Source organism: Paenibacillus sp. YIM B09110 (assembly GCF_037167145.1).
Lineage (GTDB): Bacteria > Bacillota > Bacilli > Paenibacillales > Paenibacillaceae > Pristimantibacillus.
Genome location: NZ_JBANSP010000021.1, coordinates 1 through 57,671, shown reverse-complemented (window position 1 = coordinate 57,671; position 57,671 = coordinate 1). Strand labels below are relative to the sequence as shown.

Below are 57,671 nucleotides of genomic sequence, written 5' to 3'. Positions count from 1 at the left end.
TGTTGCTTGGGAAATTGAGGCAAACGTATGACGTAATCATCATCGATACACCGTCGATCATGTCCGTAACGGACACACAAATCGTTGCGACCCAAAGCGATGGCGTTGTTCTTGTCATCGATTCGGGAAAAGTGAAAAAAGAAGTAGCGCTCAAAGCGAAGGCCTCTCTCGAGCATGTGCAAGCCAATCTTATCGGCGTTGTTCTCAATAACATTAACCGAAAACAATCGGAATCCTATTCCTACTACATACGAAGCTAGCAGCGACGCTTAGCGTCATTACACCAAGTTGATGGGTCCAAATGGGAAGGTAATGTCTCCTGCACCTCTATTACCGGAGGCACTCGGTCATGCTGTGGGTCAAATGACCTTAGACGTTTATCGTCAAGGGCGTGACGTGAGGAAGGGTTAAATGCCCTAGCATTTTTATTTTTATTTTATTTTCACCTCGGATTTTTATCTAAAAATTCGAGCTATGCTCTCAGCGATAACGAAAGCATAGCTCGCATTTTTAGCGTCTCGCTGCAATGCGAACAAAAAATATAAATAGGATAGGGTGAAGTCAATTGAAAAAAGTGAGAAAAGCCATTATTCCTGCTGCGGGGCTTGGTACCCGGTTTTTGCCTGCGACGAAAGCAATGCCGAAAGAAATGCTTCCAATCGTTGATAAACCCACCATTCAGTACATCGTAGAAGAAGCCATTGAATCAGGAGTAGAAGACATTATCGTCGTGACCGGTAAAGGTAAACGTGCGATCGAAGACCACTTTGATATCGCGTTTGAGCTGGAATATACGTTGGAGAGCAAAGGGAAACTTGACATTTTAGAAAAAGTCAGAAAATCCTCCAATGTGAATCTTCACTATATAAGGCAAAAAGAAGCGAGAGGGCTTGGCCACGCCGTTTGGTGCGCCCGCAATTTTATCGGAGACGAACCGTTCGCCGTTCTGCTTGGCGATGATATCGTAGAGGCCGACGTTCCTTGCACCAGGCAACTGATCGAGCAGTATGAGCAAACCGGACGTTCGGTCATCGGCGTTCAAACGGTTCATGCGGATCAGACAGACCGATACGGGATTGTCGATCCAGGCGAGACGATGGGCCGACTTTATCAAGTGAACCGTTTTGTGGAAAAGCCGCCGAAAGGACAAGCCCCATCGAACTTGGCTATTATGGGCCGTTATGTTCTGACCCCGGATATATTCGATTATTTGGGACTGCAGGAGATTGGCGCAGGCGGAGAAATTCAGCTCACCGATGCCATTCAAAAGCTGAATATGGATAAAGGCGTTTACGCATACGACTTCCAAGGCAAGCGCTATGATGTGGGTGAAAGACTCGGTTTTATTATGACATCGGTCGATTTTGCGCTCCGGAATAACGAGCTTCGGCAGCAGCTCTTAAGCGAGCTTGGGGAATTGTTGGAGCGAGAAGTTGGAAAACAATTAATAGGAATAGGGGGTGAATAACGATGCCCCCGCAGTATCGCGATGAAGTGGTATTAAACACTCCTAATGAGTATAGGAATACCATGAACTCGGTGCTCAAACGCGCCATTGACATTTTCGGCTCGCTGGCGGGATTAATTTTCTTAAGTCCGCTGTTTGTTGTCGTTGGCATTCTGATTAAATTAGAAGATTCGAAAGGTTCCGTATTGTTCTATCAAACAAGGATCGGGAAGAACGAGAAGCCGTTCCGGATGTATAAATTCCGCTCCATGGTCAGCAATGCAGAAGAGAAGCTGAAGGAGCTGCTCGCTCAAAATGAAATCGAAGGCGCTATGTTCAAGATGAAGAACGATCCGCGAATTACTAAAATCGGGAAGTTCATACGGAAAACCAGCATTGATGAGCTCCCGCAGCTGATTAATGTGCTCCGGGGAGAAATGTCATTGGTCGGTCCAAGACCTCCACTTGTAAGGGAAGTCAAGGAGTATACGGATTACGACAAGCGGCGTTTAACCGTTAAGCCTGGTTGTACAGGACTTTGGCAGGTAAGCGGCCGTAATGAATTAAGTTTTAAAGAAATGGTTGAGCTGGACTTGAAGTACATCCAAGAGCGAAGCGTTGGGTTTGACTTGAAAATCATATTCAAGACATTCAAAGTGCTTCTTGGGGCAAAAGATGCTTTTTAAGGCGGAAAATGGATGAAAAAGATGATGTTTATTACGAACAGGCTGCCTTTTCCAAATACGGACGGCAGAAAAAACCTGCTTCAGCAATACATTGAGCAAATCAAAGATATTTATCCGGAATGTCAGATCGTGAACTTGTCGTTTATTGATGACAAGAAGTACCTGAAGGATCAGCCGGGTGCGATTTCTCGCCTGGTGAGTCTAGAATTGCCTGGTATGGCCGAGAAGCTGTTCAATGTGCTGGTCTATTCCTTGCTCTTGCAAAGGTGGCCGCTGCAAGTATCCGTGTATTACTCCCGGAGAACGCATAGGCTGATTAAAGAAAAGATCGAGGAAGAGCAGCCGGAATTCATCTTTTACGATATGGTGCGCGTAGCGGAATACCGTTCGGACGGAACCTCGCAAAAGGTGCTCAGCTACGATGATCTACTGTCATTGCGTTATGAACGGCAGCTGCAATGGTTTCAGTACATTCCGTCCGTATTCGGCGGTTTTTCGGACAAGCTCCCATCCGGCATCAAGCGGTTTGCAAATTTGAAGTTCATTCAAAAATGGCTTGTCGCTTTCGAAAGCAAGTTGCTGCACAAGTACGAAAAAAGCGCAGCCCGAAATTTCGAACACCTTATCTTTACTTCACCGAAAGAAGCGGAGAGCTTCCGGCAAATGGTGAGCCATGACTCTTGTTTCGGCATCCCGATGAGATTCGACCCGGATAAGAAAACGACGGGAAATCCAAGGTCGTATGACAGGAACAAGATCGTCTTTGTAGGGAAAATGGACATTCCGCACAATAGCTCCGCGGTCGTTTATTTCTGTGAGAAGATATGGCCCGGCATAAAGCGGAAGGCACCGAATGCAAAGTTCTATATCATCGGCAAAAGCCCGACTGCTGAAGTGCTTAAGCTGCAGGAGACCTATCCTGACATTATCGTAACCGGCGAAGTGGATAACGTTAAGCGGGTCGTAAGCGATGCCGCTTTAATGATCGCTCCGCTGCTTTTTGGCACCGGAATTAAAACGAAGATCGTCGAGGCTATGTCTTGGGGAGTACCAGTCGTAACCAATCTGATCGGCAGTGAAGGGATCAATGCAATCAATCATGAGGATCTGTTCGTCTGCGAAACGGAGGAGGCGATGGTACAAAATGTACTCCTGTTATTGGACAACAATGAGATAAACGAAAAAGTATCGCGCAATTCGATCCGTTACGTGACCCATCATTTCAGCAGCTCCGTGACCCGTAAAAATCTGGAGTTGATTCTATCGTAGGGCAATTGCGCAAAGAGCAGGTGTTGGTTATTCGAAATCTTGTAATTGCGCTATTTATGTTATCCCTAATGCTATTGACGTACGACAGCTTGCCGTATATCCCTTTCTCGGTCTATCGGCCGATATCTATGTTTCCGATGTTTCTTGCATCCATCTTGCTCCTGTTTACGGACTTCAGGTTCAAGAAGGGAGATGTTTTCTATCTCCTCTTCGTGATGTACAGCATCGGGCATTCCTTAATCGTTGCGCTAATCAACCGTGATATCGGCAGCAGCGCGTCGCATATTATTACACTTCTGTTCGGCCTATCTATGTTTCGGGTATCGGTCTATGTAACGGAGCAAGCGAAAGAAGATCCGGAGATTATAAAGCGCATTGCAAAAAGTATTGCGATAGCCTTTATTCCTCCGCTATTTGCCGGTTTTGTTCAGCTATTCGACTCCTTTTTCGTCCGCAGCGGATTTTCCGGAGCCTTTACGGGACTGTTCGCGGAGAAAGTGTATCTCCGGAGAATTCAAATGCTGTCGGGCGAGCCTTCTTGGGCGGCTATTCATATGATGAGCGGCGGGTTAATTATGTTCTACCTGTATAAGCAGGGGTTTCGTAAGCAACTGCTTCTGCTATTTGCAACTATGCTGCTTATGGTGCTTTCCTTCTCAGCTTACGCTTACACCGTGGTGCTGACCGCGCTGGTCATTTATGTACTGGTCACGAACAAGAACAGAGGCCGGATGCTGGTCGTTCTGGCGGTCTGCGCCTTAATCGTTGTTGTAGGCGTGCCCTTTCTGATCGAAACGTTCAAGATAAGCGGCTATTTTACGGATCGGTTTCAGTTCAATTTCAATCAATTAATAAATAATGATAATTCATTTTTTGTCAGGCTGGTGTTTCCGGCCATCGGTTTTTTAGAATTTGCGAGACATCCGATTTTTGGAGTAGGCGGCGGCTTTTATTATACGGAATTTGCCTCCCTCCTACAGCAGTATTTCAGTAGCGGATTGAAATTCAGCGAGGTACACGATCTGGTATTTATTAATCCCTATGACGCTACGTCGAGAAATATGGTGTCGAAGGTGTTCGCTGAGGAAGGCCTCATCGGGGTTATCCTTTTTGGAGGATTTCTGGTTTCGATTTTTCGCAGCTGCGGGGCAAATTCGTATTCGAAATTCGCTTTTGCGTTATGCATCTCACTCGTCATGAATTTTGATTCTTATGCTTTTCTGGATTTCTGGTTGTTGTTCGGGTTCATCCGCGGGGGAGGGTTCGAAACGGAAACGATACGTACCGGCATGCCAGTACAAGTGCCCGTTCGGGTTAAAGGTAACATACTGCCCGTTAGACCTATCTATAGCGAATGGAGACGAAAGGCATGAAAATCGTTGTTGTAAATAGTTTGTACAGCCCGCATATTATTGGCGGCGCGGAAATATCGACTCAAATCTTAGCCGAAACGCTTAAATCAGTTGCTGATGTGCATGTGATTACGACAGGCGGGCAGAAGAGAAACGCCGGTATAACGTCGGAGTTGATTAACGGAGTTACGGTTCATCGTCTGCCATACAACAATCTGTATTGGATTGGCGATACGGAACACCGCGGCAAGTTGAATAAGGTGGCTCGCAGACTTATCGATATTTACAATCCCATGCAGATCGGGACTGTGGCGAACCTATTGAAGGAAATAAAACCTGATTTGGTCCATACGCAGAATTTATCCGGTTTCGGGGCCGGGATATGGACCGCTTTCTTCAAAGCGGGCGTACCGATCGTTCATACATTAAGAGATTACTCGCTCATCTCGCCGGTCAGCTCGCCGATATCCAATCCTCTGTTGTCGCGGTTATACAAGCTGACTTCGCTTGGATTCAGCAAACGGGTTTCCGCGGTCGTTGGCATATCATCACATATTTTGAACCGTCATACGGGAGCGGGTTTGTTTCCGAATGCTGAACACCTGGTCATTCCGAACGTTGTGGATGGCGACATCGTTGCGGGAGAGAAGGATTTTGAGCGAAAACCGCTGCGCATCGGCTATTTCGGCAGAATCGAACCGGAGAAAGGCGTCCGTGAAATCATCGATGCCGTTCGCTCTTTACCGGAAGAGGTGATTGAGCGGCTATATGTATGCGGAGAAGGAAAGCTGAAAGATGAGCTTTCGGAAGCGTGCAGGAATGACGGCCGCATCGTGTTCACCGGTAAAGTGAAGCCGAATGAGGCGCGGGAGCTTATGGCCCAAGTAGATGCTACCGTTGTTCCTTCGATTTGGGAAGAGCCGTTCGGGCGGGTCATCATCGAATCCTATCAAGTCGGCACACCGGTATACGCCTCAGCTGTAGGCGGAATTCCTGACGTTGTACTGAATCGCAAGCAATATCTGTTTGCGCCAGGCAGTTCGGGAGCCATTCAAGACAAGTTAATGGAATATTATTCACTTTCGGCTGAACAAAAAAGAACGATTCAAACACAATGTCTGGAACATAGCCGCAGGTTTACCAAACAATCACTGCTTGAACGGCATACGGAATTATATCAATCTGTCATGCATCAAGTAACCGGGAAGGTAGTCTATGGCACAATTGGCAATCCGTAAACTATTAAATGGAAATGGTCTTGTTCAAACGATTTTGCGTACCAGCGCAACTAATTTTATGGTGATGGTCATAACCACGCTGACCTCCATCGTGACAGCGAGAATGTTCGGCGTCGCAGGCAAAGGGGAATTGTCGGCGATTCTGTTCTGGTCGACCTTCCTGGTAGGCGTTGTCGGATTCGGACTTCCCACTTCCCTTATTTACAACATGAAGCGGCATACCGGCAAAGGGGCGGAATACATCAGGGCGGGATTTCTTTTCCAGCTCCCTGTCAGCATCATTGTGGGCGTGGCTGCATGGATCTATCTGCCGGTTTGGCTGGGCAACTATTCGGCTGACGTCATTCAGACCGCCAGATGGTACACCGTGCTGACGCTGCCGCTGCTGCTTGCGGTCAATCTGATTGCGGCGCTTGCGCAGAGCACGGACAACTTCAAAGTCTATAACGGTGTGCGGCTGTTTGTTCCGCTATTTAATTTGGCGGGTATCATCGTCCTCTTTATGGTCGGAGTGCTGAATATCCACGCTGCCTCGTTCGTCTACCTGGTCACCACGCTGCTCGTCGTCATTTGGTCCTTGCGGAAGTTGAGGGGCGAGCTGAAGATCGATTGGTTCAAACGTATGGTCGACCGGGTTGCGGCCAAGTCGTTGTTCGATTACGGAAGCAGGGTGTTTGGGGTTGAGCTGCTGGGGACCTTGTATTCGCAGTTTGACAAAATCATTATATTATCGCTGCTCACGCCGCGGGATTTCGGTCTATATGGCGTCGTTTATGCGCTCTCCCGCGTCTTCAATACGGTTCAGACGGCCATCTCGAACGTCATCTTTCCGAAATTGACAGGGCTGGATAAGGACAAAATTATTTCAACGGTCGGCCGGGCTTTCCGGTTGTCGCTTATCCTGATGACGATTGTGGTCGTACCGAGTATATTCATCGGCAAATTCCTAATGGGTATTTTATTCGGCAAGGAGTTTCTGGAGGCCAGCACCGCGTTCTATATTCTATCGTTCGAATGCATTCTCGGCGGCGGCTCATGGATTCTGGCTGCTTCGTTCAACGCATTGGGTCGTCCCGGTCTTGTGCTAATCCGGCAAGTTATAGCGCTTGCGATTACGGTCGGACTATTCTTCGTATTAACCCCTTTATACGGTCTGAACGGAATAGCTTTATCTTTATTAATCGGAGCGATGGTAAGAATGCTGGTCACGATAGCCGCGATGCGGGTCGCGTTCAAGGTGCGGTTTGCCGGTATGCTTTTTGACAAGGACGATTTCCGCTTTCTGATCGGGCGTCTGAGAGAAAAAAAGATAATTAAAAGAGCTGGAAGAGCAGGTGGAATGGATGAGTAACCCAACCGTTTATATGTGGCCCAAAGTTAGTCAATATAACAAATACTCCGAATTGCTGACGAAGTCCATCGTGGATAAGGGACTGCGGGTGGAGCATTACGATACGAAGAACACCCTTAAACCTGCAAAGGGAGACATTGTCCATATGCATTGGCCCAGTTACTCGTATCAATCGTCCACTTTCCTGCTGACGGTCGTGAAGTCAATGTTGTTTGCCGGACTTCTTTTGTTTTTGAAAGTACGGGGTGTACGGTTATTTTGGACCGTTCACAATATTTGGCCCCATTCGACGGGGAAAAGTAAATGGGATTATATGATGCGGAAGTTTATTTTATCCGTCTGCAACAAAGGGTTCGTCATGAGTGAGACGGTAAAACAAGAAGTTATCGAAACTTTCGGGGTAAGAGCTGATAAATTGATCGTCACGCCGCATGGCCATTACGTGGATGCCTATGTCGGCAATGGGACGGATATCCGAGAGCGATTCGGCATTCCTCCGGAACAGTTCCTATTCTTATTTATCGGCAGAATCAACTCTTATAAAGGAGTTGAAAAGCTGGTCGAAGCTTTCGTATCGCTGAATCTGGAGTCGGCCGGACTGCTCATAGCGGGAAAAGTGGATGCCGGTTACAAATTGGATTACATTGATCCGATTAATAACGGCAGAATCAAGGTTTATCCTCATTTCGTGGATGATCACGAGCTTGTCGACTACTTACGGGCGGGCGATGTGATGGTGCTGCCTTATAACCAGATTACGACTTCCGGCAGCGCGATTCTCGCTCTCTCTCATTATAAGCCGGTCGTTGCGCCTAAGCTCGGTTCGCTCAGCGAATATGTTTCCGAAGGATGCGGAATTTTATACGATCCTGCTGACCCGGATGGGTTGCGCAAGGCGCTGGCGATGGCAGTCCATATGAATATGAACGAGGCGCGGAAACACATCTCGAAAAAACTGGCAGAACTGGACTGGCAGGGGATAGCCGGAAAAATGATAAAAGTTTATACCGGAACGAAACGGTACGAGGTGAAAGCATGAAAGCGACAATAGCAATATGCACCCATAACAGGGCCGAAGATGTGAGAGAAGCGCTTCTAAGTCTCTTACGGCAAAATTTTACGGATGCTTTTGAGGTGATTGTGGTCGACAACCGATCCACCGACAACACCAAACAGGTTGTTCAAGAAGTCAATCAGATGACAAGCATTCCGATTATTTATGTTTATGAAGAACGGCTGGGGCTCTCCGTTGCCCGGAATCGTGCGATTCGCGAATCGAAGGGTGAGTATGTCCTGTTCTTAGACGATGATGCTATGGCTTCCAAGGAATGGATCAGCGGCATTGTCTCCTTATTTGAGTCCGATCCCCGGATCGGCTGCGTTGGAGGCAGGATTGAACCGGCATGGGAAGTGGCGGAGCCGACTTGGCTTTTGCCGGAAAACAGGACGCTCTATACCATTTTGGATTATTCCCATGAAATTGTAGAAATGAAAAAGCCGGCCATCCCATTCGGAGCCAATGTAGCTTTCCGTAAATCCGTGTTCCATTCGCTTAAACCCTTTCGCGAGGATCTGGGCAGAGTGGGAAGCAACCTGCTTTCAAGCGAGGAGGCCGAGCTCATTGATCGAATCCGCAGCAAATATACCGTCTATTATACGCCTCATGCCTGGGTGCGGCACAAAATTCCGCGCAGCAGAGTTAGCCGGAAATGGCTGCTGCGGAGGATTTATTGGCAGGGAGTAAGCAGTGCGGTCAGTTCGGAGCGGAAAACGGGCATTTTCGTCAAATCCGTCCTGAAGGTACCGGTATTTATGCTGTTGACGGTCATTTTCTTCTTCGATAAGCATCGGATTTTTCGCAATATTAGCAAAATTATATACAATAACGGTTTAATCAGCGGTGTATTGCGAACTTATAACTAACAAAGCGAGAAAGGAGAGAAGTGGTGAAGTGGGGAGCAAACATCAAGAAAAGTAACCGTACTCTGCTTAATTTGTTATTGGTTTTCACTTTACTTATAACCCTTATACCCATACATGGTTTTGCTACTTCTCCTGAAATCGTAGTTGATGATCTTGCGGATTGGAGTCACGTTTACAAACGCTCGGAGACTCTTTCTCTGCAACAATATGACGGGGCCGATGATCCTACCCGGGTGACCCGAAGTTTCAGGTCTAAGGAATACATGACCTACCGGTCAAACGGTCCTCTAGATTCTTTTTCTTTATATACGTACTATCGCGCTGACAACGGGCCGTACAATCGGCCGAATTTTTATGTCTCCCACGATGGTATGGATTATGAAGAAGTGACTCCGCAAATTTACAATGACGGGGAAAACGTGAATTTGGTCGTGTATGAATTCCGAAACTTTCGCAAGGACGCCAAATATTTGAAAATCGAATTCACTGGCAGCGATATCGCTAAATCGCCGGTAATCGGGAAAGCGGTGCTGAATGGTCCATTAGGCGTAACGGCCAACCTGCCTTCGGGATCCGTCCCTTACGGCACTATGGTCATGTTGGAAAGGGCAGCTGCCGGCGACACCGTCTATTACACCACGGACGGCAGCGACCCTAGAACGTCTCTTACGCGCAAGCTTTATGCTTCACCGATTATAGTAGTGAACGAACTCCAATTAAAGATTACCGCCGTGAAAAAATCGGCTTCGGGCAAAAAAGCGGCAAGCAGGGTTTCCGACTACCATTATACTCCTGAAAGTTTTTTGGATACGGCAGTCGGATTGCTTGATCCGCTCGACAATTTCAAGCAGCTTTACACTAAATCGAGTGTTTATATTGCGAAAGATACGCCTTATTACTTCGGCAATGATTTGCATCGGATAGCACGTACCACGGTGAAGCCTGGGAGCATCACTTATCATACGGATTTCGATATTTCTTCCTTTATGGTTGACAGCTACTTTTTCACTGGACATGCCATGGAGAAACTTCGGATCCTTAGCTCGGCGAATGGAAAGGATTATACGGAAATTTCTGCCGAGGCCTATGTGGTAGGCTATCCCGTATCCAATTGGCAGAAGTACGCTTACGAAGCTTCGTCGCTGCCGGCGGGCACGAGGTATTTGAAGATCGAGCTGTACGGATCGAAGGCTTGGTCGCCCCAAGTTTCGAATGTTACTTTCAATCGAAGCACCGCTTCCGTGAAGGTCCAGTCAACTAGAAGCACCGAATCGCTGCATACTGTACTGACCACGGTTTCGAGCGGGGCAAAGATTTATTATCGATTGAATAAAGGGCTCACTTTCCAGCTCTATTCCGAACCGCTCGAGCTCACCGGTTATAACGTGCTAGAAACCTATGCGGTCAAGGATGGCATGGATCCAAGTCCAATCCGTAAGTATACGTTCAACGCCAGCAATAATATTCAAGTGGACCGATTCGGTCAAATGATATCGGCTAAGTTTCCCGAGAAGGTGATAACCGATCAGCAACTGGAAGCGGATGCCGAGGCTGACGCCTCCTATTACGCCGGTTTAACGCCTCCTTCAGGCCGGGACCGTTTCGGTGGTCTGGCAGGCAGTGCTGCAAAATACGGCTTGCAGAACAAAGGTTTTTTTTCCATCCAGCAGATGGGAAGCCGCAAAGTGATGACAACGCCGGAAGGAAATCTCTTCTTCAGTTTAGGCGTGAACGCACTTACAGCCAATGAAACCTTTACGATGGTTAAGGGGCGGGAGGAGCTGTTCGAATCGATTCCATCTATTCAAGAGGAATATAAAACGGCTTATAACGGGACCGATAATTTTTCGTTCTACTTGGCGAACAAATACCGGAAAACAGGGGTAGTTCCAACCGAGCATGCGATCTATTCGGAGGCGGTCTTGCGCATCAAAAAATGGGGATTTAACAGCGTAGGGGGCTTCTCACCCGACAAATACGGCAGTGAGAACAACGTGCCTTACGTGCGGATGCTTCCGCTCGGCAGCATGAGCTGGGCTAAGATAGACGGAATTTCGATATTCGATATCTTTGCGCCGGATGCGGAATCCAAGATCGATAAGGCGTTTGCCAGCGCAGTCAAGCCGAGCAAGGACGATCCGATGCTAATCGGGTATTTCATCGACAACGAATACGATTTCCACAAGTTTTATTCTGGGGTGCCGAAGCTGAAGGCAAGCAAAGCGGCGATCAAAGGACACTGGGTTAAAAGGCTGAAGGACAAATATCAAGACATAAACAAATTCAACAGCGAGTGGCAGACAAGCTTTGAATCCTTTGAAGATTTGAAGGAGGCGGAGCTGCCGCTGGGGACGTCGGCGGCCTGGCGCGATACGGACGAATTTTTCAGGTATTACCTGGATACGTTCTACGGAACGGTCTCGCGGCTCTACCGCAAATATGATCCGAATCATCTTCTTCTCGGAGACCGTTGGTTAACGACACCTTTCCAGAATGAGAAGCTTCGGAGCGTTATGGCAGAGGTGGAAGGGAAATACGTGGATGTCATCAGTATCAACTATTACAGCTATAACCTGGATCCCGGTCTTTTGAAAGAAGTGTACACGAAATCAGGCGGCAAACCGATTCTGATCAGCGAATTCGGTTTCGGAACGACGGAACAAGGATTGGATCCGCTCCTGAAAAATTCGGCCGTGAATCAGTCCCAGAGGGGAACGCGTTACCGGAATTATGTAGAGGCGGCGGCCGGTCTAGACAACGTTGTGGGCGCTCATGTGTTCAATTACGTGGACCAAGCTGCTTTGGGCAGGTACTGGGAAGGCGTTTGGGGAGAACGCTATAACTCAGGCCTCGTGAATGTCGCCGACCGTCCTTATAAGGAATATTTGAAAGAGGTCATGGCGACCAACTACGACATCTACAAGGTGATGTTAGGGGAACGGTCCCAATTTTATTACGATCTCAGCAGTAAATGAGTTAAAAAAATGGTAAAGGAGAGGGCTATCATGCAGAGCAAGAATAATCACCCTATGGATGTACTGAAAAAAAAGCTGGGCCAAATTTCGGATGTTATTCCGCCGGGCTCCAACATTTACTATATCGATATCCCTGTTCACAGCAACGGCGGAGACTTGCTCATTATGAAAGGCACGGAGGCATTCTTCAAGGACTATAATATTCGCGTCCATGCACGCTACAGCGTGCTTGATTTTCCCGATTCGCTCAAGATTCCGAAAGATCATATTATCGTGCTGCATGGAGGAGGGAACTTCGGCGACCTGTATCCGGCGCATCAGAAGCTGCGCGAGAAAATCATTACCAGCTATCCGCACCACCGGATCGTGATGCTTCCGCAGACGATATTCTACAAAAAAGAGTCTGAATTCGACCGGACGGCTCAAATATTCAATGGACATAAAGATATTCATCTCTATGTCCGCGACACGTTGTCTTATAGCGCAGCAACCGAGAAATTCCATAGATGCAACGTTTATTTATCGCCTGACATGGCCCATCAACTATGGCCGATCCAGCATAAAGACAGCCCCGACAAAGATTTGCTCTGCTTCTTCCGCACGGATATCGAGAAAACGACGGAGCAGGAGCAGCTCGAATCCGCGGGCCGCGGCGATTTATTGGATTGGGCATCCCTGTACAACAGGGTGGAGCAGAAATCGATTAATCTCATTGTCAAAATGATTAAGAAAGGCAGCACTCCGCTGCCGATGCAGGCGATTTGGGGCAGGTACACCGATTATCTGGTGGATAAAGCAGTCAAGCGCTTCAGCGGTTACCGGACGGTGCAGACGTCAAGGCTCCACGGCCACATCTTGTCCTGCCTGATGGACAAGCCGAATACGCTGCTGGACAATTCTTACGGCAAGAACTCCAACTATTATCATACATGGACAAGCGGCATTGGTTCCGCCCAATTGATTGTGAAGAATGAGGGGCAAACAACAAATTCGAACGCTTCGCTAATCAGTTAACTACTATAAATAGGAGGAGTTACCATGAAAATTGTTCTACTCTCAGGAGGCTCGGGCAAACGCCTGTGGCCGCTGTCGAACGATTCCAGGTCCAAGCAGTTCTTGAAGGTGCTCAGAAATTCGGAAGGTCAGTTTGAGTCGATGGTACAGCGGGTTTGGGGGCAGATTGCCAGTGCCGGACTTCGCGAACATGCTTTGATCGCAACGAGCAGGCCGCAGGTGGAAATGATCTACAACCAGCTGGGAAGCGAGATTGATGTGATCGTCGAACCGGAAAGAAGGGATACATATCCTGCGATCGCGCTGGCGGCTACCTACTTGTATTCGGTTGAAGGCGTCAGCCTGAATGAAACGGTCGTGGTTATGCCGGTCGACCCTTACGTCGAGGAGTCATTCTTCCACAAGGCCAAAGAACTGCAACAGGTGTTGAACGAGTCGGGTGCGGATCTAGCCCTTATGGGGGTAAAACCAACCTATCCTTCCGAAAAGTACGGGTATATCGTCCCGCAAAGCGGGACTGCGCATGACGCGCCATATATGAATGTACAGAGCTTCCGGGAGAAACCCCGCCAAGAAGAAGCGGCGGCCATGATTGAGCAGGCAGCACTCTGGAACTGCGGCGTGTTCGCATTCAAGCTGGATTTCATTATTAATATCCTGCTTGCGCACGGGCTTCCGATTCAATACGACGAGATGGTGAAGCAGTACGACAAGCTTCCGAAGAACAGCTTCGACTATGAGGTTGTGGAGAGAGCCAATCTTATCGTCGCGCTGCCCTACGATGGGGATTGGAAGGATCTTGGGACATGGAACACGCTGACGGAGGAAATTGCGACCCCGTTGATCGGCAAAGGAATCATTACCGAAGGTTCATTCAATACGCATATTATCAACGAACTGGATATTCCGATTACGTTGCTTAATTTACCCAACGTCGTCGTCGCTGCGAGTCCGGATGGCATTCTCGTCTCGGACAAGGCATCAAGCCCGATGATCAAAGAGGTCATGAAACACTCGGAACAACGTCCAATGTACGAAGAGAGGCGTTGGGGCCGTTACAGAGTGCTGGATTACTTGAAATATCCCGACGGGAATGAAGTGCTGACCAAACGGATATGCATAAGCCCAGGCCAAAATTTAAGCTACCAGTACCATCTGCTAAGAAACGAGGTATGGACCGTCGTTTCCGGCAACGGGGTGATGATACTGAACGATAAGCGGTTCCCGGTAAAGGCCGGAGATGTGCTCGTTATATCGAAACAGAGCAAGCATAGTTTGCGGGCGGAGACGGAAATGGACATCATTGAGGTGCAATCCGGTTCGGAGCTTATTGAAGAAGACATCGTACGGCTTGCCTTCGATTGGAATGAAATTATGCAATTATGCACGGTGTAGGTGACTTATTTTAGAAGAAGGAGTGATGAGAATGAACATTACGGTCATTGGCACCGGCTATGTCGGGCTTGTATCGGGTGTCTGTTATGCGGAACTGGGGAATAAGGTCATCTGTGTCGACAAGGATCTTGGGAAGATCGAGATGCTGCAGGCTGGCGAGATTCCCATCTATGAGCCGGGGCTGAAGGAAATGGCGGACAAGAACAGCTCCGCCGGAAAGCTCGCTTTCACAACCGATCTGAACGAAGCAGTGCGTCAATCGGACATTATCATTCTGGCTGTCGGAACGCCTCCGATGCCAAGCGGCGAGGCGAATATGGTCTATATCAATCAAGCCGCCCTTGACATCGCCGAAGCGATGAACGGCTATAAAATTATCGCTGTAAAAAGCACGGTGCCGGTCGGAACGAACGAACGAATCCGGGAGCTGATCGGCTCCCGCACCTCCGAGCCGTTCGACAGCATTTCACTGCCGGAATTTCTGCGCGAAGGTTCTGCCGTCATGGATACGCTGAATCCGGACCGGATCGTCATCGGTGCAGATAACCCAAGTGCTGCCGATACGATGGCCCAGCTGCATCGGCCGCTGACGGAGCAAATCATCGTGACGGATATCCGCAGCGCTGAAATGATTAAATATGCATCCAATGCTTTTCTCGCTACGAAAATTTCGTTCATCAACGAGATTGCGAACATTTGCGAGAAGGTAGGCGCAGACGTAACGAAGGTTGCGGAAGGGATGGGCTACGATAAGCGGATCGGCCAGTCGTTCCTAAAAGCCGGAATCGGCTATGGAGGATCCTGTTTTCCAAAGGATACCAGAGCGCTCATCCAAATTGCCGGTAACGTCGATTACGAGTTCAAGCTGCTGCGGTCGGTTGTGGAAGTGAACCAAGATCAACGGTTTAATGTGATCCGCAAGCTGGAGACGATCTTTAATGGACAGCTGCGAGGTAAGACGGTCGCGATATGGGGGTTGGCCTTTAAGCCGAATACCGATGACGTCCGCGATTCACCGGCTCTTGAAATCATTCAATATTTGGTAGAGAACGGCGTGAAGGTGAAAGCTTACGATCCTATTGCTATGAAAAACTTCAAGGCTTTATACGGTAAGGAAGGAGTCAAATGGTGCAGTCAGGCACTTGATACCGCTCAGGACTCCGATGCGCTTTGTTTGCTAACGGAATGGGATGAATTCGCGGAAGTGGATTTGAATCTGCTGCAATCCGTCATGAATCAGGCCATTCTGATCGACGGACGCAATGTGTTTAATGAGGAAGATTTGCTCGGAACAGCATTCGTTTATTATTCCGTCGGACGCCCGAGCCTGAATCAAGGCGTTAAACAGCAAATTCCTGTCATGCAATTGTAATTCTAATGATAGTGGGGTTCTTTCATGAAAAAAGCAGCGAAAATTGATTTAAGCGATATTTCGAATGAATTATCATTTCTGTTATTCATTCTGCGCGACGTTCAAGAGTTGGATGAGAAGAGGATACGAGAATACGCTTCAAATATGAAGTGGGATTCATTCATGGAATTAACCTTGCATCATCGTGTTTATCCGATCGTTTACTTGAAACTAAATCAAATCCGTTCATCTCTTATTCCTGCCGAAATGATGGAGCTGCTCCGCTATCATTACAATTCCAATATCCTTAAGATGATGCAGCTGACCAAAGAGATGAATAAGATTTGCGGAGAACTATCAGAGGGCGGTATTCGCACCATTTTGTTGAAAGGTCCTACTCTGGCCATTCAACTTTACGGTGATATGTCGCATAGGACTTCCAAGGATCTGGATATTCTGCTCGAGGTCGAAGATGTGGAAAGAGCAGAGGAAGTTATGACACGGCTTGGATATGAATTAGAGGATGAGCGTTCATTAAATCATAATTGGAAAGAGAAGATGCATCATCTTTCCTACCGTCATAAAGAACATAATGTACAAGTTGAAATGCATTGGCGATTAAATCCTAACTCCAGTGATTCTCATTCATTCAATCGACTGTGGGGACGCAGAGATAAAGTACTTTTATTGAATCGGGAATTTCATTGCTTAGGAAATGAAGACCTGCTCTATTATCTTGCTGATCACGGTGCCAGGCATGCCTGGTTCCGATTGCGCTGGTTAATGGATATCGATCGTTTAATGCCTAACATAGATAGCGGGAAAATGCATGATTATTTTAGACAGTACGGTGGACAATCCTTCACGGGGCAGGCTTTCCTATTAGCCTCTAATCTGCTTGGTTCAAAGATTCCTCATTCTATGAATCAAGTGACGAATAATAAGAAGGCTCTTCGGCTAGCGAAAACAGCTTTGTTTTTTATCAAAAAGATCGTTAAATTAAATCCGGTTCCGGAGAAAAGCGTCGTTTGGCATTATTTCAGGTACACTCTATCACTAATGACAGGCAGGCAGAGAGCGAGGTATCTTCTGAATCACCTGGAACCTAACGTGAAAGATATGTCTCTGCTGCCGCTATATAAACCATTTCATTTTCTATATGTTCCGCTCCGGCCGTTTCTATGGTTTTGGAGAAATATCATAAATAATTAATTTTTATTTAGAAAATAGAGACATAAAATGAATTTTAAATACGAATAGTATAAATAGATACAATATTTATACGACTTGCTAAACGGGGTGTTTACTCTGAATTATTATCGAATATTTGGTTTGAACATTAAAAGTAAAATTGTTCTGCCTGAAGCATATGAAATACACGGAATTATTTCGGAATTTGATGTAGAAATTGAATTGAATCCACCGCAGGAAGATTGCCAGGATCAATTGACAACGGCCAACTACCGCTTCGATAACGGTCGATTTCTCTTTCATGTACCCGAAACAGCCATTTACAGCATTACATCCGGTACGCATATCACGGTAATCCCGTACCCGGGAGCGGACGAGGCGAAGATTCGGCTTTTCCTGCTCGGAACTTGTATGGGCGTACTGCTCATGCAAAGAGGGATTCTACCCCTGCACGGGAGCGCAGTCGTCATTGACGGGAAGGTTTACGCCATAGTCGGGGAATCGGGTGCCGGCAAATCGACGCTTGCCGCTGCGTTTGTACGCGCTGGATATCCATTAATGACGGATGACGTTATCGCGGTCTCCTTATCCCATGATTCGGCAGCAGCTATTGTCTATCCGTCCTATCCGCAGCAGAAGCTGTGGGAGGAAAGCATAGAACAATTGGGACTGCATTCTCACAACTATTCATCGATTTACCAAAGGGTTAACAAATACGCGGTGCCTATACGGTCCCAGTTTTGCAGAGAGCCTCTCCCTCTCGCCGGGGTAGTTGAGCTTATCAAAGCTTCCGAACCAGAACCATCTCTTAAAGCTTATAACAGATTAGAAGGGCTTCATGTCTTAAATGTGCATACCTATCGAAATTCCCTTCTCCATCTGTTGAACCTGCAGCAATGGCAATTTCAATCGATTGCCCGGCTTGCTTCCGGGCTCCCGGTGTACCAGCTCCGCCGCCCGGCAGACGGTTTCTCTGCCTTTAGCTTAGTTGATCAAATTGTCAGTCTGACTAATAAGAGGGAGGTTGTTATTTCATGAGCGTTGATATTATTATCGCTAACGAACTTGTTGTACAGTCGGATGGTTACCTCGTAAGCGAAATGAACGGGGAGAAGATCATGCTGAGCATCGAGAACGGCAAGTACTACAACCTAGGCCAGCTCGGGGGCCGAGTGTGGGAGCTGATGGCATCCCCTGTATCCATAAAAGATATGGTCAAGCAACTAGTAACCGAATATGAGATAGAGCCTGGAGATTGCGAACAGCAAGTTCGTACTTTCTTGCAGCAGCTTAAATCCGAAGGACTCATACAAGTTAGAAAGGAATAATGAACTTGTATAGGAAAGCGATAAGAAAAGTTAAGAGATTTATAGCTTATCCTGCAGACTTGAAGCTGATGTATGCGGAGGCTTATTTTTACTTAGCTTTGGCGAGGGTGCTTAAGCTGCTGCCATTCGCAAAAGTAGCTCCTTCTCTTGGCGAGCATATGAGGGAGACACCGTATACGAGCACGATGGAGCAGGATCTCATCCACCGCAAGGTATCCAAGGCCGTTCATGCGATGAGCCGCGTCACATGGTGGGAAAGTCAGTGCATGGTCAAGGCTGTCGCGGCGATGAAGATGCTGCGGCGAAGAGGAATCGCGAGTACGCTCTATCTGGGCAGCGGCAGGGATGAGACGGGGAAAATGATTGCTCACGCTTGGCTGCGCAGCGGGTCGTATTATGTAACCGGCAATGAAAGACTGGAACGTTATGCTGTCGTTGCCGTATTCGGGAATCACACAGAAGCTGCGGATCTGTCGCCAATTGAGCGGTAATCCGCATTAGGGGTTTTTCTCATGAAGGATTTATTCTATTTTATACGAAAAATGCGCCAGGTCTCAGGATTCCGTCTGTACCTCAATATGTTCACTACATTCGTTATCAGCTGTCTGGACGGCATTGGAATCTATATGATCGTTCCTATGCTTAGCATTATAGGCGTATTTCAAATGAATATGGATGAAGTGCCGCTTGTCTCTTCCTTATTCGCATTCATCGAGTCATCGTCGATTGAGTTAAACTTGCCGGCCGTACTTGCGATATACGTGATGATCGTAGGAGGACAAGCATTGCTTCAGCGAAGCCAGATGGTGTTGAACTCACGGATTCTGCAAGGCTTCGTCCGTTCACTCCGGACGGAAACGTATCAGGGGCTGCTTGGGGCGAAATGGGAGTTCTTCCTCCGCAAGCGGAAGTCGGATTTTCATCATGTCATGGTGAACGAGCTCGGACGGGTCAGCTACGGCACTTCCCTCTTCCTGCAGATGGTCACGGGCATTATTTTTACGGTTATTCAAATCGGCCTGGCCTTCTGGCTGTCTCCGTTGTTAACGGCCGTTGTGCTTGTAAGCGGCGGAATACTCGCTCTATTCTCGCGCAAGTTCATTAAGAAGGCGGGACATATTGGCGATAAGACATCGGAGCTGTCTCAGAGCTATTTTGCAGGAATAAGCGATCATTTCAACGGCATCAAGGATATTAAGAGCAACAGGCTGGAACGCTCCCATATCGGTTGGTTCAACAACATGAGCAAGGAGCTGGAGAGCAACGTTATCCAATTAGTACGAATCAATTCTTTGTCCCAGTTCATCTACCGGATCTCTTCCTTAACGCTTATTGCCGGATTCGTCTATTTAGCTTTAGAGGTCTTCCACACGCCGGCTGAGCAATTGATTCTGGTTGTCCTCATCTTCTCGCGGCTGTGGCCGAGGTTTATCGGGATTCAGTCGAATATCGAACAGCTGGCGACCAATCTGCCTGCTTTCAAAGCGATGCGTAAGCTGCAGCAGGAATATGTGCAGGAGAAGGAGCTCATATTGTCAGGCTCTTCGGACGGGGGAGAGCCATTTCAATTGCAGGAAGGAATCGAATGCAGACAAGTCAATTACCGGTACGACCCTAAAGAGCCGGTGTTTGCGCTGCGTGATATTAACGTCTATATTCCTGCGAATCGCATGACGGCTGTCGTTGGTATGTCCGGTGCGGGGAAAAGCACGCTGATTGATATGCTCATGGGGCTTATTCAACCGGAGAGAGGGCAAGTGCTGATTGACGGCGTTACGCTGAGAGACGAGAAGCAGCTTCTCTCGCTGCGGAGCGCAATAGGCTATGTGGCGCAAGATCCTTTTCTCTTCAATGCAAGCATTCGGGATAACTTGAAGCTGGTTGACCCTGATGCCAAGGACACCGAGCTATGGGACGCTTTGAAATTCTCAATATCCGATGAATTTGTACGCATGCTGCCACAAGGTTTGGATACGGTCATCGGTGACAGGGGTATCCGGTTGTCCGGGGGAGAGCGGCAGCGGATCGTACTCGCGAGAGCCATATTAAAGCGTCCCTCCATTCTCGTACTGGATGAAGCGACCAGTGCGCTGGACAGCGAGAACGAACGGCTGATCCAGGAGGCGCTTGACCGTCTTAAGGGAAGCATGACCATTATCGTCATTGCGCACCGACTATCGACCATCCGCAATGCGGATCAGGTCATTGTCATAGAGCAGGGCGAGGTTATTCAGCAAGGCGGCTATAAACAGCTGTCTCAAGAGGCCAAAGGAAAGTTCAGACAACTGCTCAACTATCAAACTGGCGTTAACAGTTAGTTCGGTCACCCCAGACGCTATTATATATAACTAGAAAAGATTGGAGCAATGATGAGTGCGATAGCCGGTGTGTTTAATTGTAATGAAGAACCTGTAACTGTCGAAACGATCGAAAATATGATGCAAGCCTTGCAAAAATACCCTGCCCATGATGTGCGGGTTTGGCATGACCGTTTCGTATTTTTAGGTTGTCACGCGCAATGGATCACACCTGAATCGACTAAAGAACGGCTGCCCTATTACGACGAACAACATAAGCTCGCCATTACCGCAGACGCGATCATTGACAACAGGGAGGAATTATTTAACCGGTTGCAGGTGGAGCATTTCCGGCGGAAACAGATGACGGACAGCGAGCTTATTTTGGCGGCGTACCTGAAATGGGGGAGGGAAGCTCCGCGATACCTGATAGGAGACTTTGCATTCATCATATGGGATGAGCAAAAACGCCATCTTTTCGGCGCGCGTGATCTGTCGGGAAATCGAACGCTGTATTATTATCATCATTCCGGGCAGTTTGCTTTTTGCACGGTGATGAATCCGCTGTTTACTATTTCCGGTGTCAAGAAGGAACTGAATGAGTCATGGTTGACCGAGTTTCTCATGATCCCTATCATTTTGGATACGATCGATGTTCACTCCACGGTTTATCATCATATCGATCAAATTCCTCCCGGCCATTCGATTACGGTGGCGGACGGAAACCTTGCATTGGAGCAATACGGGACATTCATAAAGCCTGGCGGGAATCTTAAACTAAAAACAAACGGCGAATACGAAGAAGCATTTCGTGAAGTCTTTCAGGAAGCCGTTACATCGAAGCTCCGGACATACCGGAGTGTTGGTGCAAGCTTAAGCGGAGGATTGGATTCGGGGGCTGTCGTAAGCTTTGCCGCAAACCCGTTGCGGCAGGAAGGGAAAACATTACAAACCTACAGTTATGTCCCTCCCACTGATTTTGTGGATTGGACACCGAAAAGCTTGCTTGCCGATGAGAGACCTTATATCGGGGCCACGGTTCAGCATGTAGGCAATATCGCGCACAACGATTTGGACTTCTCGGGTCGCAACTCCTTTGAGGAAATGAATGACCTGCTCGAGCTGATGGAGGCGCCTTACAAGTTTTTTGAAAATTCATTCTGGATCAAAGGGATTCTCGAGCAAGCGGAGAAGGACGGAGTCGGAGTCTTGTTGCATGGAGGGAGCGGGAATTACTCCATCTCGTGGGGCCCGGCGCTGGATTACTACGCTCAGCTTTTAAGAAAGCTGCGTTTGCTGCGTTTTTACCATGAGCTGAAGCTTTATGGCAGAAATATGAGAATCGGGAGATCAAGGTTGCTGCCCATAATCGGCAAACTGGCATTTCCGGCTCCGGCTTTTTTCTCGAAGCCCTCGCCGGATATCCCGCATTTAATTAATCCGGATCTAGCGGAACGAACCAAAGTCTTCGATAAACTTAAAAACCATAATGTCGGATTAACCGATTCTTCAATGAACGAATTTGCGGCAAGAATCTATCAGTTCGAAAATTTGTCGTTCTTAAACCATCAGGGGACGTCATCAACGAAATTATCGTTACGCTATGCCGTCAGGGAAAGGGATCCGACCAGTGATCCCAGAGTGGTTCGATTTTGTTTATCCGTGCCTGTAGAACAGTATGTCCAAAATGGTATGGACCGTTCTTTGATTCGAAGATCGACCGAAAATTATTTGCCCGATAAAGTCCGGTTCAATCTTCGCGTTCGGGGTGTGCAGGGGGCGGACTGGATCCATCGCATGATTCCATCGTGGAGTGCTTTTACGGAAGAACTTCATCAGCTTTGTGGTGATACTGGGGCTTCGTATTTTCTAAATGTGAAACAAATTAAAGAATCGCTTTCGAAAATTGGAAACTCGCCCAAAGCTGAATTAGCCTTTGATCCGAATGCAAGATTATTAATGCAGAGCTTAATTGTTTACCGTTTCATAAGGCAATTCTCATAACGCCCCATATGAAAGGAGGTGATACAAATGACAAAGGAAACGAAGAAAGAATGGCAGACGCTGACGTTGGAACTCCTTGATGTCAGTGCAACCATGGGTGGGAAAAACGGAGTGTATCCTGACAGAAATGGTAAAGGTAACAATAATGGTCACCCCCATGCGGAGGATTCCTAGGACGACTTGCTGCTAGTCCGGTTATTTTCGTGGCCCTTATATTTTTATAACGTATAAGGGCCCTTCTTAAAGATAAAGAAGGTTTAAGTTCACAGAGGAAGCTTTCTTTATCGTTAAGAGGGCAAGGAAGAAATAGGTGTAATGAATCATAAGTCGATAGGGTGTGATTGCATGAGCGTTATTGCCGGTGTTATACAATTCGATAGGCCGCTGCATCCAGAAGATGGAACTGCCGATTTCATGGAAGCCGTACGGCAGTTTCCCGGAGATGGCTTTGAAACATGGGAAGATGCGTCGGTTCTACTCGGCTGCCGGTCTCAATGGATAACGCCGGAATCGGTTAATGAACGCCTTCCTTTTCGGGATGAGCATTCCGGACTGGTTATAACCGCCGATGCAATCATTGACAATCGCGGGCAATTGTTCGAGCAGCTTGAGATTGGACGGGACAGAAGAAGCGGGATAACGGACAGCGAGCTCATTCTGCTGGCTTATCGCAAATGGGGTCCGGAGACGCCGCGTTATCTAATTGGAGACTTCGCTTTCGTTATATGGGACGAAAGCAGAAAGCTGCTGTTTGGGGCGAGAGATCAGCTTGCCAGCAGGACACTGTATTATCACCGGAGTTCGAATCAATTCTCGTTCTGCAGTGTAATCCATCCGCTATTCTCCCTAGCGGGAATAGAAAAGAGACTATGCGAAGAGAGGTTTGCCGAATTTTTGGCGATACCGACGCTCTTGGATGCTGTCGATGTCCATACGACCTATTATGCAGATGTTTTGCAGCTGCCTCCGGCACACGCGTTTACTTTGCAAGAGGGGAAGCTAACGGTTGCAAAGTATGGCTCATTAATGCCGGATAAGAGCCTTACCTTAGGCTCTGATGACGAATATGTGGAGGCTTTTCAGGACATTTTTCTGGAATCCGTTCGCTCGAGACTGCGTACCTTCAAGCAGGTGGGAGTCACCCTTAGCGGGGGACTTGATTCCGGCTCGGTGTCAGGGTTCGCTGCGAGGATGCTCGCCAAGGAAGGCAAGAGCTTGCATGCCTTCAGCTATATTCCGGAGCGGGATTTCAAAGATTGGACGCCCAGAAGCATGTTTGCGGATGAAAGTCCTTATATTCAGTCCATCGTCGATTATGTGGGAAATATCAAGGCGAACTTATTGGATTTGCCGGGGATAAGTCCTTTTACGGAGATTGATGAATGGATGGACGGTTTGGAAGGACCTTACAAAAATTTCGAAAATGCATTCTGGGTGAAAGGTATCCATGAAGAAGCGGCGAGTCAAGGAATAGGTGTCTTGCTCACGGGCGCCAGAGGGAATTACTCGATATCCTGGGGTTCAGCTGTCGGTTATTACAGCATGCTGGTGAAGAAGCTGCAATGGCTCCAATTATACCGAGAGATTACGATGTACGGCGAGCAATTGGGCATCGGCCGGAAACGGATCGTTCGCGCGATTAGACAGCAGGTTTTTCCAGAGAAAGGGTCTCCGTTTCAACCGGGAGTGCCTTCCATCATTCAGGCTGATTTTGCAAAGAGCTCCGGGGTATATGAGAAGCTGTCGCAGTATGATGTCGGTTTGCGGGAGTCAACCTATCAAATGCTGAGAGAACGCGAGAATTATTTCAGCAATCAGGCGGTATTAAGCATGCAAGGTACCATTTCGGCAAAATCATCCTACCGGCTGGGAATATGGGAACGGGATGCAACCAGCGATATACGTCTAATCAAATTTTGCCTGTCGATTCCCGTGGAGCAATATGTGAAGGATGGCTTTGGGCGTTCTCTTATCCGAAGAGCAACGAATCATATTCTGCCAGACAAGGTGCGATTGAATCAGCGGACTCGCGGCGTTCAAGGCATGGATTGGGTGCATCGGATTATTCCCCGCTGGCCGTCGATAGAAGAAGAGCTTCGTACACTATGCAGGGATGAGCAGGCCTCCCGCTACTTGGATCTGATGCAGGTGAAGGAATCGATGAGCAAGGTAAGTTCGGGAATTAAGCCCGAGCAGGCTGATGACCCTCACTTAAAGTTGCTTATGCGCAGCTTGATTGCCTATCGTTTTCTCAAAAGGTTGATTTAGGAATTTAAAGGGCACTTGAAAGGAGGTGATGGTATGGAGAAAAAACAATGGACAGCTCTTTCGCTGGAAGTGATGGGAGTATCCGAAACAATGGCAGGATTTGGCGTATCGAAAATCGACTACACTTATGTTGACGGCAAGCTCGTAGACATCGATGTTTATGATTCTTAGGATTCTTCGGCACTAAAGCCGGAGCAGACTGAAAGCCTCACTCAAATATACTTATGTGCTGCTAGATAGCTTATCGGTTTCTCAAACGGCAGAAATCGGACATGAAAGGAGGTGGAGTGTAATGGAGAAAAAACAATGGACAGCACTATCCCTGGAAGTGATGGAAGTATCGGAAACGATGGCAGGTTTTGGTGTATCGAAAATGGATTTTACTTATGTTGACGGCAAGCTTGTTGACATTGACGTTTATGATTCCTAGGATTCATCGTATACCATTACAGTACTAGAACACGCCGTAGAGACCACAGCTTTAGCTGTGCCTTTACGGCGCTTTTTGTGTTGAGCAACTAATGTTCGTTGAAATAAAGTGTCAGACGGATAATTATCAAGTCCTAAACTAAAGAAAATCAATAAAATAAAGAGTTCTACATATTATGCATGTCTAATATGTGGAAACTTTATGTTTAACTATCGTCCCCCGCTAGCGTAATGATCTGATCTTGCCGAATGGACGACCATAGGGATTTACTTTGACAAGGATAATTCCTTCTTTTTTATCATAAATGAACAAATAAATTCAAACATGTCCGCAAAGCGGGCGATACGTCTGTTTGCATTTAAGCTAATTAGATTCTACCTAAACCTCTATCAGCTTCTATTTGAAGTTCAATAGTTTTTGATCCCATGTATTTTCGTGCAGTCCCTAGAATCGATTTGTCATTCCCGAGGGATCTCCAAAACCGTAACTGAAAAAAGGTTCATTAAGTTAGTATCTTCGTCATTAGATACTGCTTCAAAATATTTAAAAATACTTTCTAACAGATTGAAATTTCTTTCCTCTCTTAATAGTTTAATTATTTCAGGCATGAAGATGCCCTCAACTATGATAGTTTCTAGCACCTCACCGCGCGATTGATTCTTTATACGCAGCCTCAGTTGACGGTAAGAAATGCAACATTCTTCTAAAGAATTCTTCCGAATTTTTACTCATTACTACCAGCTCCTCTATTAGTACAGTACTATCTTCCTTAAGTTTATATCTTGAACTATACTGCCGGTTACTTCAATGGCGAACTGCATCCGATCGTATACCGGCTGCCGCATTGTACATTAAGCTATAGTTCCTCGTTAGTTCAACACGTAAATGATTTTTATGATTTAGAGAACAAATAGAAAAGACAATCCTACTTAATTAAGATAGCAGGATTGTCTTATTTTTTTATGAATCTTTATTGGTATTACATTCCGGGATAACGTCCACCAAATGCTGGACTAACGGCATCAAGGCGGGCTAAATCGTCGGATGTAAATTCAATATCGACTGCAGCAACGTTTTCTTCAAGATACTTGCGGCGTTTCGTACCTGGAATCGGCAATGCGCCTTTCGCTACTGTCCAAGCTATTGCCAGTTGAGCAACCGAGCAATTTTTCTCTTTTGCGATTTCTACGAGCTTGTCCACGACATCAACGTTCTTTTGGAAGTTGTCACCTTGGAAACGTGGCAAGTATTGACGCATGTCATTGGGCTCAAAATCTTCCGGTTTTCGAAGATCGCCAGTAATGAAACCTCTGCTAAGAGGACTATAAGCCACGAACGTGATACCCAGCTCGTCAACAACGGGAATTATTTCTTCTTCAACGTCACGGCTCCAAAGGGAGTATTCCGTTTGAAGAGCAGTAATAGGATGCATGGCATGCGCTCGACGAATATTCGATGCGTCAGCTTCCGAAAGCCCAAGATACTTTACCTTTCCAGCCTTGACGAGGTCAGCCATAGCGCCGACTGTTTCTTCAATTGGGACATTTGGATCCACGCGATGCTGATAATATAAATCGATATATTCAAGATTAAGACGACGAAGGCTCTCATCAATTGCTTTCTTTACGTAATCAGGATGACCACCGATGAATTCCCAGTTCGGTCCAAAAGTGAATTTGGTAGCAACTATAGCTTGCTCTCTCCGTCCTTTAAGCGCTTTGCCGAGAAGTTCTTCATTGTGTCCGTTCCCGTAGGTATCGGCAGTATCCAGAAGCGTTACACCAAGTTCCAGCGCTCGATGAATGGTTTTAATGGATTCTTCATCATCAATCACGCCATAAACGCCCGGAGACATACCCATCATGCCTAATCCGATCGAAGAAATGTCCACTCCACTGTTGCCAAGCTTTCTTGTTTTCATTTGGACTACCTCACTTTTATTTTAATTAACCTCGCTGATCATCATAACATATAAAAATTACAAGGTAAACAAAATATGAGTTTTGTGTCTACTTTGTAGTTTATGTATGATTTTTTGCTTGCAACAGGTATAATAGATGTGAGGGGGTAATGTTTTGAACACTGACAAAAAACACGAGATCCGAGCTAAGCTTATTACGAAGCTGTTTCCCTATTTACGAAAGAATGGACTTCATTCCGCTACAATGGAGGAAATCGCCAAAGTAATGGAAGTTAGCAGGGCGACGTTATATAAGTATTTCTCGACGAAAGAAGAAATAATCGGTTTTATCGTGGCCGGTTTTATTGAATATATGAATGAATTGACCAATTCGCATTTAGAATCCGATCAAAGTTTCGGCACTCGATTCCAACAAATATTTGAGCAGTCTATATCGTTAGTCGTTTATTTCACAGACAACTTTATTAAGGAACTCGAAACCAGCTATCTTGAATGGTACGATCGATTCAATGAAGCCATGAAGCAGCGTGAAAAGTATCTATTATCTTTTTACGTGGAAGGTATTCAAAAAGGGATTTTTAATGATGTTAGCGGCAAGTTGCTTATCGCGCAAGATGAGATTCTTCGTGGTATGTTTAATGTGAAATACCTGATGACAAATCAATTAACGATTGAACAGATTTTAAATGATTATTATATATTAAAGAAAGTTCAGTTGTTTAAACCTGATAAGCTTTCGGCAGTTGATGATGCGGTTATGAAACCGAAAATTGAACATTTAACGCAAAAGATAACTAAAAATCTATATTAATAAAATGCAGTTTATTTAATGGTATAAAACAAAATGAGGCTCATGATGAGCCTCATTTTGTATCCCACGCTAAACTGCCCGTTAGCTCAACAAGACTGTCATTATAATGAAGGCAGCTTATTAATTATTACGCTATCGTTCCCCATTAGAGCGTAACAAAGAACTACCATGCGGCAACCCATTTGGTGTTCAATTATCGTTATCTTTCTTTTCTTGCTTAACGATTATTGTTTTGATGGCTTCTTTGAAGCACCCTACAATTACTAATACGAATCCAGTAATAACAAGCAAATAGTCATTTTCATAAAAATGGTTTTCTAGATCATTTTGAATATAAATCCCCATAAGTATTAATGCTATTCCGACAATCATTGTCCTTAACGAATAATTCATTCATTAACCCTCCCGGACAGTCCTTTTTGTAAAGTCAGATTTATAAGGTGAATTACAAGTTTTCCTTCCAAGATAATCATTTTATTTCGTTTATTCCAAAACGATTCCAATGGTTGGGAAGTTGCACTATCCTGCCCACTAGTTGAAAAAGACGATATAATAACTTTTAAAGTATAGAGTAATATTTGTTTTCGCAAGAGGAGGTTCGTTCTCATGAATATATTAATTTTAGGTGCAACTGGACGAGTTGGAGGTCAAATCGTTACTTATGCCCTTCATGACAGACATCATGTTACGGTATTAGTTCGTACTCCAGAGAAGATTCAAATAAATAATAAAAATTTAAAGACGATTCAAGGTAATGTTTTAAATAAAGATGATATCATGCGTGCAACACATGGGATTGATGTAGTTATTAGCGCACTAAATACTGATGGGACAACTACTCTATCAGAAAGTATGCCTCTAATTATCGAAGCAATGCAAAACGAAGGTATACAACGAATTATAACTATAGGAACTGCTGGTATCCTGCAAAGTAGAACCACCCCAGATTCACTGCGTTATCAGTCAAGTGAATCAAAGCGTAAGTCAGTCCGTGCAGCAGAAGAACATCATAAAGTTTACGATATGCTAAAACAATCAACACTCGAATGGACTATTATCTGTCCTACGTATTTGCCGGATGGAGAAAGTGTAGGTAAATATCGTGTAGACCGTAATTTTTTGCCGGAAGGCGGAGTTGAAATATCCGTGTCGGATGCAGCAGAATTTACATATAGCCAGATAAAAAGCAGCGATTTTATAAAATCACGTGTGGGTATCGCCTACTAATACTAAAAAGCGCCCTTTTTTTCTACGGCTGACCAATTAACAAACAGCGATGACGCATGCAAGTGTAACGGACCTAAAAGTCCTTATCTGTCCCCAAATTGCTTGTATGATCATTTTACGGACAAGGGTGACCCTTATTCTAAAAGGAGAGGATTTATATGTATAAATTGGCTATCTTAGCGTCACCTCCGTCCGTTAGAAATGAAAAGAGGCTATTTTTATCCAATAAAGGTCATCTGGGTCCGCTAGAGTTTGGTTCGTTGATTGGTCAGCCGTAGTTTTTTTATTCGGGGAAGTGACAATGGAAAACATAAGGGTATGAAAATAAAGCTGCCGTCGCCGGCAGCTTATTTTGTTGGCAATATTTCATTACGCGGGCGGGGAGTGGACGTTAAGTATTCGGATCAGTTCGTCGAAACAACGATGCTGTCGAAGACAGCCGTCTGATCGTACGTCCGCAAACCGATGCTCCCGTTGGTCAAGCTGTAGTCGCTAACGCTGATTTTTTTCACGCCGTCCACATAGGCTTTTAATGAGCTTCCTTTCATCTCCAGCTTAAGCAGATACCAAGTGCCTGGAGTGGCTATCATATTCGCTTCCCCGATGTTGGTCCAACTATTGCCCAGTTTCTTGTACAGTTGGACTTTATTCTGATCATAGTTGATGCGCAGGGTGTACATGTAGGAGAAATCTGAATTTGCCCGGGCAACTAAGCCGGCAGAAGCGTTGGCCATATGATTGTCATACGCTTTTAAGGCTACGGTTATGGTGGCGTTGGAGTAAGTCGAATCGATAACGGTTTCGGCAATGCCTGTGTCCGATTGTTTCAACACTTTATTGTCTTGGGGAATGCTGTCGTGACTGACATCATTGGTTAAAGACCAGTTGCCGCTCAGAGAGGTCCAACTGCCGGAACTATTGTTTTGAAAGCTGTCGCCAAAGCTCTGCGGTTCAAACATGACCGCATCGGCTCTGTTGGATCCGCCTTGAGCGGTCTCGAGCTTCACATATTCTTCCGGTCCGCCAGCGAAATATACCGTATCAATCAGGCGCCACTGACCGCCCGCTATAGTCGTCTGATTGATGGTTACGGTATTCGTCACGCCATTGTGATAGATCGAATATTGAGCATACTTCGTTGAACCCTGATGGTAAGGATATCGGACATACACATTGTAGTATCCCGGCGTCGTGAGGTTCGGTCTCCACGTAGCCGTACTTCCAATGGTACTGCTGTAACGCGAGCTGCCGCCGTAACTACCGCCTAGCGTACTAGTCCCCCAGGTTCCCGTCTCGGTATAGCCGCTGCTTTCTGCGTCGACGATAACCCCGCTTTTCGCCTTAATTGGACCGATGATGTTGGAGTACGGGGAATAGGTACCGTGCTCGTTTTTTGCTTTCACCCTATAGTAATAGCTTGTGCCTTCTTGGGCAGATGCATCGCCGAAGATCGGTACGGTAAACGTATGATGACGCGGTGTGGTAATATCATCCGTCACATCGCTGCCTACAGTTATCCATGGGCCGGAGGGACTTGTCGAACGTTCAACGTCATAAGTGCTTGCCCCGGAAACACCCATCCAGGAGAGGGCATGCACGGAATCGACAGGGAACATCACGGGCGCATCGGGTGCCGGCCAAGGAGGAACGGCCAAGCCTTTCATCGAGTAGGCATACTTGCGCAGCAGATCGATGATGGCCGTTTCGTCCGCCCAACCGCCGGTTGCGAAACCGGGATAACGCAAATAGGACCATTCTCCGACCGGAGGCCAATGCCATCCGCCCATCTTGTGATGATGCATGCTGCCCCAGACCATGGCGCCTGATGTTCCATTGTTCTGAACGATGTCGAGCAGCTGTTCCGTATCCGCCGGGGAATAGTCACCGAATTCGCCAATGATCAGCGCTTTTTTTCCTTTGGTGCTATTTCTCCACTCATTGAGCTTTGTAACCATGTCGACATTGTGATAGCTGTAAATGTGCGGAACAATAATATCGATATGGCTGTCATTCAGTGCATTGGTCCTTATTCCCTGTGCACGGACATATCCTCCATCGGCTACAAGATGGTTGGAATCGAGGCTCTTTACATACGCGGCCATCTCGCTTACCCAGCTATCCGTGGAAGGAAGTTCGTTCCCCAGCTGCCAGGCCAGAATGGCTTTATCGTTTTTGTATGGAACACCAGTATACGTATTGATCCGCTGAACCACAAATTTAATGAAATTTTTGAAGTCCTGCTTTATGGTCGGATCGCTCCAAAAATCATTCGCCGTTTTCCCGCGGAAAGCCGACCAATCGGCAATTCCTCCGATGTAGTTATACTTATCGACGAAAGGTACGATTAGCCGAACATTGTAATGGTTTGCCAGTTGCACAATTTTATCCAGCAACTGGAATGCGCTTTCATTGTATTCGTTAGGTCCCATCACATGACGGTAAGTTCCTGCGGGATCGCTGCCCATTGACACTTCAAACGGATACAAGCGGACGACATTAATTCCTGAGCTGCTTGCCGAGCGAATCGCATCCTCGATTTCAGACGGATCCGTCCATGCTCTATTCAGTAAAGGCTGGTTGGTTCCGATAAAACGAAACGCGATTGTCCCCTCCATCAACGTATCTCCGTTGCGCGTAATATAGTGTGAGAAACTAGCCTCGGCACGAGCCGGCCAAAAGTTGTAAAAAGAAACGTACGTAAGCAGCATAACGGCCAAGGTGACGAGTTTCAACCATTTGTTCATGCCATTATTCCTCCTTATTTGCACATGACCACCCAATAGAATGACATCTCGGAACTAGCCGAAGCAAAGGCGAATCCCCTAGCAGAAGTTGTGAAAGCGGATACAAGAGTTGCTAATTCGATACTTCGCGACAATTATATGCACATCGCGGCAATTTGTTGCACAGTAGAATCGATTTAGTATAAATGAGGAGAGACTGCTGAATCGCGGTTATTGGGGCACAGCGGCGGGTATAGCTGTCCTGCATATAAAAACAGGTCAGTTAATGGTGTGATTGACCATTAACTGACCTGTTCATAGATCTTGCTGCGTTAGCATCATTATATAGTAAGGAGGGGTTATTCTTCTTTGGTTAAACCCCGGTCACGAAGCACGCGGTCGAGCAGATTGCGAATAAGATCGAGATCGTCCTTCTCCAGAGGGACGCCGTCCCAATGAAGCTGCTCAACGTTTAAGTATTCTTTTGCATTATGGTTAACCTCCGCCGGCAGTTCGGAGTAATCCGTAAGACCTAATAAATAATCAGCCGACGTACGCAATTTACGGGATATCGTTTGTATGGACTCTATCGTCGGCTGGCGGTAACCCGACTCATAGCCGGCATAGGTGCTTTTGGCAACGCCAACAAAATCGGCCACTTCCTGCATGGTCAATTTCCTCTTCTTCCGCATCTGCTTCAGTCGCTTCGCAAACATATTCATGCCCCCATCTATCTACTTACGCATGCAGAAACAGTATATCAATCTTTTCCCCGTCTTTCCATAGATTACGTAAAGGCGACCAGCAGAAAATAATGGTGCCATGGAAGCAGGAACCGTCTAGGCGACTGGACCGAGTTCCGATTGAATGGATAATGGCTGCGGGTTTGCCGCTGCGAACCGTTTTGCGGCTCAATGGCGAAGTATATCGGCTGGGGGCTAGCTATGAAGGTGTACTCGGGGTGCATGGCTATGGACACGAGCTATGGATTTGGATGGCGAATGTCGCGTCCACCAGCAATTGCATGTACGGATTTTCGATGAAATACTCCAGGCTCTCTCTGTCATTCAATTGCACATGAATTCGACAGAGAGAGCCTGATTTTCTTGTTATTATGCGGTTTTCAGCTGGTTTTTCGGCATTCAGCAAGCCTTTTTATTTTGCTTACTTGAAGTAGCTGTTGATTTGTTCTTGAGCGGTTTTCATAATCGTGTCCATGCCGGCGGACTTTAATTCCGCTGTAATTTTCGGAATCATTTTTTCCGGATCGGATGCGCCCGTAATGAGCTCGTATTTGTATTTATCCCATACCGCTTGGACATTCGCCACTTCCGTCTGAAGATTGCCGATGTCCAGCGCGAACCCTAGTACGGTGGAGGATGTCGCTGCATCGTTCAGCTTCTTGACTTGATCCCATTGATCCACTGGAGCGCCTTTCGTTACCGCAAGATTGAAGAATGTGCCTTGTGAGTAAGCAGCCAGCGGCCAAGTATCGGAAATGCGCTCGATGACTTTCTCGCCGTCGACGTTGTTGAAGTCTACGCCGAGTTCCCCGAATGCCAGCATGTTGCGCAGCTTTGGATCCGTGTTAACCAGTTCGAGGTACTTGAGCGCTTCCTTCTTGTATTTCGAATTCGCGGAAATCGCGTTTAGAGAGCCTTGGATCGTGCTTGTTGTATAGATAGGACCGAAATGCTGAACCATATCGTATTTTTCGATAGCGTCATTGATTTGCCAGCTGATCTCCGCGCCAGGGAATGCTTGGGCAGCGAAGAATGGTCTGCCTTTGTCGTTCTCTGTTTTCGTCGGAGCATCCGGATTGATGATGCCGTCTTGATACCAAGCGTGCAGAAGCTTCAGGTCGGCCATAATGTCGGGCTGCTCGAGAACGGAGACAACTGTGCGCGCCGCATCGTCGGTTCTTACGCCGATTGGAGAGAAGCCCAGCGTTAAGTCGTCATAATTGTTGAAGAAGCCGTTCAAGCCTTCGCCTTGCGTCATAGGCAATGGGTAGAAGCTTTTGCCTTCGCCGGCCTTGATGCTGCGGAGAGGTTGATCAAGATCTTGCAGCGTTTTGATGTTGTTGATGTCGATATTGTACTTCTGTACGTATTTATCATCGTAAACCCAATATTGCGTCAGCGACGAATCTTTATAGGTAGGAACGGAATAGTATTTGCCGCCGATTTTCGTGCCGTCCCATACTTTCTCGGGAATCAGCTTGTATAACTCGGGTGCTTCGGCTTGAACCAGATCAGTGATATCGGCAAAAGCTCCCATAGCCACCTGCTTGCTGTATTTGCCGCTGTTGGTGAACATAATGTCGAACGGTTCGCCCGTATTCACGATTGTATTGATTTTGGTATCCCACTCGCCCCAGCTGGCTACCTTGATGTCGATTTTCACGCCGATTTTTTCGGCTGTATACTCGTTCATGGCATCGATCGCTTTGCTGAAGTTATTAGGTACTTGGCCGCCGATCAGCCACCAGACCAACGTCGGAACTTCCTTGCTTGGCTCCTCGCTATCCTTCGGTGCATCGGTACTTTTCGGTGCATCCGTAGCCGTACTCGGCTTGTTGGTTGCATTCGGCGAGTTCGAGCCGGAGCAGGCTGCCAAGCCTGCAACTAGCAGGGTGAGAATACAAAGCATAGAGACGAGCTTCCAAGATTTCTTCATTTCATTTCCCCCTTATAGAAGTTGGATCACCGCAGCGTTGCGCAGTGATTTATGATAAACCAAGCTAGCTTGGTTTATTTCGCTAGTTAACCTTTAACGGCGCCGATCGTTAGTCCGGAAATGAAATATTTCTGGAAGAACGGGTAAGCGAAGGCTACGGGCAGAACAATGATGATAGCTACGGCCATGCGGGCGGATTCCTTGGGCATCGTTGCGACAAGCACGGCATAGCTGACGCCCATGCTCGCGGCATTTTTGGCAAGCGCATCCACATTGCTCATCAAGCTATTCAACAAAGCCTGCAAGGAATAGAGGTCCTGGTTATTGATATAAAGCATCGATTGAAACCAGTCATTCCAGTAAGAGAAGCAAAGGAACAGTCCGATAGTCGCAATGACCGGCAAGGAAATCGGCAGGATGATGGAGAAAAAGATTCGCTGCTGGCTCGCGCCGTCGATCTCGGCCGATTCGATCAGCCCGTCGGGAATCGTGCTTTTAAAAAACGTTTTGCAAATGATGACGTTGAACGACGAGACGGCCAGCGGCAAAATAAGCGCCCAGATGCTGTCTTTGAGTCCTAATAAATTCGTGTTAATGAAGTAGCTGGATACGAGACCGCCGTTGAATATCATCGGGATGAATACGACCCAGGTCAGAAAGCCGTTCAGCTTGTAGGTCGGGCGCGAAAGCACATAGCCCATGGAGGTCGTAAGCAAGACGCCGATCGCAGTACCGGCTATGGTTACAAGAGCGGATACGCCAAGCGCCCGCAAAATCATCGTTCCCTGCTTGATGACGTAGGCGTAGGCTTCTCCGGACAAGGCAACCGGCAGCAAATGATACCCTGTCTCGCGAATGGAGTTCTCGCTGGAGAAGGAAATCGATAGAACAACGACTACGGGTATGACGCAGAGCAACGCCAAGATGATAAAGATCAGGTTGAAGAAGATGTTTACGGGAGTGCTCGTTCGATTGAATTTCTCAAGGCCTGTATCGTAAGTCGTTCTTGTTGACAAGGTCACCCCTCCTTCAGTGATTGCGTAAGCATAGGCTTACATCATCGCGCTGTCGGGATCGATCTTGCGGACAATCCAGTTAGCGGCTAGAATCGTTGCGCAGCCTAGAACGGATTGTACGAAGGCGGAAGCAGCCGCCATCCCGAGCGTAGCGGATTTCAGTTGTTTATAGACCATGACATCGATCGTGGTAGATACGTTGAACAACGAATTCGAATCTCGCGTGACCTGATAGAACAGGCCGAAATCGGTGTAGAATATACGTCCAACTGCCAGGATGAACAGCATGACGATAACGAGCTTGAGCATGGGCAATGTAATATATCTCGTCTGCTGCCAAATGGAAGCCCCATCAATAACCGCTGCTTCATAATAGGTGCTGTCAAGGCTCGTGATCGTTGCCAAATAAATGACCATGCCATAGCCCAAGCCCTTCCAGACGTTCAACAGAATCAAGAAGTAAGGCCAGTATGCCGGTTCCATATACCAGTTCACGGGATCGCCGCCCATATTGACGAGCGTTTGATTTAGAATCCCTTTATCGAAGCTTAGGAACGCCCAGCCTACGGCGGATACGACAACCCAGGAGAGGAAGTAGGGAAGGAACATCATCGTCTGGTAGACTTTACTTGCTTTGCGGCTGTGGAGCAGTCCGATCATGATTGCGAATAGAACGGGCAGCACAATGCCGAGCACGATAAAAATAAGGTTGTATCCAATGGTGTTGCGTATAATGATCCAAGCGTCATTCGACTTGAATAGGAACTCGAAGTTTTTGAGGCCTACCCAAGGACTGTTAAACACATTGCTCAAGAAACCGCCGCTAATTCTGAAGTTTTTGAAGGCGATAATGATCCCGAACATAGGCAAGAAACAAAACAAGACGTACCAAATGGTCGTGGGCAACGCCAAGAGCGTCAGTTCCGTATCCTGTTTGTGCCATCGAATTCGTAAGCGCTTTCTTTTATTTTGTTGTTCGGCTGTCCGCTTCATGTCTGTCGCTCCTTCCGGTGTATTTGCTTGTATTTCACTTGTTGCGTTCATTGTATACTGGAAGGCTTCGATGCTTCTAGACAACAAACTTGATACTATAGTCAACAAACGTTAGATTGGAGAAATCGCTTACAAAACCATTTGTGCCCGCGGTGAGGATAATGGATGAAATACCAATAAATTGAAACCTTTATAAATATCTAACGTCTATAATGACAGCTTGTCTGTATGGTTAGGCAGAGATTTTAAAAAGAGGTGCAAACTTGAAGAAGTTAATCAAAATTATGTTTACGATCATCGTGGTTGCTCTTTTTTTATTGATTGCATCCATTCCATTTATGAATAATTATGTTGCATATTCCGTAAAGAAAGAGCTAACAAGATTATCCTTGCCCGACAAAACCGAACTCGTGGATTCTATATCGTCAGCCAGGAAATTAGTGGGAAACGGAAATGGCATGCAATTTTTTGGAGCTATTTTAATTAAATCGGAACTCGCTTTGGAAGAGTTGGATCATTATTATTCAAAGTATCGCGAAATAGGTGGGTTTTACATCGTCGAAAAGCAAACGAGCAGGCAAATTGATGTTATTGACCATGGCAACTTGACCTTCAAGGCATTAAAGGCGGATCAAATAGTAACCGACTACTACATCGTTTATACCTGGGGCAGCAGCGACTATCCGTTAAGCGATCTTGACCTGCGTGGGCACTGACGCTCTACTTGTTAGAAGATGGAAACACGGAAGAGGGTGTCCCGTCGGGACACCCTCTTCCGTGTTTCATAAGCATGCTATATAACCGTAAATGCTTGATATTGGCTAAGCTATTTTACATGCGCCGAATGGTCGGCCGCATCATGGACTTTGCATTCGTCGGAGCAATATTGTTCATGACTCTCCAGGCAGTCGTCGCAGACAAGATGCTGGTCGTGGCAGGTGTCATCCTTACAGTTGATCATCGTATCCGTCAGACTGCCGCAATGATGGCATTTGCCGACCGTAAGATGCTCATCTGTCTGATTAATGCGAACAGAGAGGCGTTCGTCGAACACATACATTTTTCCATCGAACAGACGCCCTTGAACCTCGGGATCCTTCCCGTAAGTAACGATACCGCCGTCCAATTGCGCCACATCGGTAAACCCTTCATTTTGGAGTACGCCGGTCAGCTTCTCGCACCGAATGCCGCCCGTACAATAAGTCAGGATCGTTTTATCTTTGGCGTCTTGAAGATTAGTTCGAATCCATTCCGGAAAATCGCGGAACGACTTCACATCGGGACGAATCGCATTCCGGAAATGGCCGAGATCGTATTCGTAATCATTTCGCCCGTCAATAATAACGACGTCCTCGCGCTGAAGCTGCTCGTAAAATTGCTGCGGCGACAGGCGCTTTCCGCTTTGAACATTGGGATCAAGCGGTGTTTCGTATCGCAGCGTAACGAGTTCTTTCTTAGGGCGAACGAATAGCTTTTTGAAAGCATGTCCGTCCGTCTCGTCGATTTTGAAAAAGATACCGGAAAAAATCGGGTGGCTGTTCATATAGGCCATATAAGCATCGGTTTGCTCGATCGTTCCGGAGAGGGTGCCGTTAATCCCTTCGGAAGCGATTAAAATCCGGCCTTTCACGCCTAGCTCCTTGCAATAGTCAAGGTGTTCTTGCGCGACCAGCTCGTAATCAGGTATTGCAACGTATTTGTAATATAGTAAAATTCGATATTGGTTTTCCACGGTGATAACTCCTCATCAATTTCCAATCCGTATATCGGAAAGTCATTTATAACCTATCTAAATATTGTAGCACCATTTGTCAGCAACATAAAGTAATGACGACGCCTCAAAATCGGTTATTGAATATATGCCGGTATGCCCTTATAATAAAAATGTGCCCGGGCACGGAATGGAAAGGTGAATCATCATTGAAAGTAACCATTAGACAAATTGCCGAGAAGGCAGGCGTATCTAGAGGTACTGTGGATCGTGTGTTAAACGGAAGGTACGGTGTTAAACCAGACGTTCGTGACCGAGTGCTCTCCATCGTAGAAGAAATGAATTACGTCCCAAATTTGGCAGGCAAGGCGCTCGCTTACCAGAAGAAACCGGCGGTCGTTGGCATTGTTATGCCGCCTGAGCACATTCGGTTCTTTGATCAAATTCGAGAAGGCATTAGTTTGGCTGCTGCGGAGCTTAAGGATATGGGTCTTCGTCTGGAGTTTCAATACGTAGACAGCACCCAGCCGGAGAAGTGTGCACAAGCGGTCCGTGAACTCGTTAATAGTGGGGTTCAAGGAATCCTATATGCGTCACTAGACGATTCGCAAGTTCGAGCAATGATCGATGAAGCTGTCGATCGCGGCATTCCGGTCGTGACGTTTAACTCAGACGTTGAAGATTGCAAGAGGGCTTGTTTCGTCGGGCAAGATCTATATAAAAGCGGCTCCATTGCTGCTGGCCTGATGAAGCGGATTTTGCCGCGAGGCGCGCAAATCGCCGTCGTGTTAGGCAATCCCAAATTTCAAGCACATCGTGTGAGAACTTTAGGTTTTACGGACGCGATGAAAGCTTGGGGCAATCCGCTCGAAATTGCAAGCGTAATCGAAATCGCGGATCGCTATGAAGATACGTTCACGCATGTAGACGAAACATTGAAAACGCTTCCTGATCTCGAGGGCATTTATTTGGCGACGGGTGATATTGCCGCGTGTATCGATGCATTGCGCCTTAATGGCAAAGCCGGGCAAATACGCATTGTGTGCAATGATTTGCTCCCGGAAATCGAGCAAGGCTTGAAAGATAACATCATCGACTTCACTATCGTACAGAATCCGGAACAGCAAGGCTATCGTTCGTTGCGTGTCCTATACGATCTCATGTTTTCCGGCAAACAGCCGGATGCGGAATTGATTTATACAGCTACGAGTATATATATCCCGGAAAGCCTCTAAATTTTTTTACCCCTTTCCGTGCCCGGGCACGGAAATCTAAAAAAGGAGCGAAACGAGATGAGCCAGTCGATCCAAAGCAGTGTCACAAGCAAAAGAGATTACAGTCTCACCGGTACGGAAACCGTCCGGGCGCAAGAACGGGGACTTGCTTCGGCGGAATGGTACGTCACGCCGATTCCCCGCAAACGAATGAAGGAGCTTATGCAACGACGCGACGGTCCGGCGATTCGCGACACGTTAATTTGGTTCGCAATGTTCATCGTGCTAGGAACTCTTGCTTATTATTCATGGGGCACCTGGTGGGCGATACCGGCATTTCTTGCCTACGGAACGTTCTATTGCAACACAGGTGATTCGAGATGGCATGAGGCGGGGCATGGTACGGCTTTCAAGACGTCCTGGATGAACGAATTCGTCTACCAAATTGCTTCGTTCCTCGTGCTGCGGCCGGCGACGAAATGGCGATGGAGCCACACCCGGCATCATACGGATACGTATATCGTCGGACTCGATCCGGAGATCGCACAGCCAAGGCCGCCGGTATGGAGAGTGATCTTAATGGAGTATTTTCATCTAGCCGTCGGGCCAATGGATATCGTCCGCATTTTCAGAATGGCGTTCGGCTCGCTTAGCGATGAAGAGAAATCTTATATCCCGGCTTCCGAGCATCGTAGAACTTTTTGGGAATCGCGTGTTTATGTGCTTATTTTTGCAGCAATTATAGCGGCTTGCCTTTATTTTGGTAGCATTTTGCCGGCCATGTTCCTTGTTTTGCCCGCGTTCTACGGTCCTTGGCTCATGTTGTCTTTCGGTCTTTGTCAGCATCTCGGATTGCACGAGGACGTATTGGATCATCGGCTTAACACGCGGACGATCTACATGAATCCTGTGTTCCGCTTCCTTTATTGGAACATGAATTATCATATCGAGCATCATATGTTTCCCATGGTTCCTTATCACGCCCTTCCGAAGCTGCACGAGGAGATGAAGGGCGATATGCCAGAACCGTGCAAGAGCACATGGGAGGCGTATAAGGAAGTGATTTCGGCGCTGCGGAAGCAGCGTCATGATCCGAATTACGTCATCGAGAGAAAATTGCCGATAACGGCGCAGCCTTATTATTACTTTACTACAGGAGGGGGCGATAACGATGAGTCTGTCAGAAGAGTGGATTGAAGTATGCGGCATGGAAGACATCGATGAGGAGGACGTCATTCGCTTCGACTATAAGGATGCTTCTTTTGCTGTCTACCGGTCCGACGATAACGAATATTTCGCGACGGACGGTTTCTGTTCGCACGAAAGGGTTCACTTGTCCGGTGGTCTAGTGATGGGCAACATCATCGAATGCCCGAAACATAATGGACGATTTGACTATAAGTCCGGAGCGGCCAAAAAAACACCGGCTTGCGTGGATTTGCGCACATACCCCGTACAAGTGAATGCGGGCAAAGTATACATCAAGCTTAGATAAGGAGAATGACCATGCTTGCACGCGGAATGGTTATCGTCGGAGCCGGAGAAGCAGGCGCTAGGGCGGCGGAACAGCTGAGGGAACGCGGCTGGAACGGTGAAATTACGATGATCGGCAATGAAATCCGAGCTCCCTATGAACGTCCGCCTCTCTCGAAGAACGCGTTGACGAATGAAGAGGAGCCTGAGCCGACTTATGTTCATAAGGAAGATCGGCTAACCCAGTTAAATATTAAGCTCATTACCGGTACGAGCGCGGTACGCATAGACAGATCGGCGCATGTTATCCATTTGAACGACGGCGGCGTCGTACCCTACGAGCGCTTGTTGCTCGCGCTTGGGGCGCAGCCGCGTAAGCTTCCATATAACACCGAAGTGACGGGGAAATTATTATATTTGCGTTCATTCGAGGATGCTATAGCGATTCGGTCCAAATTGCTCCCTGGCAACAAAATTGTCGTCATCGGTGGAGGATTCATCGGGCTGGAGGTAGCGGCAAGCGCGAGAACGATCGGATGCGATGTAACGCTGATTGAAGTAGGTTCACGCATCTTAACGCGCGGGGTACCCATTGAAATCGCAAGCCTCGTCGAAGAGCAGCATCGTGCAGCGGGCGTAACGTTCAAGCTCGGCACTGCGATCGACCAGATCCGACAATCGCCGAACGGTCATGTCATTGAATTCGCCGACGGCACTTCCCTGCATTGCGATGCAATCATCGTCGGGATAGGCGCTGTGCCCGTAACCGATCTTGCCGCGGACAACGGTTTATCAATCGATAACGGGATTTGCGCAGACGCTAAGCTTGCCACGAGCGATCCTGACATATTCGCGGCTGGGGATTGTTGTTCTTTTCCGCATGAGATCTATGACGGCAAGCGCATCCGGCTGGAAGCCTGGCGAAATGCGCAGGATCAAGGCATTCATGCGGCGGGGAGCATGCTGGGGGCCGTTCATGCTTATAAAGTCATTCCATGGTTCTGGTCCGATCAATACGAGAAGACGCTGCAGGTGGTAGGATTTCCGGATTACGGAAGCCGAACGGTGCAACGAATGACGAAGGACGGCAGTGCGCTGTTTTTCCACTTGACTGAGGATAATCGTTTGGTCGCGGCAAGCGGGTTCGGCTCACCGAGCTTGTCCAAGGAGATCCGAGTTGCGGAGATGTTAATTGAGCGGGGATATCGGCAGGAGGAGCCGGGAGTGCTTGAGAACGGGGATGTCAAATTGAAGTCTTTGCTCTAGCGTAAGTAGGGAGAGGTTATAACTTAAAGGAGAATGACAAAATAATGACAATGATCACCGGAAATGGAACACACCGCTTTGAAGTAATAGAAGGTTGGGCTCAGGTGCCTTCGAGCGTCACTCTGGGATATACGCACGGTATAGATGTGGATTCGGAGGGAAATATATGGGTGTTTCACACCGGAACCCCGTCAATCTTGAAGTTCAATCGGGAAGGGGAACTTGTCTCTGCATTCGGCGAACAGTTCGAAGGCGACGCGCATGGGTTTTATTTGCATCAGGAAGGCGATCAGCAGTTTCTATATGTGACCGACACAAGAGGAAGCATGGTTAAGATGACGATTGACGGACGATCTGTGCTTTCATTAGAGACGCCTGACCTGCCGCATATTTATGACTCCGAACGAAAGTTCATACCGACTGACGTATGTGTGGCGCCTAACGGCGATATTTATGTGACCGACGGCTACGGGCAATCATGGATTCACCAATACGACGCCTCAGGCAACCTGATCCGTTCTTGGGGAGGTGAAGGCTCGGAGCCTGGCAAAATGAAGTGCCCTCATGGCATTTCTATTGATCTGCGAAGCGGCGTCCCGGAGTTGTATGTGGCGGATCGCGGCAATTTCCGTATTCAAGTGTTTACCCTTGATGGGGAGCATAAGAGATTTATAGAGGATGACATGGATATGCCTTGCAGCTTCTATTTCAGTGAAGACGACGTATACTTCGCGGATTTGCACAGCCGAATTACGATTCTCGATAAGAATGATCGACTGATCACTCATCTTGGCGAAGATCAACAGGCATACAAGCAGCAAGGGTGGCCGAATCTGCCGCTTGACTGGTTCCGTCCGAACAAGTTCAGCTCACCGCATGCCGTTTGCGTCGATGGCGACCGGAATGTGTATGTAGCGGAATGGACACAGCATGGGAGGATTACCAAGCTTGTTCGACTGTAAAGGAAACGATATAGGATAACGAACAAAGGGATGCAGCCTGTCGGCGCATCCCTTTCGTTATTACACAGCATCATTAACTTTGCATTCCTCGGAGCAATATTGTTCATGGCTCTCCAGGCAGTCGTCGCAGACAAGATGCTGGTCGTGGCAGGTGTCATCCTTGCAGTTGATCATCGTGTCCGTCAAATTGCCGCAATGATGGCATTTGCCGACCGTGATATGTTCGTCCGTCTGATTAACGCGAACAGAGAGGCGCTCGTCGAACACGTACATTTTGCCATCGAACAAACGTCCTTTAACCTCAGGGTCCTTCCCGTAAGTGACGATACCGCCATCTAATTGCGCCACGTCTGTGAACCCTTCGTTCAGAAGCACGCCGGTTAGCGTCTCGCAGCGAATGCCGCCCGTACAATAAGTTAGAATGGTTTTGTCTTTGGCGTCCTGCAGGTTCTCCCGAATCCACTCGGGAAAATCGCGGAACGACTTCACGTCGGGACGGATCGCATTCCGGAAATGACCGAGATCGTATTCGTAATCGTTTCTCCCGTCAATAATAACGACGTCCTCGCGCTGAAGCTGCTCGTGAAATTGTTGCGGAGACAAGCGCTTCCCGCTATTCACATTGGGGTCAAGCGGTGTTTCGTATCGCAGCGTAACGAGTTCTTTCTTCGGGCGAACAAACAGCTTCTTGAAAGCATGTCGATCCGTTTCGTCGATTTTGAAAACCATATTGGAAAATAGGGGATGGGCGTTCATATAGGCCATATAAGCATCGGTTTGTTCAATCGTTCCGGAGAGGGTGCCGTTAATCCCTTGGGAAGCGATTAGAATCCGGCCTTTGACGCCTAGCTGCTTGCAGTAGTCGAGATGCGCGCTTGCGACCAGCTCATAGTCAGGTACGGCTACGTATTTGTAATATAATAATATTCGATATTGGTTTTCCACAATAATAACTCCTTATTCATTATGAGTCGTGACGGCAATCCGTGATAGCCACTCACAAAAATATTGTAGCACCAATTGTCCGCAACATAAAGCAAGGAAGGCTGCAAACGAAAGAGGAACATCATGGGATGTTCCTCTTTCGCTTTATTCATTCAGGTTATATATTATCTTCACGTTGATTGGGTTATTTTAGCCCTGCTTAGAATATGAAAATCAGTCATCATTACCGTCACTGTTTTGAATGGAAATCGGAAGCTGTCGATTAACTGTGGCTAACCAATAGTTGTACGATATATCGTATAAACCAACCTTACGGATAGGTCAAATCAAGGCATTTGATCGAAAAATCGTACAAAATCATCGGCCACGTGGATGAATTATACACTTTTGTATGATAAATCGCATAAGTATTTTCTATTTACTTCTTGTTTAACTGCTCTTGTGTGAAAAATCATATAAATTGACTAATTAGTTAACAGTTAAATGACAGCCTCAATCGTCCAACCAAACGTTAGGTTATTGAGCTTTTTTATTGGATTTCATGCAATCAAAAGGCAAGGAATGAGAGAATTTCCGAGTTTGATTGGATTTTGTACAGTCATATGGACGGAAAATGGCCACCGAGGGCTATAATCCCTTTTTTGGCTGTATAGTTTCCACTCAAAAGTGACTTCACAGGCGATTGGGACAGATTAGACTGTATGAAATACAGGCAAAAGTACTGCCTATTTCGTCCATTTTGCTCGTTGCCTCCAACATTAACTCATTAGCCTGCATGGTGTCCTTATAGCAGCTCGTTAAGAATAATCGCCAACTCGGCACGAGTCAGGCTTTGTTCTTCTTGATCGGGAAGCAGTTCGTCGATCGATAGTTCGATATTCGCAAGCTCGGCGTAGCGGGATAAGATAAGTCCCATCTGCTCCGCCGTCAACGGTTGGTTGGGAAGGAACAAACCTTTTCCGTTGCCGACCACGATGCCGTTATCGGCAGCCCAGCCTACATAACCGCTATACCAGCTGCCCGCCGCAACATCGTTGAAGGCGGACGATTCGGCCGCTTCAACGCCTAACAGTCGGCCAAGCGTCGTAATGGCCATTGCGCGCGTTACGGAAGCATTCGGCGAAAAGCTGGAGCTGCCCGTTCCGACCATCAGACCTTTGTCGTACAAGGCTTTCACGGCTTGGTAAGCCGGGTCGGCCGGGTTAAGATCCGTAAACGGCAGCCCGCCGATCGTGAACAGCCATTGCGATACGCCGGTATACGTTTCATTAGTGGAAACGACGGCTACCGTCAGGCGATACTGGCCGTCCGTCTTCGGCATGATGTCTGACAGCGAACCTTGAAGTTCCGACAGCAGCTTTGTCTCGGAATAGTTTTCCGACGGCACATCGGTCACCGTCACTTGAATATCCTGCTCCGGCACAGCTGCGCTTGCGGCGATTTGCTCCAGTACCGCTTGTTGGCCGGTCGCGGCGTTCTGAATACCCGCGCCGTTATTGACCGTGAAGCTTACGCGCGTTTTGCCGCTGGCATCCGAAGCCTGGGAAATGCCCGAGAAGCTGGATACGGCTTCGGTAACGATGAAGGCAGTCGACCCTGCAACGTTAGCCGCATCGCCGTCCGGCTCGGAGCCGTTCGTATTGACTGGCGGCGTAAAGTCGCCCGTCGGCGGATTGTCCGTCGGAGCAGGGCCGTTCATGCCTCCGGTCTCCGGACGGGTGCCTTCGCCGAGTCCTCCGCCTTGCGGGCGGTTGCCGCCGCCGAAGCCGCCGCCCATCATGCCGGAAGCATTGCCCGTATACTGCTGCTGGACGCCATTCACATAGAGATGATATTCGGTATCGAGCTTCAATTGCGATGATGAGAACGTTACGCTTTGGAACGCTTTCTCAGCCGTATGGCTAAATATTTCGTTGCCGTCCGCATCGGTTAGCTCAATGACGCTTCCTGCCGCTTGGGTCGAAGCGAAGGCGAGCTCCATATACGTCTGCTTGGAATCCTGCGATACGGCATCGTTGCGGGTGCCAACGGCTGTTACCGTGCCGCCGTTGATCAGAATAGCTTTGTCCGCGTCAATGCCGCCGTCGGGGCTTCGTTCGTTGGACATCGTCACGATCGTGCCGCCGTTAACCGTCAAGTAGCCGTTGGAGTCGATGCCGTCGCCCTCGGCTCCAAGACCGGCGTTGACGTAGAGGTAGCCGCCGTTGATGCTCGTGACGGAGATGCCGTCCTCATTCGTATTGATTCCGTCATCTTGGGCCGAGATATACACGTTGCCGCTGTTTAAAGCCAAGTGCAGTTCCGAATCCAGCCCTTCATTGGCTGCCGTAATGCGCAGTTCTCCCGTTCCGGCAGCTCCGCCGGAAATATTCATCGACATTTTGGAGTAGAAGGCCCCGTCGTATTTGTGCAGCTTGCTCGTCGTGCCCTCTTTGTAGATTTTCGCCACATACGATCCGTTCACCGTGTTCACTGAACCGTCGGCGATTATGACCTGAGCGCCAGCCTTGCTAAGATCAACAACGCCTTTCGTATCCTCGGTGTCGCTGTAAGGCTCGTAGACGTTATAGAAAATGACCCCGGGCGCGACAGTGCTCGTAATGTCCGCTCCGTCCAAAATCAGAGTGACGCGCGCGTCGGGATCGCTTGCCGCTTCCTTGCCTAGGTCGATCGCCAGCTGTCCCTTGGACAGCTGGCCGGATACGCGATAGGTGCCCGGCTCCGTGATGGTAACGACCGTATGAGCGGCAGCCTCCTCCGCGCTATGCGCATCGGATTCGGTTCCTTCGCCATAGCTGCTGCCACGCCCAGACTCGTAGTAAACGATGTCCGCGCCTGTATACACTGCGCTTGAAGCATTGGTGGAAGCAGCTTGTCCGTCTACCGTTACCCCGGCATCGGAGAGCGTGATGACTGTCTGCTCGGCAGATTGGGCGGACACGGCCTGAATCATAGTCGTGAGTGCCAGCACGATTGCCAGCATCAACATTGTCGTTCGTTTCAATAACATAACTTCACTTCCTTTCGGTTGTTTATGACATTGCCAGATTACAGATGTTTCCTTAAGCGTACCTTAAACCGAATTGAAAGCTTGTTGAAAGCTGCTTGAACGAAAATTTATTTCGGCCGATGTCAATTCATCCATTCTCTGTTCGTCGTTCCTTATATCAGGCGATAGGATAGCGCTTCAGACATATCGACTAGCGATGAATGATTATGGTATTATTTGAGAAAAATAGATTCATAGCCTATGAGGAGGTTAAGTAATGGGAACAAGCAGTCCGGTAACGATAACGGTGGAAGCGATCGTTCATTCTCCCGTAGCAAGCGTATGGAAATTTTGGACGGAACCGAAGCATATCAAGCAATGGAACAATGCTTCCGATGACTGGCACACGCCAATCGCGGAGAACGATCTTAGGGTCGGCGGTGCATTCGTCTCGAGAATGGAAGCCAAGGACGGAAGCTTCGGATTTGATTTCGGCGGCGTATACGACGAGGTGAGCCTTAACGAGAGCATCGCTTATACATTGGGCGACGGCAGGAAGGTAAGCATCTCTTTTATTGCCCAAGGCGACGATACCAAAATCGTCGAATCGTTCGAGGCCGAAGAGACTAACGGCGTCGAGATGCAGCAAGCCGGATGGCAGGCGATTTTGGATAATTTCAAGAAATACGCCGAATCGGCAAAAGAGGAATAGCAGAATATTCGCAGCCTTAAGAGCGCATGCCGGCATTGGCATGCGCTTTGCTATATTTTTTCGTTGACATCATTAGCCAAGCGTTGCTATACTAGGTGAAATTACATACCCGATTATTTTTATCGGAATTATTATATTGGAGGTCAAGCCCATGAAACGAACAGCGCTATTCAGCACCAAGATGCTTGCTGCCTTTTTGCTCTCATCCTCTCTATTATTTACGCAAGCAACCGCATTTGCCGCGACGCCGGTAGCGGTGCAAGCCGTATCGACAGCTCCTTCTTCAGTCTCTGCAAAGGATGGAGCAGCACAATACAAGCAGTTTTTGCAGGAGAAATACGACGTTCAGCTTTCCGGTAAAGTAACGAAGGGACAGCTCATCGAAGCTGTCGCCGACATTTTCGATTATAAGCCTTCCGGCAAGGAAGTAACCTTTACCGATTTGACTGCGGACGCACCGGTGTTCAAAGCCGCTGCCGCTCTTTATGAGCAAGGCATTTTGGCTGGTCCGTCCATTCAGGCCGATGAGCAGCTTACGAACTACGTGGCGGTCGCGATTGCGCTGCGCGCGGCGGACTTGAAGGAGCTTGCCTCGACTTACCCGGCTGCGAAGGCGGATAACGTGCTCGCCAAGGTTCAAGTCAAGAAGGGCACGCTTGGCGTTAAGGCTTCCCAGGAGGTTGCTGCCGCAATCGATACGGGCTTGCTGCCTGCTTCGCTTAGCCAAGGGTTTAAGCCGAACGCCCCTGCAAGCGACGAGCTGATCCAAACGCTGCTTGGACAGGTTCTGATCACGAAAGGTCTATACAAGAAATACATTGGCTATACAAGCGATTCCGATATTTACGCGAAGCTTTCCACCGCTTACGAGACATCGGATTTAATCGACGCTCCGAAGCTGCAGAAGCTGGTGAACGCGGGGCTTGAGAAGGAGCTGTTTACGGGCTACAACATCAAGGACACCCGTTACGATGCTAACTTCATCGACTCCTTGTCGCTTATTTACGGTCATTCCGACTTCAAGCATGCCCAGCAGCTGATCGGCTTGCTGCGCAGCGAAGGCATCGACGCGAAGGTGCAATTCGAGCCGAAAACGTCCGCGTTTCTGTTCTTGGCCGACTGGGGCGACCCGGGTCCGAACGTCGTGCAAATCGCTAACGGCAACTATATCGCGTTCGCGAAGGAATATGATCTTGCATTCGAATTCGCGACTGCGGCCGACAAAGCGGCATTCGACGGCATTATCGAGAAGTTCGCGAAGAAAAACGTTGCCGACCAGCAAGGATTGATCTACGGTTCGTGGTGGCAGCCGTTGTACTACTCGAACACGAAGCTTGCCAATTACGAAGTCATTACGAACAATCTGATTTCCGATCCGGACAGCACGTACACGGTTAACCCGTTCTCGCTGAATGAGGATTCCGCGAAGGTTGTGGCAGGACTTAAAGCGATTGATCCTACCGCGGTTATCACGCCGTTCGAATTCTGGGTAGATAAGCCGTTCTTCCGTTACCTGCACGGAGAGGCGTCATAAGCCGCGCATACGGATAAATGAAAAAGGCTCTCCTGAGCAGCTATTCAAGCTGGCAGGGGAGCCTTTGTCGGTATGGCGTTACAGCTTAAAAATTGTTGTAAATAACGTTTGCCGTTACTTTGCCGCTCGCGACGTCTTCCGAGGTGAAGCCGGATACCGTGTTGCCGACTTTAAATTCCTTGCTCACCAGTTGCTCGGAAGCATCAGGTGCCGTCGTGTCCGATATGCCGTAAGTCGTGTCTTCGGTTACCGTCACCCATAGCTCACCGATTCGGAAGCTTTGGCCGTCTGCGCTTACCTCTTCAATGACGCCGTCAATGTTGACCCTTTGTTTTGCCGACGAGCCTGCCCCTGGACCGTTATTTTCAACGACGGCGCCATTATTTGGGTTGTTGGTGGCAGGATTAGGAGCAGTGCTTCCGTTCTGGTTAACCGCATAGATGCTTAGCGTCAAGACTGCGCAAGCGGCAACGCTCGTTGCCCAGATGAATACCTTGTTTTTCTTTACTGACGGGTTAGCTGTTTTCATGTAATCGTCTCCTCTTTTTTTATCCGTTTCGATTATGTTGCGGCTTTCCTTGCTTAACCGTTCAAGCGTGCGATGCTCAAAGTCCTCGCTTGTTTTCAATTTGGACATGGCCGATTTATAATCTATTTTTTTCATCTTTACAAATCACCGCCTATTACTTCTTTAAGCTGATTGCGCCCGCGGGCAAGCCAAGTCCCTACCGTTGCAGGTTTGGCGTTTAGAAAGTCTGCTATTTCTTCCAATGTGTATCCCTCGTAATAATGCAGATGGATCGGAACGCGGTATTTCTTATCCAATGACAAAACAGCCTGCAAAACCATGTATTCATCCTTAGGAAGGTAAGATAAGTTGTCCGGTATCGGGTTCCGACTTCTAAACCAGCCCGTCTTGAGCAGGTTTTTGCATTTATTTATCGTCGTTCGAATTAACCATGCTTTCTCATGCTCGTCGCTGTCAAAAACGGGGGATTTTTGGAGATAGGCGAGGAATACTTCCTGCGCGACTTCCTCCGCATCGGCAACGTTTTTGAGATAGGCGAACGCTATCTTAACCAGATTGTCTGAATAGTTGACCACGGCTTTGCGGACGGATTCATTGAGCTCATATGAATCGTGCACCTGATGTCCCCCTTTCACTAGTAATACAATTGAGGAGGCCGTTATTTTTCACGTTGCCCAAAAAAAAGTTTGGGACAATGGTTATAAAAAGGCAATAGGGCGCTTCCTTTCAGTATGTCCCTCTGTCAATCAAGTAAGTACTGCACGGGCCGGTCCATTTCATTTTACACAATTGCCTACTGCGGCTATAAGGAAATAAGCGAGCCAAGGTAGACAGAAATACTTAAGTACATTTATATTAATGATTAATCAGGTAAAGTTAAGCAAAGCTCACAAGGACTAGGTTTTGCCGCTTACAAAATAGGAGACTCACATCATGATGACCAGCAAAAACAAACAGAACGTGTTCAGACTAGCTTTGCTGCTTGGATTATTTTCGACACTCGGCCCTTTTACGATCGATATGTATTTACCGGCATTCCCGGAGATTGTGAAGCAATTCGAAACGACGGCTTCCCTGGTGCAGCTCAGCTTGACAGCTTGTTTACTCGGTCTGGGGATCGGGCAGCTCGTCATGGGATCGCTCAGCGACGTCCACGGTAGACGCAATCCGCTGCTTATCTCCATGGCCGTTTATTTAATCGCCTCGTTGGCTTGCGCATTCTCACCCAATATCGGACTGTTGATCGCATTCCGGTTCGTACAAGGTTTTGCCGCATCGGCCGGCATTGTCATTTCCCGCGCGATCGCACGCGACCTGTTCAATGGTCACGAGCTTACGAAATTTTTCTCGTTGCTCTTGCTTGTCGGAAATTTGGGTCCGCTTGTGGCACCGGTTACCGGAAGCGGGATTCTTTCTTTCACCGATTGGAAGGGCGTATTTATAGCGCTGACGCTGCTCGGAATCTACCTGTTAACGATGACAAAATGGAGACTGCAGGAGACCTTGCCGTCTGATCGCCGGACGCCGAGCAATTTCATGCAGCAATTGCAGAATTACGGATCGCTTTTGCGGGATCGCCAATTTGTCGGCTACATGCTGGCACAGGGGATTATGATCGCGGGAGTTTTCGCGTATGTTTCGGGAACGCCTTTTATTTATCAAAATATTTACGGGGTCTCGCCGACCGTCTTTGCTCTATTATTCGGAACGAACGGTATTAGTCTGATCCTCGGTTCCCAGCTGGTCGGACGAATGTCGCATCGCGTATCCGAACACGCCTTTCTGTTGTTCGGACTCATGCTGGCCGGTTTGGCTAGCGTCGTTGTCTTAGTGGTAGCCTTCGTACACGGACCGCTTTTTGCCTTGGTAGTTCCGTTGTTTGTATTCGTAGCTGCAATCGGCATTACATCAACGGCGGCGTTCCCGCTTGCAATGGAAAGCCAAAGCGAGAAGGCCGGCAGCGCTGCGGCTCTGCTTGGCGTCATCCCGTTCCTGCTCGGAGCGGTCGTTACTCCGCTAGTCGGCATAGCGGGGGAAGATACGGCCGTACCGCTCGGCGTCATCATTTTATTGACGAGTGTCGTGGCGATGCTGGCTTACTTCTTTCTGATTAGAAGAGGCCGCAAAATCTAACGTGCATAAGCAGAAGGAGCAGCATATTAATGAAACGTATAACTGTCTATTCCGGTTCTAATCCGGGCAACCATGTCGATTATGAAAATTCCGCAATCGCTTTAGGCAAAGCGTTGGCGGCCCAAAATATAGAGCTAGTCTACGGTGGCGGCAAGCTAGGCTTGATGGGTCGTATTGCGGGCTCGGTATTGGAATCCGGAGGCAAGGTGATCGGCGTAATGCCGCGGGGACTATTTAGCGGTGAAGTTATGTATACCGAGCTCACGGAGTTTTACGAGGTTGCCAATATGCATGAGCGCAAAGCGAAGATGTCCGATCTGGGGGATGCGTACATCAGCATGCCGGGCGGACTGGGAACATTCGAAGAGCTGTTCGAGATGGCGTGTTGGGCGCAGATTGGCATTCACAAGAAACCGATCGGCCTCCTGAATGTAAGAGGATTCTACAATCCGTTGATTGACCTTCTGAAGCATGCTGTTAAGGAAGGATTCATGAGAGAATCGAACCTTGATCTGTTCATTGTCGAGAGCGACCCCGACGTTCTTCTCGAGCGTATCGCCAATTACAAACCATCGGAGCAATCGTTCAAATGGAGCGAAATCAGCCCAGCGCAGTCGGCAGTAGAGTCCGTATAGCGTTATATCAAAGTAACAGTTCGGGGCGTCAGCCTCGGACTGTTTTTTTGTTTATGAGTTGAGGAAAATAGTTACATGCCAATTGTTGACAACGCTTACAGAGTAGTCTTATAATTTATATGCCTTTAATGAAACCCATTTCATAAATGATAGCAGCCGCTATGAAAGACGATTTTTACCGCTAAAGGACGGCGACAGTCGTTTACGCTTGTGATGTTTAAGAGTGCGACATGGCGTTCAAAAAGGAAGGAAAGTGAATTTATGATTACGGATCGCTTAGACAACACTGGATTACAGGGAACGCAGCTTCGTTATGATGCGAAGAGCTTTATCATCGGGGAGAAGAGAGTGTTTCTGAACATCGCATCGATTCATTATTTTCGAATGCCTAGGCAGGAATGGCGGGAAGTGCTTGTCAAAGCGAAGCTAGCAGGCATGAATTGTATCGATACTTACTTTGCATGGAACGTGCATGAGCCGGAGGAAGGCAGCTGGGACTTCAGCGGCGACAACGATTGCGGGGCGTTCCTTGATCTTTGCGCGGAGCTGGGACTATGGGTCATCGCGCGGCCGGGTCCGTTCATATGCGCCGAATGGGATTTCGGCGGTTTTCCGTACTGGTTGAAACATAAATCTAATATACAGTTCCGAACGAACAATGAGGTTTACCTTAATTACGTTAATCTTTACCTTGACCAGATTGTTCCGGTTATCCGCGCTCGCCAAATGTCGCAAGGCGGTACCGTTATTATGGTCCAGGTCGAGAACGAATACGGTTATTTGGCCGATGACGCGGAAGGTGCGGCTTACATGAGGGAGCTGCGCGACGGCTTGCTCGAGCGTGGAATTGATATGCCGTTAATAACTTGCGAGGGCGGCTTAGAAGGAACGATCGAAGGGGCGAACTTCTGGTCGGGCGCAGACGGACATTATGAGAAGCTGATGCGTAAGCAGCCAGAAGTTCCGAAGCTCGTAACCGAATTTTGGACAGGGTGGTTCGAGCATTGGGGAGCGCCCTCTGCCACGCAGAAGACGCCTGAATTGTACGAGAAGAGGATGATGGAGGCGATTCGCGCCGGGTTTGACGGCATTAGCCACTATATGTTTTTTGGCGGTACCAACTTTGGAGGTTACGGCGGGCGAACGGTAGGAAGCAGCGATATTTACATGGTTACCTCTTACGATTATGATGCTCCACTGTCCGAATATGGAAGAGTGACAGCCAAATATAGAATGGCCAAAAAGGTTTCCCTATTCACGGAAGCGCTTAGCGCGTTTTTGCTGGAAGCGGAGCCGATGGAATCATCCGAGGCCACATGCCCAGACGGAATCAAACTCCAAGGCAGACAGTGGAACGGGCAAAAGCTTTGGTTCGCCGAAAGCGCCAAGCAGGAGAAGGAAATGTTCCCGATTACGCTCGAAAGCGGACGAACGCTTCACGTTTCGATTAAACCGGGTCAGATCGTACCGATTCTTGACCGCTTAGAAGTGAGTCCTGGCTTGAAGCTTACTTGCGGCGGGTTCGTTATCGGAAACGACCGGATAGGCGAGGTTCAAACGATTATTGTGGCGGGAGAAGACGGCCAGCGTACGCATATCGTGTTCGAAGCCGATCATGCGATTCAGTATGATAACGAAGCACATATTCGTCATGAAATGAGCTCGGATGGACGGAAGCTGCACCTAGACGTCTTCCATTTCCAAACGCCGCAGCGTATTGCATTGACGGTTGGCGGGCAGCGTATCGAAGTGATTGCATTAAACGGCTATATGTCGGACCGAGCATGGAAGCTTCAGCAACAAGGTGGAGAAGTATGCTGGGCATTCGGCTGGGAAGACATGGACATAGACGCTGATGGCAACGTGAGCGGAGTGAGGGGCGGTCCTGAGAGCGAGCCATTCCTTATTGGAGATAGGGTGCAATCAAGCAACACCGCCCATGATAGTGAGCCGTGGGTTCTACCGAGCTTATCGGATTGGACTCGCAAAGACTTGAACCTGCTTGCGCTCGGAGCGGGCGAGCTTGCCGATACTCCGCGCGGATTCGCAGAGCTAGGCAAGGACTTTGGCTATCTCATTTATACAAGTGAAGCGGAGTGCGATCGGGATCAAGAAAGCACAATGGTGTTGACCGCCATCCAAGATTCTGCGCGTCTGTTCGTCAACGGACAAGAGCAAGCGATGATCCGCCAAGTAGGCGCGGCGTCGGCAGCCGTACGACTGAACAAAGGACGCAATAAACTGCAACTGCTTGTACAGCATATGGGCAGTCTCAATTTCTCGCCGAATTTAGGCGAGGAGAAGGGCATATTCGGCTCTGTCTATATGGACGGCTCGGTCATCGACCTGCGCAGAGACTGGCATTGCGATATGGAGTCTGTCCACCTAGACGAGGTGCAAGGGAAACCGTTCGCCTCTGCGATTACTCGAGTTTTCGAAGTGAATGATTATGACGGGGCCATACTGGTCGGAGCGTTAAGCGGCGGACTGCGGATTAACGGCCGAGCAGTGCCTATGGACGACTATAAGGATTGGTTCGCTTATTATGCGGTCGACATTTCCTCCTATATCGTAAAAGGCAGCAACACCATAGAAATGCCGGTAGGCCGTACACCGTTGAATAGGCTGGAGCTGCTGACGTATGACCGTTCACGGGAGCTGAGAGGCTGGTCGGCAGTATCGCTGGAAGACGCAGCGAAGCTTGCGGAGGGCTCGGCCGCTCCTATTCACATCGGTCCTTCATGGTATAGCAGCAATTTCGATCTTCCAGCTATTCCTGAAGGCGTTAATCCTAAGCTGAAGCTGAGATTGACGGGCTTAAGTAAAGGGTATTTGCAACTGAACGGCCGTAATCTAGGCCGCTATTGGCAGATAGGACCGCAGGAGGATTACAAGATTCCTATGGCATGGCTTAAGGAGAAGGACAATGAACTGATTCTGTTCGACGAAGAGGGCAGAACCCCGGTTGCGGTAAGGCTCTTCTATGACGAGCAATCGTATAGACGCTGGGGCAATCTGTAGGCAGCGCAATTAGGACCATATAGCTAGAGCAGGAATGTTCGTTGACTAGACGAGCCTGCTCTATTTTCGCTGCAATAGTTGTAACGCATATCATTACATGTTTGATTTTGCTATAATATTCCGAGACATGAAAGTAGGAAGGAAGCGTTAAGCTTGAGACAGGTCACCATATATGATATTGCCAAGGAGGCAAAAGTATCGATTTCGACCGTATCCCGTGTGTTGAACGATACCGCTCCGGTAAGAGGATCAACACGCGCCAAGATTGAAGAGCTTATCCAAAAATATAACTTCCAGCCTAACGCTATGGCTAGAGGGCTTCTTAAAAATGAAACCGGCATTATCGGCGTCATTGTGCCCGATCTGACTAATCCCTTCTTTCCGGAAGTATTCGCCGGAGCGGAGGAGGAGGCGATGCGGTCAGGCCTTACCTTCCTGCTTAGTAATACGATCGGCGATTATGTGAAAGAATCGGAATATCTGAGCATCATGCGGGAGAAACGTGTGGACGGCATTATATTTATGGGCGGAAGAATTAACTTGAAGCATTGTGAAGAGCATCTTGTCCAAGAGCTCGTGCAATGCGCGAGCATTATTCCGACCGTACTCGTCAATGGCGGTCTGCGGGGGACCGACTTGACTCGGGTTGCTACGGATGAGGCTGCTGGAACTGTTCTTGCGGTTCAACACCTTATCGAGCTAGGACATACGAAGATCGGCTTCATCGGCGGGGAAAGTCATATGACGACGACGTCTAATAAGCTGCGGGCATTCCGCAAGACGATGAAAGAAGCGAATCTGGACATTCGGGAAGAATGGCTGTTGCCGGACAGCTTCTCCATCGATTCCGGCAAACGTCAGATGCATAATCTGCTGGCCATGAAGGAGAGACCGACTGCCGTGTTCTGCGTGAACGACTATACGGCGATCGGAGCGATCAAGGCTGCGGCAGAGGCTGGACTGACGATTCCTCACGATATGTCTATCGTTGGATTCGACGATATTCCGCTGGCGCATCACTTCATTCCCGAGCTGACCACCGTTTCTCAGCAGGCGCATGAGCTTGGGATGACGTCTGTCAAAGTGCTGAAAGCGATGATGAACAAAGAGAAAGTGAAGAAGCATACGTCGCTAGAGCCTAAGCTTATCGTGCGGCAAAGCACGCGAGCCCTAATGCCTTAACGCAATTATTCCTTGAAGAGCGCAGCCCGAGTAATCGGGGCTGCGCTCTTTTTTTCTGCGACGCTCTGGGGAGCGGGCTAGGTTGTAGACAGAATAGGATGGGAACCTCATCCTATTCGCACAAACTAGGGTTCCTTGAGGTCAATAGGATGGGAAAAGCGGCTTATGGTTGGTGAGAGCGACGGAGATAGGTGGAGCGGGCTGGGTTGTAGACAGAATAGGATGGGAAGCTCATCCTATTCGCACAAACTAAGGTTACTTGAGGGAAATAGGATGGGAAAAGCGGCTAATGGTTGGTGAAAGCGACGAAGATAGGTGGAGCGGGGTGGGTTGTAGACAGAATAGGATGGGAAGCTCATCCTATTCGCACAAACTAAGGTTACTTGAGGGCAATAGGATGGGGAACACGGCTTATGGTTGGTGAGAGCGACGGAGATAGGTGGAGCGGGGGGGGGTTGTAGACAGAATAGGATGGG

50 protein-coding genes (1 of these 50 running past the window's edge) are annotated in these 57,671 nt (G+C 48.0%); 37 read left to right on the top strand and 13 right to left on the bottom strand.

Annotation, left to right across the window (positions count from 1 at the left end; genetic code table 11):
• From V8F51_RS24190 to V8F51_RS24080, 23 genes are all read left to right on the top strand, one after another.
• On the top strand, positions 1-260 hold the 3' end of the coding sequence (locus tag V8F51_RS24190; RefSeq protein WP_337103079.1) for a CpsD/CapB family tyrosine-protein kinase. 421 nt of this gene lie to the left of the window's left edge; only the last 260 of its 681 coding nucleotides appear in the window; its start codon lies beyond the left edge, outside the window; its stop codon occupies positions 258-260.
• Positions 261-565: 305 nt separating this feature from the next.
• Complete coding sequence (gene galU / locus V8F51_RS24185) at positions 566-1,468, top strand: UTP--glucose-1-phosphate uridylyltransferase GalU (RefSeq protein WP_337103078.1); 903 nt, start codon at positions 566-568, stop codon at positions 1,466-1,468.
• A 2-nt stretch (positions 1,469-1,470) separates the two neighbouring features.
• Positions 1,471-2,133, top strand: a complete 663-nt coding sequence (locus tag V8F51_RS24180) for a sugar transferase (RefSeq protein WP_337103077.1) — start codon at positions 1,471-1,473, stop codon at positions 2,131-2,133.
• A gap of 12 nt (positions 2,134-2,145) precedes the next feature.
• A complete protein-coding gene (locus V8F51_RS24175; protein WP_337103076.1) occupies positions 2,146-3,402 on the top strand; it encodes a glycosyltransferase family 4 protein in 1,257 nt (418 codons plus the stop codon).
• A 68-nt stretch (positions 3,403-3,470) separates the two neighbouring features.
• Positions 3,471-4,775 (top strand): O-antigen ligase family protein, encoded by a 1,305-nt coding sequence (locus V8F51_RS24170; protein ID WP_337103075.1) that lies wholly within the window; start codon positions 3,471-3,473, stop codon positions 4,773-4,775.
• On the top strand, positions 4,772-5,992 hold the full coding sequence (locus V8F51_RS24165) for a glycosyltransferase family 4 protein (protein ID WP_337103074.1): 1,221 nt from the start codon (positions 4,772-4,774) through the stop codon (positions 5,990-5,992). The genes V8F51_RS24170 and V8F51_RS24165 overlap by 4 nt, the downstream gene beginning before the upstream one ends.
• Positions 5,970-7,343, top strand: coding sequence for a lipopolysaccharide biosynthesis protein (locus V8F51_RS24160; protein ID WP_337103073.1), 1,374 nt, complete (start codon positions 5,970-5,972; stop codon positions 7,341-7,343). Before V8F51_RS24165 ends, V8F51_RS24160 begins: the two co-directional genes overlap by 23 nt.
• A complete protein-coding gene (locus tag V8F51_RS24155) occupies positions 7,336-8,382 on the top strand; it encodes a glycosyltransferase family 4 protein (protein ID WP_337103072.1) in 1,047 nt (348 codons plus the stop codon). Before V8F51_RS24160 ends, V8F51_RS24155 begins: the two co-directional genes overlap by 8 nt.
• A complete protein-coding gene (locus V8F51_RS24150; RefSeq protein WP_337103071.1) occupies positions 8,379-9,266 on the top strand; it encodes a glycosyltransferase in 888 nt (295 codons plus the stop codon). The genes V8F51_RS24155 and V8F51_RS24150 overlap by 4 nt, the downstream gene beginning before the upstream one ends.
• A gap of 371 nt (positions 9,267-9,637) precedes the next feature.
• Positions 9,638-12,241, top strand: coding sequence for a chitobiase/beta-hexosaminidase C-terminal domain-containing protein (locus V8F51_RS24145; protein WP_337103070.1), 2,604 nt, complete (start codon positions 9,638-9,640; stop codon positions 12,239-12,241).
• Between the two features lie 30 nt (positions 12,242-12,271).
• Entirely contained in the window at positions 12,272-13,255 is a 984-nt protein-coding gene (locus V8F51_RS24140; protein WP_337103069.1) for a polysaccharide pyruvyl transferase family protein, read from the top strand.
• Positions 13,256-13,279: 24 nt separating this feature from the next.
• Entirely contained in the window at positions 13,280-14,650 is a 1,371-nt protein-coding gene (locus V8F51_RS24135) for a sugar phosphate nucleotidyltransferase (protein WP_337103068.1), read from the top strand.
• Positions 14,651-14,681: 31 nt separating this feature from the next.
• Entirely contained in the window at positions 14,682-16,022 is a 1,341-nt protein-coding gene (locus tag V8F51_RS24130) for a UDP-glucose dehydrogenase family protein (protein ID WP_337103067.1), read from the top strand.
• A gap of 24 nt (positions 16,023-16,046) precedes the next feature.
• Complete coding sequence (locus V8F51_RS24125; protein WP_337103066.1) at positions 16,047-17,213, top strand: nucleotidyltransferase domain-containing protein; 1,167 nt, start codon at positions 16,047-16,049, stop codon at positions 17,211-17,213.
• A 120-nt stretch (positions 17,214-17,333) separates the two neighbouring features.
• Complete coding sequence (locus tag V8F51_RS24120; RefSeq protein ID WP_337103065.1) at positions 17,334-18,230, top strand: ATP-binding cassette domain-containing protein; 897 nt, start codon at positions 17,334-17,336, stop codon at positions 18,228-18,230.
• The gene (locus V8F51_RS24115) at positions 18,227-18,520 is read left to right on the top strand and encodes a lasso peptide biosynthesis PqqD family chaperone (protein WP_337103064.1); all 294 of its coding nucleotides are present in this window, start codon (positions 18,227-18,229) and stop codon (positions 18,518-18,520) included. The genes V8F51_RS24120 and V8F51_RS24115 overlap by 4 nt, the downstream gene beginning before the upstream one ends.
• 68 nt (positions 18,521-18,588) lie before the next feature.
• Positions 18,589-19,011, top strand: a complete 423-nt coding sequence (locus tag V8F51_RS24110) for a lasso peptide biosynthesis B2 protein (protein ID WP_442956481.1) — start codon at positions 18,589-18,591, stop codon at positions 19,009-19,011.
• 21 nt (positions 19,012-19,032) lie between these two features.
• Positions 19,033-20,838, top strand: a complete 1,806-nt coding sequence (locus tag V8F51_RS24105) for an ABC transporter ATP-binding protein (RefSeq protein WP_337103062.1) — start codon at positions 19,033-19,035, stop codon at positions 20,836-20,838.
• A gap of 51 nt (positions 20,839-20,889) precedes the next feature.
• Complete coding sequence (locus V8F51_RS24100; protein WP_337103061.1) at positions 20,890-22,821, top strand: asparagine synthase-related protein; 1,932 nt, start codon at positions 20,890-20,892, stop codon at positions 22,819-22,821.
• A gap of 27 nt (positions 22,822-22,848) precedes the next feature.
• Positions 22,849-22,995, top strand: coding sequence for a paeninodin family lasso peptide (locus V8F51_RS24095; protein ID WP_337103060.1), 147 nt, complete (start codon positions 22,849-22,851; stop codon positions 22,993-22,995).
• A gap of 171 nt (positions 22,996-23,166) precedes the next feature.
• Complete coding sequence (locus V8F51_RS24090; RefSeq protein WP_337103059.1) at positions 23,167-25,089, top strand: asparagine synthase-related protein; 1,923 nt, start codon at positions 23,167-23,169, stop codon at positions 25,087-25,089.
• Positions 25,090-25,122: 33 nt separating this feature from the next.
• Positions 25,123-25,260, top strand: a complete 138-nt coding sequence (locus V8F51_RS24085; protein ID WP_337103058.1) for a paeninodin family lasso peptide — start codon at positions 25,123-25,125, stop codon at positions 25,258-25,260.
• Positions 25,261-25,381: 121 nt separating this feature from the next.
• Positions 25,382-25,519 (top strand): paeninodin family lasso peptide, encoded by a 138-nt coding sequence (locus tag V8F51_RS24080; RefSeq protein ID WP_337103057.1) that lies wholly within the window; start codon positions 25,382-25,384, stop codon positions 25,517-25,519.
• A 979-nt stretch (positions 25,520-26,498) separates the two neighbouring features.
• On the opposite strand, the gene V8F51_RS24075 is transcribed toward V8F51_RS24080, so the two are convergent.
• Positions 26,499-27,440, bottom strand: coding sequence for an aldo/keto reductase (locus V8F51_RS24075; RefSeq protein ID WP_337103056.1), 942 nt, complete (start codon positions 27,438-27,440; stop codon positions 26,499-26,501).
• Positions 27,441-27,594: 154 nt separating this feature from the next.
• Between V8F51_RS24075 and V8F51_RS24070 the strand changes: the two genes are divergently transcribed.
• Positions 27,595-28,251 carry a TetR/AcrR family transcriptional regulator gene (locus tag V8F51_RS24070; RefSeq protein ID WP_337103055.1) on the top strand — a complete coding sequence of 219 codons (657 nt, stop codon included), beginning with the start codon at positions 27,595-27,597 and terminating at the stop codon, positions 28,249-28,251.
• 189 nt (positions 28,252-28,440) lie between these two features.
• Here the strand turns inward: V8F51_RS24070 and V8F51_RS24065 are convergent, their stop codons facing one another.
• Positions 28,441-28,644: a hypothetical protein gene (locus V8F51_RS24065; RefSeq protein WP_337103053.1), complete on the bottom strand. Its 204-nt coding sequence runs from the start codon at positions 28,642-28,644 to the stop codon at positions 28,441-28,443.
• A 213-nt stretch (positions 28,645-28,857) separates the two neighbouring features.
• Here V8F51_RS24065 and V8F51_RS24060 point away from each other — a divergent pair, with 213 nt between their 5' ends.
• Positions 28,858-29,478: an NAD(P)-dependent oxidoreductase gene (locus V8F51_RS24060; RefSeq protein ID WP_337103052.1), complete on the top strand. Its 621-nt coding sequence runs from the start codon at positions 28,858-28,860 to the stop codon at positions 29,476-29,478.
• A 404-nt stretch (positions 29,479-29,882) separates the two neighbouring features.
• Here V8F51_RS24060 and V8F51_RS24055 read toward each other — a convergent pair whose 3' ends face one another.
• The 6 genes from V8F51_RS24055 to V8F51_RS24030 form a co-directional block, all read right to left on the bottom strand.
• Complete coding sequence (locus tag V8F51_RS24055; RefSeq protein WP_337103051.1) at positions 29,883-32,222, bottom strand: golvesin C-terminal-like domain-containing protein; 2,340 nt, start codon at positions 32,220-32,222, stop codon at positions 29,883-29,885.
• A 338-nt stretch (positions 32,223-32,560) separates the two neighbouring features.
• Positions 32,561-32,917 carry a helix-turn-helix domain-containing protein gene (locus V8F51_RS24050; RefSeq protein WP_337103050.1) on the bottom strand — a complete coding sequence of 119 codons (357 nt, stop codon included), beginning with the start codon at positions 32,915-32,917 and terminating at the stop codon, positions 32,561-32,563.
• 71 nt (positions 32,918-32,988) lie between these two features.
• Positions 32,989-33,180 (bottom strand): hypothetical protein, encoded by a 192-nt coding sequence (locus tag V8F51_RS24045; RefSeq protein ID WP_337103049.1) that lies wholly within the window; start codon positions 33,178-33,180, stop codon positions 32,989-32,991.
• A 185-nt stretch (positions 33,181-33,365) separates the two neighbouring features.
• Positions 33,366-34,880: an ABC transporter substrate-binding protein gene (locus V8F51_RS24040; protein WP_337103048.1), complete on the bottom strand. Its 1,515-nt coding sequence runs from the start codon at positions 34,878-34,880 to the stop codon at positions 33,366-33,368.
• Positions 34,881-34,966: 86 nt separating this feature from the next.
• Complete coding sequence (locus V8F51_RS24035) at positions 34,967-35,896, bottom strand: carbohydrate ABC transporter permease (protein ID WP_337103047.1); 930 nt, start codon at positions 35,894-35,896, stop codon at positions 34,967-34,969.
• Positions 35,897-35,932: 36 nt separating this feature from the next.
• A complete protein-coding gene (locus tag V8F51_RS24030) occupies positions 35,933-36,889 on the bottom strand; it encodes an ABC transporter permease (protein ID WP_337103107.1) in 957 nt (318 codons plus the stop codon).
• A 263-nt stretch (positions 36,890-37,152) separates the two neighbouring features.
• Between V8F51_RS24030 and V8F51_RS24025 the strand changes: the two genes are divergently transcribed.
• Positions 37,153-37,605 carry a hypothetical protein gene (locus V8F51_RS24025; RefSeq protein ID WP_337103046.1) on the top strand — a complete coding sequence of 151 codons (453 nt, stop codon included), beginning with the start codon at positions 37,153-37,155 and terminating at the stop codon, positions 37,603-37,605.
• 110 nt (positions 37,606-37,715) lie between these two features.
• Here V8F51_RS24025 and trhO (V8F51_RS24020) read toward each other — a convergent pair whose 3' ends face one another.
• Complete coding sequence (trhO, locus tag V8F51_RS24020; RefSeq protein ID WP_337103106.1) at positions 37,716-38,627, bottom strand: oxygen-dependent tRNA uridine(34) hydroxylase TrhO; 912 nt, start codon at positions 38,625-38,627, stop codon at positions 37,716-37,718.
• A 182-nt stretch (positions 38,628-38,809) separates the two neighbouring features.
• On the opposite strand from trhO (V8F51_RS24020), the gene V8F51_RS24015 reads away from it, so the two are divergent.
• The 5 genes from V8F51_RS24015 to V8F51_RS23995 are packed head-to-tail and all read left to right on the top strand — an operon-like array spanning position 38,810 to position 43,515.
• Positions 38,810-39,835, top strand: a complete 1,026-nt coding sequence (locus V8F51_RS24015) for a LacI family DNA-binding transcriptional regulator (protein WP_337103045.1) — start codon at positions 38,810-38,812, stop codon at positions 39,833-39,835.
• A 57-nt stretch (positions 39,836-39,892) separates the two neighbouring features.
• Positions 39,893-41,011: a fatty acid desaturase family protein gene (locus tag V8F51_RS24010; protein WP_337103044.1), complete on the top strand. Its 1,119-nt coding sequence runs from the start codon at positions 39,893-39,895 to the stop codon at positions 41,009-41,011.
• Positions 40,986-41,309 carry a MocE family 2Fe-2S type ferredoxin gene (locus V8F51_RS24005; protein WP_337103043.1) on the top strand — a complete coding sequence of 108 codons (324 nt, stop codon included), beginning with the start codon at positions 40,986-40,988 and terminating at the stop codon, positions 41,307-41,309. Before V8F51_RS24010 ends, V8F51_RS24005 begins: the two co-directional genes overlap by 26 nt.
• Positions 41,310-41,320: 11 nt before the next feature.
• Entirely contained in the window at positions 41,321-42,553 is a 1,233-nt protein-coding gene (locus V8F51_RS24000; protein WP_337103042.1) for an NAD(P)/FAD-dependent oxidoreductase, read from the top strand.
• A 44-nt stretch (positions 42,554-42,597) separates the two neighbouring features.
• Positions 42,598-43,515, top strand: a complete 918-nt coding sequence (locus V8F51_RS23995; protein ID WP_337103041.1) for a hypothetical protein — start codon at positions 42,598-42,600, stop codon at positions 43,513-43,515.
• A gap of 60 nt (positions 43,516-43,575) precedes the next feature.
• Here the strand turns inward: V8F51_RS23995 and trhO (V8F51_RS23990) are convergent, their stop codons facing one another.
• Positions 43,576-44,466 (bottom strand): oxygen-dependent tRNA uridine(34) hydroxylase TrhO, encoded by an 891-nt coding sequence (gene trhO, locus V8F51_RS23990; protein WP_442956480.1) that lies wholly within the window; start codon positions 44,464-44,466, stop codon positions 43,576-43,578.
• A gap of 778 nt (positions 44,467-45,244) precedes the next feature.
• Entirely contained in the window at positions 45,245-47,470 is a 2,226-nt protein-coding gene (locus tag V8F51_RS23985; protein WP_337103040.1) for a carbohydrate-binding domain-containing protein, read from the bottom strand.
• A gap of 256 nt (positions 47,471-47,726) precedes the next feature.
• Here V8F51_RS23985 and V8F51_RS23980 point away from each other — a divergent pair, with 256 nt between their 5' ends.
• Complete coding sequence (locus V8F51_RS23980; RefSeq protein WP_337103039.1) at positions 47,727-48,161, top strand: SRPBCC family protein; 435 nt, start codon at positions 47,727-47,729, stop codon at positions 48,159-48,161.
• A gap of 151 nt (positions 48,162-48,312) precedes the next feature.
• On the top strand, positions 48,313-49,695 hold the full coding sequence (locus V8F51_RS23975; RefSeq protein WP_337103038.1) for a hypothetical protein: 1,383 nt from the start codon (positions 48,313-48,315) through the stop codon (positions 49,693-49,695).
• 85 nt (positions 49,696-49,780) lie between these two features.
• Here the strand turns inward: V8F51_RS23975 and V8F51_RS23970 are convergent, their stop codons facing one another.
• Positions 49,781-50,359, bottom strand: a complete 579-nt coding sequence (locus V8F51_RS23970) for a hypothetical protein (protein WP_337103037.1) — start codon at positions 50,357-50,359, stop codon at positions 49,781-49,783.
• A gap of 2 nt (positions 50,360-50,361) precedes the next feature.
• Entirely contained in the window at positions 50,362-50,841 is a 480-nt protein-coding gene (locus tag V8F51_RS23965; RefSeq protein ID WP_337103036.1) for an RNA polymerase sigma factor, read from the bottom strand.
• A 316-nt stretch (positions 50,842-51,157) separates the two neighbouring features.
• Between V8F51_RS23965 and V8F51_RS23960 the strand changes: the two genes are divergently transcribed.
• The 4 genes from V8F51_RS23960 to V8F51_RS23945 all read left to right on the top strand — a co-directional run bounded on the left by V8F51_RS23960 (position 51,158) and on the right by V8F51_RS23945 (position 57,195).
• Complete coding sequence (locus V8F51_RS23960) at positions 51,158-52,357, top strand: multidrug effflux MFS transporter (RefSeq protein ID WP_337103035.1); 1,200 nt, start codon at positions 51,158-51,160, stop codon at positions 52,355-52,357.
• A 29-nt stretch (positions 52,358-52,386) separates the two neighbouring features.
• Positions 52,387-52,992 carry a TIGR00730 family Rossman fold protein gene (locus V8F51_RS23955; RefSeq protein WP_337103034.1) on the top strand — a complete coding sequence of 202 codons (606 nt, stop codon included), beginning with the start codon at positions 52,387-52,389 and terminating at the stop codon, positions 52,990-52,992.
• A gap of 261 nt (positions 52,993-53,253) precedes the next feature.
• A complete protein-coding gene (locus tag V8F51_RS23950; RefSeq protein ID WP_337103033.1) occupies positions 53,254-56,013 on the top strand; it encodes a beta-galactosidase in 2,760 nt (919 codons plus the stop codon).
• Between the two features lie 153 nt (positions 56,014-56,166).
• Positions 56,167-57,195: a LacI family DNA-binding transcriptional regulator gene (locus V8F51_RS23945; RefSeq protein WP_337103032.1), complete on the top strand. Its 1,029-nt coding sequence runs from the start codon at positions 56,167-56,169 to the stop codon at positions 57,193-57,195.
• Positions 57,196-57,671: the final 476 nt, after the last annotated feature.

What these genes read in the sequence shown, in the direction of transcription:
- V8F51_RS24090 (WP_337103059.1), top strand. Translation starts at nt 23,167, where the DNA reads ATGAGCGTTATTGCCGGTGTTATACAATTCGATAGGCCGCTGCATCCA.
- V8F51_RS24005 (WP_337103043.1), top strand. Translation starts at nt 40,986, where the DNA reads ATGAGTCTGTCAGAAGAGTGGATTGAAGTATGCGGCATGGAAGACATC.
- V8F51_RS24160 (WP_337103073.1), top strand. Translation starts at nt 5,970, where the DNA reads ATGGCACAATTGGCAATCCGTAAACTATTAAATGGAAATGGTCTTGTT.
- V8F51_RS24060 (WP_337103052.1), top strand. Translation starts at nt 28,858, where the DNA reads ATGAATATATTAATTTTAGGTGCAACTGGACGAGTTGGAGGTCAAATC.
- V8F51_RS23960 (WP_337103035.1), top strand. Translation starts at nt 51,158, where the DNA reads ATGATGACCAGCAAAAACAAACAGAACGTGTTCAGACTAGCTTTGCTG.
- V8F51_RS24165 (WP_337103074.1), top strand. Translation starts at nt 4,772, where the DNA reads ATGAAAATCGTTGTTGTAAATAGTTTGTACAGCCCGCATATTATTGGC.
- V8F51_RS23980 (WP_337103039.1), top strand. Translation starts at nt 47,727, where the DNA reads ATGGGAACAAGCAGTCCGGTAACGATAACGGTGGAAGCGATCGTTCAT.
- V8F51_RS24055 (WP_337103051.1), bottom strand. Translation starts at nt 32,222, where the DNA reads ATGAACAAATGGTTGAAACTCGTCACCTTGGCCGTTATGCTGCTTACG.
- V8F51_RS23975 (WP_337103038.1), top strand. Translation starts at nt 48,313, where the DNA reads ATGAAACGAACAGCGCTATTCAGCACCAAGATGCTTGCTGCCTTTTTG.
- V8F51_RS24155 (WP_337103072.1), top strand. Translation starts at nt 7,336, where the DNA reads ATGAGTAACCCAACCGTTTATATGTGGCCCAAAGTTAGTCAATATAAC.
- V8F51_RS23985 (WP_337103040.1), bottom strand. Translation starts at nt 47,470, where the DNA reads ATGTTATTGAAACGAACGACAATGTTGATGCTGGCAATCGTGCTGGCA.
- V8F51_RS24030 (WP_337103107.1), bottom strand. Translation starts at nt 36,889, where the DNA reads ATGAAGCGGACAGCCGAACAACAAAATAAAAGAAAGCGCTTACGAATT.
- V8F51_RS23955 (WP_337103034.1), top strand. Translation starts at nt 52,387, where the DNA reads ATGAAACGTATAACTGTCTATTCCGGTTCTAATCCGGGCAACCATGTC.
- V8F51_RS24095 (WP_337103060.1), top strand. Translation starts at nt 22,849, where the DNA reads ATGACAAAGGAAACGAAGAAAGAATGGCAGACGCTGACGTTGGAACTC.
- V8F51_RS24180 (WP_337103077.1), top strand. Translation starts at nt 1,471, where the DNA reads ATGCCCCCGCAGTATCGCGATGAAGTGGTATTAAACACTCCTAATGAG.
- V8F51_RS24000 (WP_337103042.1), top strand. Translation starts at nt 41,321, where the DNA reads ATGCTTGCACGCGGAATGGTTATCGTCGGAGCCGGAGAAGCAGGCGCT.
- V8F51_RS24135 (WP_337103068.1), top strand. Translation starts at nt 13,280, where the DNA reads ATGAAAATTGTTCTACTCTCAGGAGGCTCGGGCAAACGCCTGTGGCCG.
- V8F51_RS23950 (WP_337103033.1), top strand. Translation starts at nt 53,254, where the DNA reads ATGATTACGGATCGCTTAGACAACACTGGATTACAGGGAACGCAGCTT.
- V8F51_RS24115 (WP_337103064.1), top strand. Translation starts at nt 18,227, where the DNA reads ATGAGCGTTGATATTATTATCGCTAACGAACTTGTTGTACAGTCGGAT.
- V8F51_RS24085 (WP_337103058.1), top strand. Translation starts at nt 25,123, where the DNA reads ATGGAGAAAAAACAATGGACAGCTCTTTCGCTGGAAGTGATGGGAGTA.
- V8F51_RS24110 (WP_442956481.1), top strand. Translation starts at nt 18,589, where the DNA reads ATGTATGCGGAGGCTTATTTTTACTTAGCTTTGGCGAGGGTGCTTAAG.
- V8F51_RS24170 (WP_337103075.1), top strand. Translation starts at nt 3,471, where the DNA reads ATGCTATTGACGTACGACAGCTTGCCGTATATCCCTTTCTCGGTCTAT.
- V8F51_RS24125 (WP_337103066.1), top strand. Translation starts at nt 16,047, where the DNA reads ATGAAAAAAGCAGCGAAAATTGATTTAAGCGATATTTCGAATGAATTA.
- V8F51_RS23995 (WP_337103041.1), top strand. Translation starts at nt 42,598, where the DNA reads ATGACAATGATCACCGGAAATGGAACACACCGCTTTGAAGTAATAGAA.
- V8F51_RS24075 (WP_337103056.1), bottom strand. Translation starts at nt 27,440, where the DNA reads ATGAAAACAAGAAAGCTTGGCAACAGTGGAGTGGACATTTCTTCGATC.
- V8F51_RS24145 (WP_337103070.1), top strand. Translation starts at nt 9,638, where the DNA reads ATGGATTATGAAGAAGTGACTCCGCAAATTTACAATGACGGGGAAAAC.
- V8F51_RS24140 (WP_337103069.1), top strand. Translation starts at nt 12,272, where the DNA reads ATGCAGAGCAAGAATAATCACCCTATGGATGTACTGAAAAAAAAGCTG.
- V8F51_RS24040 (WP_337103048.1), bottom strand. Translation starts at nt 34,880, where the DNA reads ATGAAGAAATCTTGGAAGCTCGTCTCTATGCTTTGTATTCTCACCCTG.
- V8F51_RS24050 (WP_337103050.1), bottom strand. Translation starts at nt 32,917, where the DNA reads ATGTTTGCGAAGCGACTGAAGCAGATGCGGAAGAAGAGGAAATTGACC.
- V8F51_RS24105 (WP_337103062.1), top strand. Translation starts at nt 19,033, where the DNA reads ATGAAGGATTTATTCTATTTTATACGAAAAATGCGCCAGGTCTCAGGA.
- V8F51_RS24130 (WP_337103067.1), top strand. Translation starts at nt 14,682, where the DNA reads ATGAACATTACGGTCATTGGCACCGGCTATGTCGGGCTTGTATCGGGT.
- V8F51_RS23970 (WP_337103037.1), bottom strand. Translation starts at nt 50,359, where the DNA reads ATGAAAAAAATAGATTATAAATCGGCCATGTCCAAATTGAAAACAAGC.
- V8F51_RS24010 (WP_337103044.1), top strand. Translation starts at nt 39,893, where the DNA reads ATGAGCCAGTCGATCCAAAGCAGTGTCACAAGCAAAAGAGATTACAGT.
- V8F51_RS24100 (WP_337103061.1), top strand. Translation starts at nt 20,890, where the DNA reads ATGAGTGCGATAGCCGGTGTGTTTAATTGTAATGAAGAACCTGTAACT.
- V8F51_RS24065 (WP_337103053.1), bottom strand. Translation starts at nt 28,644, where the DNA reads ATGAATTATTCGTTAAGGACAATGATTGTCGGAATAGCATTAATACTT.
- V8F51_RS24080 (WP_337103057.1), top strand. Translation starts at nt 25,382, where the DNA reads ATGGAGAAAAAACAATGGACAGCACTATCCCTGGAAGTGATGGAAGTA.
- V8F51_RS24150 (WP_337103071.1), top strand. Translation starts at nt 8,379, where the DNA reads ATGAAAGCGACAATAGCAATATGCACCCATAACAGGGCCGAAGATGTG.
- V8F51_RS24175 (WP_337103076.1), top strand. Translation starts at nt 2,146, where the DNA reads ATGAAAAAGATGATGTTTATTACGAACAGGCTGCCTTTTCCAAATACG.